The organism is Flavobacterium fructosi (assembly GCF_042787335.1).
In the GTDB taxonomy this organism is placed as follows: domain Bacteria; phylum Bacteroidota; class Bacteroidia; order Flavobacteriales; family Flavobacteriaceae; genus Flavobacterium; species Flavobacterium fructosi.
Genome location: NZ_JBHZQA010000002.1, coordinates 115,343 through 173,013, shown reverse-complemented (window position 1 = coordinate 173,013; position 57,671 = coordinate 115,343). Strand labels below are relative to the sequence as shown.

48 protein-coding genes and 1 pseudogene (1 of these 49 cut by a window edge) are annotated in these 57,671 nt (G+C 34.6%); 24 read left to right on the top strand and 25 right to left on the bottom strand.

Features of this window, described 5'->3' with window-relative positions; translation table 11 throughout:
• A protein-coding gene (pth, locus tag ACFX5D_RS03670; RefSeq protein ID WP_379856904.1) for an aminoacyl-tRNA hydrolase crosses the window boundary here: on the top strand, positions 1-320 show its final stretch. The gene continues 355 nt to the left of window position 1, outside the view; 320 of the gene's 675 nt are visible here — the last part of the coding sequence; the start codon falls outside the window, past its left edge; the stop codon is at positions 318-320.
• Between the two features lie 51 nt (positions 321-371).
• Here pth and ACFX5D_RS03665 read toward each other — a convergent pair whose 3' ends face one another.
• Positions 372-3,050 carry a zinc-dependent metalloprotease gene (locus tag ACFX5D_RS03665; protein ID WP_379856903.1) on the bottom strand — a complete coding sequence of 893 codons (2,679 nt, stop codon included), beginning with the start codon at positions 3,048-3,050 and terminating at the stop codon, positions 372-374.
• Between the two features lie 215 nt (positions 3,051-3,265).
• Here ACFX5D_RS03665 and ACFX5D_RS03660 point away from each other — a divergent pair, with 215 nt between their 5' ends.
• The 5 genes from ACFX5D_RS03660 (at position 3,266) to ACFX5D_RS03640 (ending at position 7,445) form a co-directional block, all read left to right on the top strand.
• Positions 3,266-4,195: a bifunctional riboflavin kinase/FAD synthetase gene (locus tag ACFX5D_RS03660; RefSeq protein WP_379856902.1), complete on the top strand. Its 930-nt coding sequence runs from the start codon at positions 3,266-3,268 to the stop codon at positions 4,193-4,195.
• A 119-nt stretch (positions 4,196-4,314) separates the two neighbouring features.
• Positions 4,315-4,758, top strand: coding sequence for a hypothetical protein (locus ACFX5D_RS03655; RefSeq protein ID WP_379856901.1), 444 nt, complete (start codon positions 4,315-4,317; stop codon positions 4,756-4,758).
• Between the two features lie 159 nt (positions 4,759-4,917).
• Positions 4,918-5,286: a hypothetical protein gene (locus ACFX5D_RS03650; RefSeq protein ID WP_379856900.1), complete on the top strand. Its 369-nt coding sequence runs from the start codon at positions 4,918-4,920 to the stop codon at positions 5,284-5,286.
• 100 nt (positions 5,287-5,386) lie between these two features.
• Positions 5,387-6,472, top strand: coding sequence for a biotin synthase BioB (gene bioB / locus ACFX5D_RS03645; protein WP_379856899.1), 1,086 nt, complete (start codon positions 5,387-5,389; stop codon positions 6,470-6,472).
• 103 nt (positions 6,473-6,575) lie between these two features.
• Positions 6,576-7,445, top strand: a complete 870-nt coding sequence (locus ACFX5D_RS03640; RefSeq protein WP_379856898.1) for a cupin-like domain-containing protein — start codon at positions 6,576-6,578, stop codon at positions 7,443-7,445.
• Between the two features lie 83 nt (positions 7,446-7,528).
• Here the strand turns inward: ACFX5D_RS03640 and ACFX5D_RS03635 are convergent, their stop codons facing one another.
• A complete protein-coding gene (locus tag ACFX5D_RS03635) occupies positions 7,529-10,951 on the bottom strand; it encodes a T9SS sorting signal type C domain-containing protein (RefSeq protein WP_379856897.1) in 3,423 nt (1,140 codons plus the stop codon).
• A 1,017-nt stretch (positions 10,952-11,968) separates the two neighbouring features.
• Here ACFX5D_RS03635 and ACFX5D_RS03630 point away from each other — a divergent pair.
• On the top strand, positions 11,969-12,448 hold the full coding sequence (locus tag ACFX5D_RS03630) for a regulatory protein RecX (RefSeq protein WP_379856896.1): 480 nt from the start codon (positions 11,969-11,971) through the stop codon (positions 12,446-12,448).
• A 15-nt stretch (positions 12,449-12,463) separates the two neighbouring features.
• Here the strand turns inward: ACFX5D_RS03630 and ACFX5D_RS03625 are convergent, their stop codons facing one another.
• The 4 genes from ACFX5D_RS03625 to ACFX5D_RS03610 form a co-directional block, all read right to left on the bottom strand.
• Positions 12,464-13,618 (bottom strand): beta-ketoacyl synthase N-terminal-like domain-containing protein, encoded by a 1,155-nt coding sequence (locus ACFX5D_RS03625; protein ID WP_379856895.1) that lies wholly within the window; start codon positions 13,616-13,618, stop codon positions 12,464-12,466.
• Between the two features lie 99 nt (positions 13,619-13,717).
• A complete protein-coding gene (gene bioA, locus ACFX5D_RS03620) occupies positions 13,718-14,989 on the bottom strand; it encodes an adenosylmethionine--8-amino-7-oxononanoate transaminase (protein WP_379856894.1) in 1,272 nt (423 codons plus the stop codon).
• Positions 14,990-15,037: 48 nt separating this feature from the next.
• Positions 15,038-15,655: a dethiobiotin synthase gene (bioD, locus tag ACFX5D_RS03615; protein WP_379856893.1), complete on the bottom strand. Its 618-nt coding sequence runs from the start codon at positions 15,653-15,655 to the stop codon at positions 15,038-15,040.
• Between the two features lie 52 nt (positions 15,656-15,707).
• On the bottom strand, positions 15,708-16,847 hold the full coding sequence (locus ACFX5D_RS03610; protein WP_379856892.1) for an aminotransferase class I/II-fold pyridoxal phosphate-dependent enzyme: 1,140 nt from the start codon (positions 16,845-16,847) through the stop codon (positions 15,708-15,710).
• A gap of 296 nt (positions 16,848-17,143) precedes the next feature.
• Here ACFX5D_RS03610 and ACFX5D_RS03605 point away from each other — a divergent pair, with 296 nt between their 5' ends.
• From ACFX5D_RS03605 to ACFX5D_RS03580, 6 genes are all read left to right on the top strand, one after another.
• A complete protein-coding gene (locus ACFX5D_RS03605; protein WP_379856891.1) occupies positions 17,144-17,683 on the top strand; it encodes a hypothetical protein in 540 nt (179 codons plus the stop codon).
• A 453-nt stretch (positions 17,684-18,136) separates the two neighbouring features.
• Positions 18,137-19,342 carry a hypothetical protein gene (locus ACFX5D_RS03600; protein ID WP_379856890.1) on the top strand — a complete coding sequence of 402 codons (1,206 nt, stop codon included), beginning with the start codon at positions 18,137-18,139 and terminating at the stop codon, positions 19,340-19,342.
• A gap of 58 nt (positions 19,343-19,400) precedes the next feature.
• Complete coding sequence (locus tag ACFX5D_RS03595; RefSeq protein ID WP_379856889.1) at positions 19,401-20,324, top strand: hypothetical protein; 924 nt, start codon at positions 19,401-19,403, stop codon at positions 20,322-20,324.
• Positions 20,314-21,870 carry a vanadium-dependent haloperoxidase gene (locus tag ACFX5D_RS03590; RefSeq protein ID WP_379856888.1) on the top strand — a complete coding sequence of 519 codons (1,557 nt, stop codon included), beginning with the start codon at positions 20,314-20,316 and terminating at the stop codon, positions 21,868-21,870. Before ACFX5D_RS03595 ends, ACFX5D_RS03590 begins: the two co-directional genes overlap by 11 nt.
• A gap of 181 nt (positions 21,871-22,051) precedes the next feature.
• Positions 22,052-22,507, top strand: a complete 456-nt coding sequence (locus ACFX5D_RS03585; protein WP_379856887.1) for a DoxX family membrane protein — start codon at positions 22,052-22,054, stop codon at positions 22,505-22,507.
• A 107-nt stretch (positions 22,508-22,614) separates the two neighbouring features.
• Entirely contained in the window at positions 22,615-22,905 is a 291-nt protein-coding gene (locus ACFX5D_RS03580) for a hypothetical protein (RefSeq protein ID WP_379856886.1), read from the top strand.
• A gap of 300 nt (positions 22,906-23,205) precedes the next feature.
• Here ACFX5D_RS03580 and ACFX5D_RS03575 read toward each other — a convergent pair whose 3' ends face one another.
• From ACFX5D_RS03575 to ACFX5D_RS03545, 7 genes are all read right to left on the bottom strand, one after another.
• On the bottom strand, positions 23,206-23,487 hold the full coding sequence (locus ACFX5D_RS03575) for a FoF1 ATP synthase subunit delta/epsilon (RefSeq protein ID WP_379856885.1): 282 nt from the start codon (positions 23,485-23,487) through the stop codon (positions 23,206-23,208).
• Between the two features lie 80 nt (positions 23,488-23,567).
• The gene (gene atpD / locus ACFX5D_RS03570) at positions 23,568-25,079 is read right to left on the bottom strand and encodes a F0F1 ATP synthase subunit beta (protein WP_379856884.1); all 1,512 of its coding nucleotides are present in this window, start codon (positions 25,077-25,079) and stop codon (positions 23,568-23,570) included.
• A 259-nt stretch (positions 25,080-25,338) separates the two neighbouring features.
• Positions 25,339-26,811 carry a G-D-S-L family lipolytic protein gene (locus ACFX5D_RS03565; protein WP_379856883.1) on the bottom strand — a complete coding sequence of 491 codons (1,473 nt, stop codon included), beginning with the start codon at positions 26,809-26,811 and terminating at the stop codon, positions 25,339-25,341.
• A gap of 31 nt (positions 26,812-26,842) precedes the next feature.
• The gene (locus ACFX5D_RS03560) at positions 26,843-29,677 is read right to left on the bottom strand and encodes a TonB-dependent receptor domain-containing protein (RefSeq protein WP_379856882.1); all 2,835 of its coding nucleotides are present in this window, start codon (positions 29,675-29,677) and stop codon (positions 26,843-26,845) included.
• A 340-nt stretch (positions 29,678-30,017) separates the two neighbouring features.
• Positions 30,018-31,865, bottom strand: coding sequence for a glutamine--fructose-6-phosphate transaminase (isomerizing) (gene glmS, locus ACFX5D_RS03555; protein ID WP_379856881.1), 1,848 nt, complete (start codon positions 31,863-31,865; stop codon positions 30,018-30,020).
• 9 nt (positions 31,866-31,874) lie between these two features.
• Entirely contained in the window at positions 31,875-33,479 is a 1,605-nt protein-coding gene (locus ACFX5D_RS03550; RefSeq protein ID WP_379856880.1) for a DUF4270 domain-containing protein, read from the bottom strand.
• A 21-nt stretch (positions 33,480-33,500) separates the two neighbouring features.
• Positions 33,501-34,307, bottom strand: coding sequence for a glycogen/starch synthase (locus tag ACFX5D_RS03545; protein ID WP_379856879.1), 807 nt, complete (start codon positions 34,305-34,307; stop codon positions 33,501-33,503).
• A 108-nt stretch (positions 34,308-34,415) separates the two neighbouring features.
• Here ACFX5D_RS03545 and panC point away from each other — a divergent pair, with 108 nt between their 5' ends.
• The 7 genes from panC (at position 34,416) to ACFX5D_RS03510 (ending at position 41,146) form a co-directional block, all read left to right on the top strand.
• Entirely contained in the window at positions 34,416-35,264 is an 849-nt protein-coding gene (panC, locus tag ACFX5D_RS03540) for a pantoate--beta-alanine ligase (protein ID WP_379856878.1), read from the top strand.
• A 13-nt stretch (positions 35,265-35,277) separates the two neighbouring features.
• On the top strand, positions 35,278-35,628 hold the full coding sequence (panD, locus tag ACFX5D_RS03535; protein WP_379856877.1) for an aspartate 1-decarboxylase: 351 nt from the start codon (positions 35,278-35,280) through the stop codon (positions 35,626-35,628).
• A gap of 200 nt (positions 35,629-35,828) precedes the next feature.
• Positions 35,829-36,977, top strand: coding sequence for an alpha/beta hydrolase (locus ACFX5D_RS03530; RefSeq protein ID WP_379856876.1), 1,149 nt, complete (start codon positions 35,829-35,831; stop codon positions 36,975-36,977).
• On the top strand, positions 36,977-38,338 hold the full coding sequence (gene radA / locus ACFX5D_RS03525; protein WP_379856875.1) for a DNA repair protein RadA: 1,362 nt from the start codon (positions 36,977-36,979) through the stop codon (positions 38,336-38,338). The genes ACFX5D_RS03530 and radA overlap by 1 nt, the downstream gene beginning before the upstream one ends.
• 49 nt (positions 38,339-38,387) lie before the next feature.
• Complete coding sequence (locus tag ACFX5D_RS03520; RefSeq protein WP_379856874.1) at positions 38,388-40,031, top strand: carboxylesterase/lipase family protein; 1,644 nt, start codon at positions 38,388-38,390, stop codon at positions 40,029-40,031.
• A gap of 270 nt (positions 40,032-40,301) precedes the next feature.
• Positions 40,302-40,700 carry a hypothetical protein gene (locus ACFX5D_RS03515; protein ID WP_379856873.1) on the top strand — a complete coding sequence of 133 codons (399 nt, stop codon included), beginning with the start codon at positions 40,302-40,304 and terminating at the stop codon, positions 40,698-40,700.
• A 35-nt stretch (positions 40,701-40,735) separates the two neighbouring features.
• Entirely contained in the window at positions 40,736-41,146 is a 411-nt protein-coding gene (locus ACFX5D_RS03510) for a hypothetical protein (protein ID WP_379856872.1), read from the top strand.
• A gap of 114 nt (positions 41,147-41,260) precedes the next feature.
• Here the strand turns inward: ACFX5D_RS03510 and ACFX5D_RS03505 are convergent, their stop codons facing one another.
• Positions 41,261-41,857: a hypothetical protein gene (locus ACFX5D_RS03505; RefSeq protein WP_379856871.1), complete on the bottom strand. Its 597-nt coding sequence runs from the start codon at positions 41,855-41,857 to the stop codon at positions 41,261-41,263.
• 189 nt (positions 41,858-42,046) lie between these two features.
• On the opposite strand from ACFX5D_RS03505, the gene ACFX5D_RS03500 reads away from it, so the two are divergent.
• Positions 42,047-42,919, top strand: coding sequence for an AraC family transcriptional regulator (locus tag ACFX5D_RS03500; protein ID WP_379856870.1), 873 nt, complete (start codon positions 42,047-42,049; stop codon positions 42,917-42,919).
• Between the two features lie 154 nt (positions 42,920-43,073).
• The gene (locus ACFX5D_RS03495; protein ID WP_379856869.1) at positions 43,074-45,041 is read left to right on the top strand and encodes a transglycosylase domain-containing protein; all 1,968 of its coding nucleotides are present in this window, start codon (positions 43,074-43,076) and stop codon (positions 45,039-45,041) included.
• Between the two features lie 88 nt (positions 45,042-45,129).
• On the opposite strand, the gene ACFX5D_RS03490 is transcribed toward ACFX5D_RS03495, so the two are convergent.
• The 4 genes from ACFX5D_RS03490 to ACFX5D_RS03475 all read right to left on the bottom strand — a co-directional run bounded on the left by ACFX5D_RS03490 (position 45,130) and on the right by ACFX5D_RS03475 (position 49,474).
• Complete coding sequence (locus tag ACFX5D_RS03490; RefSeq protein WP_379856868.1) at positions 45,130-46,167, bottom strand: aldo/keto reductase; 1,038 nt, start codon at positions 46,165-46,167, stop codon at positions 45,130-45,132.
• A 272-nt stretch (positions 46,168-46,439) separates the two neighbouring features.
• Positions 46,440-47,381, bottom strand: coding sequence for an OmpA/MotB family protein (locus ACFX5D_RS03485; RefSeq protein WP_379856867.1), 942 nt, complete (start codon positions 47,379-47,381; stop codon positions 46,440-46,442).
• 2 nt (positions 47,382-47,383) lie between these two features.
• Complete coding sequence (locus ACFX5D_RS03480) at positions 47,384-48,523, bottom strand: hypothetical protein (protein WP_379856866.1); 1,140 nt, start codon at positions 48,521-48,523, stop codon at positions 47,384-47,386.
• Between the two features lie 189 nt (positions 48,524-48,712).
• Positions 48,713-49,474: an exodeoxyribonuclease III gene (locus ACFX5D_RS03475; RefSeq protein ID WP_379856865.1), complete on the bottom strand. Its 762-nt coding sequence runs from the start codon at positions 49,472-49,474 to the stop codon at positions 48,713-48,715.
• 116 nt (positions 49,475-49,590) lie between these two features.
• Here ACFX5D_RS03475 and ACFX5D_RS03470 point away from each other — a divergent pair, with 116 nt between their 5' ends.
• Positions 49,591-51,393, top strand: a complete 1,803-nt coding sequence (locus ACFX5D_RS03470) for a GNAT family N-acyltransferase (protein WP_379856864.1) — start codon at positions 49,591-49,593, stop codon at positions 51,391-51,393.
• 68 nt (positions 51,394-51,461) lie between these two features.
• On the opposite strand, the gene ACFX5D_RS03465 is transcribed toward ACFX5D_RS03470, so the two are convergent.
• The 4 genes and pseudogenes from ACFX5D_RS03465 to ACFX5D_RS03450 all read right to left on the bottom strand — a co-directional run.
• Positions 51,462-51,926, bottom strand: coding sequence for a DUF2752 domain-containing protein (locus ACFX5D_RS03465; RefSeq protein WP_379856863.1), 465 nt, complete (start codon positions 51,924-51,926; stop codon positions 51,462-51,464).
• Positions 51,901-52,284: a DUF4234 domain-containing protein gene (locus ACFX5D_RS03460; protein ID WP_379856862.1), complete on the bottom strand. Its 384-nt coding sequence runs from the start codon at positions 52,282-52,284 to the stop codon at positions 51,901-51,903. Before ACFX5D_RS03460 ends, ACFX5D_RS03465 begins: the two co-directional genes overlap by 26 nt.
• 65 nt (positions 52,285-52,349) lie before the next feature.
• Positions 52,350-52,721 (bottom strand): VOC family protein, encoded by a 372-nt coding sequence (locus ACFX5D_RS03455; protein ID WP_379857214.1) that lies wholly within the window; start codon positions 52,719-52,721, stop codon positions 52,350-52,352.
• A gap of 18 nt (positions 52,722-52,739) precedes the next feature.
• Positions 52,740-53,678: pseudogene (locus tag ACFX5D_RS03450) on the bottom strand (2-hydroxyacid dehydrogenase); the annotation flags it as partial.
• 123 nt (positions 53,679-53,801) lie between these two features.
• On the opposite strand from ACFX5D_RS03450, the gene nhaA reads away from it, so the two are divergent.
• Complete coding sequence (gene nhaA / locus ACFX5D_RS03445) at positions 53,802-54,974, top strand: Na+/H+ antiporter NhaA (RefSeq protein WP_379856861.1); 1,173 nt, start codon at positions 53,802-53,804, stop codon at positions 54,972-54,974.
• A 172-nt stretch (positions 54,975-55,146) separates the two neighbouring features.
• Here nhaA and ACFX5D_RS03440 read toward each other — a convergent pair whose 3' ends face one another.
• The 3 genes from ACFX5D_RS03440 to ACFX5D_RS03430 all read right to left on the bottom strand — a co-directional run bounded on the left by ACFX5D_RS03440 (position 55,147) and on the right by ACFX5D_RS03430 (position 56,817).
• Complete coding sequence (locus ACFX5D_RS03440) at positions 55,147-55,743, bottom strand: hypothetical protein (protein WP_379856860.1); 597 nt, start codon at positions 55,741-55,743, stop codon at positions 55,147-55,149.
• A gap of 62 nt (positions 55,744-55,805) precedes the next feature.
• Positions 55,806-56,186 (bottom strand): Dabb family protein, encoded by a 381-nt coding sequence (locus tag ACFX5D_RS03435; protein ID WP_379856859.1) that lies wholly within the window; start codon positions 56,184-56,186, stop codon positions 55,806-55,808.
• 277 nt (positions 56,187-56,463) lie between these two features.
• Positions 56,464-56,817 carry a hypothetical protein gene (locus ACFX5D_RS03430; RefSeq protein ID WP_379856858.1) on the bottom strand — a complete coding sequence of 118 codons (354 nt, stop codon included), beginning with the start codon at positions 56,815-56,817 and terminating at the stop codon, positions 56,464-56,466.
• Positions 56,818-57,671 lie beyond the last annotated feature (854 nt).

Sequence of the window (57,671 nt, the reverse complement as noted above, 5' to 3'; positions counted from 1 at the left end):
CTTTAGAAAATATTTTAGTCATTACAGATGATCTAAATCTTTCGTTTGGAACCATTCGCATCAGACAAAAGGGAAGCGATGGCGGACACAACGGATTAAAAAACATCAATCTTGTGCTGAACACGCAAAACTACGCCCGATTCCGTTTTGGGATCAGTGATGAATTCAAAAAAGGAAAACAAGTTGATTATGTTCTTGGCGATTGGGACGATGCCGAAAAAATGGCACTTTCCGAGCGACTGGAATTAGCTTCCGAGATTATAAAATCATTTGGAACTGCAGGATTAGAAAACACCATGACCGCATTCAACGGAAAATAAAAAAAGGGAAACGTTTAAAACGTTTCCCTTTTTTAGTAAATTATAGTTTAATTATTCAATCATAATTTTCCTTACCTCTTTTCTGTCTCCGTCAAGCAACGTCAATAAATAAATTCCCGGTGAAGCATTTTTTAACTGAATATTCTCATTGAAATTAGTCTTATTCTCAAATTTATTTTCGTAAAGCTTTCTCCCTAACAAATCGTGCACTAATAACTTGACTCCGTTTGATGATGTACTCGTAAACTGCACGTTAAAGTTTCCTTTGCTTGGATTTGGATACAAAACAAAGTCATTAATTTCAAATTCAGGTGCATCAAGTGTAAAGGTTTGTGTGCAAATCGTAATAGAAGCCGAATTTAATGTCCCAACATCTCCTTTAAAAGCGTCTCGGATTCTAAAAGTCCAAACCCCTTCTGGGTTCTGTCCATTAAAAACCGCTAACGGTTCAAATGGAGACACGGTTTGAACATTAGTTGCAATACATGAGAGGGCATCGCCTGAATCGTCATAATTTAAGGATAAAGTATTACTGGTGGTTCCACAACTTCTTTCAAACAATTTTACCGTGGTACCTTGCGGGTTTTGAATATCTACTTGCAAATCGCTTAAATAAGAATGAGTAAAGTTAACAGACAAATTCACATCTGCGATTGTTCCGGTTGTAGCTGGAACAGTAATAGTTCTGGTAGTATAACTCGCTGATTCCGGTATAGCAAAAGGAGCAGCAAAAATATACGTAGTACAGGAGGATTTAACGGAATATCCGATCGAAAACGCTTTGCTGTTTATAGCATAATATATATTTCCGGTCGGCTCTATTAAAATTCTGCAATTTTTTGCTGTACTGGCGGGAACAGTTATCACTTCCAAACCATCATTTGGAGTATTTCCTGCTAAAGTCAGGGGAAACGTTAAACCGCCATCGGTCGAAAGCTTGATGTTTACGTTTGCTGATCCAGCCAAAGTATTTGAACCATTTACACTCCAAGTTACTGTTTGCGTTGTTCCTTGAAACCAACTTAAATTATCTGTATTTTGAGATGTTACAGCAAATGGTCCAACCGTTCCACTTACATTTACTATCATTTCATCAGTATTGGTTTGTGCCGTGCCCAACACAGCATTATCCCTTCCTGTCAACGTAAAATGCAAAGTTCTTGCAACGGAAGCCACCGATTCCCATGTGGTAGTTAACTTATTGGACAGTACTGAACTAAAAGCAGGCATATATCTAATCTTAGAACCACTGGGATAAATCGATCTAAAAAGAGGACCGTCAGGTTTAGTAGGATAAGCAATACTCTTAGCTCCGCTAGTAGTTATAGCCGTGTCATTTTGTTCCCAACAGTATGTAACGGTATCGCCGTCAATATCTGACCCTATCCCTTTTAAAATAAATGCAGTACCATTAGGTATTGTCCAATCAAGACCCGCATTAATAACGGGAGGATTATTACTTAACGCAGTATTCACAGGACATGTTTTTGTTGATAGATTATCTTGTATTTGTTTTATGCTTGCAAAGGCAAAATAATCATCTGAATTAGCTTGAATGTCATAATCACTGGTAATCCCCGCATAACCCATTATCGTAGAACCGCTCCCGGGCTCTACACTTACACCTGTCCCTTCAATGTCATAGGAGAAAGTATGATTTGCACCCAACTGATGTCCCATTTCATGCGCTACGAAATCTATATCGAAAGTATCTCCTTCTGGTTTTGAATCGCTAGGCGATGTAAATGCACTTCCTTTTCCTAATGGCACATCAGTTGAAGGATTAACACATACACAACCAATACATCCCGCATTACCACCACCACCTGAAGCACCAAATAAATGCCCAATATCATAATTCCCATTGGTAATAATATTGGTTAAAGTACTCTGCAGTTCTTGATTCCAGGCTCCTCCTACCCCTTCAGCGGCATTAGAATACGGATCTGTAGTTGCATCTGTATAAATTATATCAGTATCGTTTGCGATAATAACTAATTTTAAAGCCAAATCTTTATTAAAAACACCATTTACCCTAGACATAGTGTTATTCATAGCAATCAGTGCACCTGCTTTAGTTCCTCCATGGTACGTCGTATATTCTCCAGTGCATGACAAAGCCAATCTCAAGGTTTTAAAAATACGGTTGTTAGCTGCTATTTTGCTTGTTTTATTTAACAATTGCTTGTTTACAGCCACATCTTCTGTTTTACAACCAAAAGGCAAACCTCCTCTATCTCTGTTTTTAGAATCAAATAGAACATAAATATTCTTGTCTTTTACATACGGCTCTATAAACTCAGAACCTTCATCAGCTCTCAAAACCATAGTTTGAATTCCTTTTGGCGACATACTGAAATTTATGGATGCACTTTTGTCAGTAATACCAATCCCTGCATAAGCTCTGATTTCTGGGTATTTGGCTTGCAGTTGAGATTCGAAATTTGAAGATTCCCAAACCGAAAACCGTTCCAATTTCCCATTTTTATTTGGAATTAAAATTTCAACTCCATTTGTTTTAGATCCTTCATTTTCCAGAGAAAGCAGCGATTGCCGCAAGACCACATCGTCAAATTTGAAAAACAAATGCACTGCCGCATCCGGTGCTTTATTATTCCTATCCGACACAGTATTATTGTCCGGATTAGTCCTCGTCCAAGTAGCACTATTTTGTGCATTCATAGTTGAAGTACAAACAATAATTATCAAGAATAGTATAATTTTTTTCATGGCTGGAATTAATTAATACTCAAAATTAAAGTATTTATGTTAATCTTGAAGTTGATTGTCCCTTATTTTGAACAAAATATTAAATTTAATTTATTGGTTTATTAATTTTCTTGGCAAAATGGACTCTATCTGCAAAAATCTGTCGAAAATCAATCACTCAAACGGTTGCATTTAATATAGATAGTATAAATTTGCGCTACCATAAAATATTTGCTTTGAAGATTTTTCATTCTATAAACGATTTCAGTTCCGAAAAAAAAACTATCCTGACCTTGGGCACCTTTGACGGAGTTCATATTGGTCACAAAAAAATTCTGGAAAGGGTTATACAAAAAACAAAAAATGAGGACTATGAAAGTTTAGTCCTTACTTTTTTTCCTCACCCAAGAATGATTTTACAGGAACATTCCGATATAAAACTACTTAATACCATAAATGAAAAAATAGATTTACTCGAGCAAATAGGTGTTGAAAATCTTGTTATCCATCCTTTTGACGAGACTTTTTCGCGATTAACAGCCGAAGATTTTGTTAAAACCGTTCTTGTAAATCGATTTCGTGTTCAGAAAATAATTATTGGTCACGACCATCGATTTGGCAGAAACCGCACGGCTGATATTGACGATCTTATTGCTTTTGGAAAAGAACATGATTTCGAAGTAGAGCAAATATCCGTTCAGGAAATAAATGATATTTCGGTGAGTTCAACCAAAATCAGAACGGCATTATTCGAAGGAAACATGGATTTGGCAAATAAATATTTAGGCTACGAATACTTTCTAACTGGGATTGTTGTTAGAGGAAAACAATTGGGGAGGACTATAAATTTTCCGACAGCCAACTTACAAATTGAAGAAAACTATAAGCTTATTCCACAAAACGGGGTTTATATTGTAAAAAGTATTATCAATCAAATAACTGTTTTTGGCATGATGAACATTGGGTTTAATCCCACTGTTGGCGGTCAGAATCAGACTATAGAAATCCATTATTTTGATTTCGATGCCGATTTATATTCCCAAAAAATAACGGTCTCAATATTACACAGAATTCGTTCAGAGCAAAAATTTGAATCGGTAACACTTTTAAAAGAACAACTTGAAAAAGATGCATTAACTGCCAACACTTATATAAAGAAACTGTAGTTTTACTAGAAATTCTTTTTATAAAATTTTATAAAATATTGGTATATTTTCTGTAAATTTGAAAATCAATGTATTGTTTCTCAAATAGATATTTTTTTAATTTTTTAAAAACTAGTCGTATGAAACTGCCAAAAGAAATTTCAAATGGATTAATTATCTTCATCGGAATCGGTGCTTACTTTTTATTAATGGAGGTTTTGGGCCTCGCCGATCAGATATACCTACGTTTATTTAATGTTTTGTTCGTTTTTTACGGCACTAACAGAACTTTAAAAACCAATTTTATGGAAGGTAAAGTCATCTTGGTTTCTAATGCCGGTGGAGCCCTCTTCACCTCCCTTACAGGTGTATTTTTAAGCATTCTTGGGCTCATCACTTACAGTTACGCAAAAGGTGGCGATGCTTTTGTAAAATCATTGTCGAAAACTTTCTTATTTGGTGGAAACCCATCAGTAATGACATATTCCATTTCTTTACTTTTTGAAGGAATAGTTTCTGCCGTAATTGTTACGTTTATCCTGCTGCTAATCTGGGAAACCCACTACGCTTCAGACAAGCATTAAATTTAATTCTGAAATCGCAACACATTTCTTGATTCTTTAAAATAGAAATCCATATTTATTTTTTCGAAACCTTTTTTTAAAAAATTAGTCCATGAGATTACCAAAAGAAATATTAAACGGAAGTATTATTTTTATCGGAATTGGAATCTTTTTTTATTAATGAATGTTTTTGGTCTTGCTGATTTGTTTTATTTACGTTTATTGAATGTAATCTTTATTTTTTATGGTGTCAACAGAACGATCGAAATGAACATTTCTCAAGGCAAAAAAGAATTTGTCTTCAATGTTGTATCGGCAATGGCAACATCGCTTATTGGTGTGTTTTTAAGCATCGTAGCATTAGTAATATACAGCTACTCAAAAGGAGGTGATGCTTACGTCCAATCCTTATCTAAAACTTTTTTATTTGGTGGAAATCCATCAGTAACCACCTACTCCATTTGTCTGCTTTTTGAAGGAATGGCATCATCTGTAATTGTTACAATGTTATTGATGTTGTACTGGAACAACCGGCTTTCAATAGATTAACTATCACTTTTAAAATTGTTTCCACCAAGCTTTTTAAAAAGTATTAAATTGCTTCTTTAGAACAATTTGATTACTTTTGGAACATCAAAAAATTGTATCAATGAGCATCACAAAACACAACTGGACAAAAGACGAGATTATCGCAATATATAATAAACCTATGATGGATTTGCTTTTTGAAGCAGCGTCAATACATAGAGAACATCACGATCCAAACGTAGTTCAAGTATCCACTTTATTATCCATAAAAACAGGAGGATGTCCTGAAGATTGTGGTTATTGCCCACAAGCAGCGCGATACCACACTGACGTTGCAGGTAACGACTTAATGTCCGTTAGTCAAGTAAAAGCCCAAGCTTTACGAGCAAAATCAAATGGCTCATCACGTGTATGTATGGGAGCAGCCTGGAGAAACGTAAAAGATGGTCCAGAATTTGACCAAGTTCTTGAGATGGTCCGCACGATTAATAAACTAGACATGGAAGTGTGTTGTACACTTGGAATGATCACTGAAAACCAAGCACATCGTTTAGCCGAAGCAGGTTTATATGCTTACAACCATAATTTAGACACTTCAGAAGAATATTACAAAGAAGTAATTTCGACCCGTGGATTTGAAGACCGCTTGCAAACCATCGAAAATGTTCGTAAAACTAACGTCACCGTTTGTAGTGGCGGTATCATTGGAATGGGAGAAAGTATTGCAGACAGAGCTGGAATGCTAGTGGCTCTATCTACCTTGAACCCGCAGCCAGAATCAGTCCCAATAAACGCCTTGGTTGCTGTTGAAGGAACCCCAATGGAAGAAGAAAAACCGGTGGAAATATGGGAAATGATACGAATGGTAGCAACCACGAGAATTATCATGCCGGAAACACAAGTGCGTTTGTCAGCAGGAAGAATGAATATGAGTCGTGAAGGTCAAGCTATGTGTTTCTTTGCAGGTGCTAATTCAATATTTGCTGGGGACAAATTATTGACGACCCCAAATCCCGATGTGAACGAAGACATGAAAATGTTTGAAATGTTGGGTCTAAATCCGCAAAAAGCATTTACTAAAGTTTCTCAACCTCAAACTGTTGAGGCAGCTGATTCCCAGTTTATTCCATTAGGTGAAAAACCAAAATGGTCACGACCAGGACATACAATCGAGAGAAATATTGAAGCATCCAAAAAGGAAAGTTAATGTAAAATAGTATCACAGATATTTCATTTACATTTGTATAAAGCTTTTATTAATTTTGCTCCTAGTTTACACTAGGAGTTTTTTTTAATTTAAATATTTTAGTATGCCATTACAACTGACTGAAATTGAACGTGTAAAAACTATTTCAAAAGAAGATTTTTTCGCCAATTTTGTAAAAAAGCAAAAACCTGTTGTGGTAGAGCAGCTAACATCTGATTGGCCGGCCTATAAAAAATGGAACCTCAACTATATCAAATCGATTGCAGGTGAAAGCGTAGTTCCTTTGTATGATAACAGACCTGTTTCCCACAAAGATGGTTTTAATGAGGCCCATGCCAAAATGAAGATGGCAGATTACATTGATTTATTACAATCAAAGCCTACCAATTACAGAATATTCCTTTATGATTTAATGAAGGAACTACCCATTCTTCACAAGGATTTTCAATGGCCCCATTTGGGATTACGTTTAATAAAACAATTACCGATGCTTTTTTTTGGAGGTAAAAAGTCCAAAGTATTCATGCACTTTGATATTGATTATTCGAACATACTCCATTTTCAATTTGATGGTCAAAAACAATGTATTTTATTTGATCCCAATCAGACACTTTTTTTATATAAAATTCCTCATTCATTAATCTGTAGAGAAGATATTGATTTTGACAATCCTGATTTTAATAAATGGCCTGCTTTAAAACAAGCAAAAGGATATATTTGCACCCTGAATCATGGCGAAATGTTGTATATGCCAGAAGGATATTGGCATTATATGAAATATCTCGAACCTGGTTTTTCGATGAGTTTACGGGCTTTTCCACGAAAAATTTCCAGCCTATCAAAAGCTGTTTACAATCTAATGATTATGCGACATTTTGATAATTTGATGCGTAAACTAAAAGGACAGAAATGGATCGATTATAAAAATAAAGAAGCCATAATTCGTACCCACAAAAAATTAAATATTAAGTAGAAGGTAAACTACAAAGTTCGTCAAGGTACCCGTTTTATATCTACATACATTTTTTTAGTTTGACTTTTTAATATTCACACATCTCAATTTACAATTTTCTTAGTTACTGTTTTACCATTTTGTAATACAATTTTAACAAGCACTATTTGATGATTTATTGCTAAATTAGTTATTACTGATTCATTGCTGTTCACATTATTTTTTTGATATATTGAATTGCCTAACAAGTCGAAGACCTGAACTTTGTTTATGATTTCGTCAGAAGAATTAATTTTTATATGTTTATTTTTATTAGAAACTACAACTGAACTGTTTAATCTCTCAACACTATAGGTTCCTAAAGATTTGTTGGTATTAATATTATTATATCGCAATACAAAACGGTCGTTGAAAGTACCTGCTTCTGTAGAAAAATTATATGCTCCCTGTTTCAAGTTTTGAACGATAGTGGCACTCTTGTCTTCGATAAAAATATCCTGTGACGCTAATAATCCATCTACTTCATCGATAGTTATTGAAAAAGCACCTTTTATGGTAGAACTATAACCCAAAGGTACCTCATCATTTTCATCAAAAGGCAAAGCCCTGCCTTGTATCGTTAAATTTTTATCTTCATTGACACTATAAAAATCAACAAAATCATTTCCATCAAAACTCTCCCCATCAAAACTATTGTCATATTCATTGGTGGCATTTGTGACATAACCAACTAACATTTGTTTGAAAGCACCTTGTGTATTGGTTAGATTAAGCCAAATACGGTGTTTTTCAATTGCATTTGTAATTTTTTCATTTTTAGTTATCTTGAAAAACTGCGAATTATTACCTGTTATGCTTCCTACACCTACTCTCATCGTATTGTTAAACACAATTTGGTTACTCGTTGGAGAAAGTTGGGTTCCGGCAAAAAATGCTTGCCCCGATGCAATTTTACCCGAAGGTTTAAGACCTAAATCTACTCCTGCAACAGAATGGTTAGAATCACTTAAAGCTGATGTTCCAACACCTCCGGTAAGATTATAAGCCGCATAATCATCCGAAGTGTACGCATAAGTCCCAGAACCTGCAGAACCATTAGTAATATTAGTAGCCAATTGAATTGCCGTATTGTGTGTCCAGAAATAAAGAGTTCCATCAAGAACAGAGCTGTTATCCGTTAAAAACTTATATGCATCCAAGGCGGACGGATATGGATTTCCTATAAGATACAGCTTATCTGCACTAATGCCGGTAAGAGAAAAAGCTCCGTTATTAGGAACACCCACAAAAACAGCTGGAAAAGCGGCAGCAGTAACTGGATCATAATTCTGGGGCCCACGGACGATATAACCCATCCCTTTTGACATAACAGTTGTTGCTGATTCTGGTTTCCAATTATCTGCAGCAGCATCAAAAGAATAGAACAAACTCGTATTAGGGGAAACACCACCTAAGGTATATCCAACAACTGGAGAAGACCAATAGGTATAATCAAACTTACGAATTGGAGTAGTGATTCGTTTATACGTTATATTTCCTGTATTAACTACATCATTAATTTGTACTAAACTTGAGTTATTTTCGAAAGTTAAAGAGCCTCCAGAAACTGTAAGTTCATTGGTTAATGACAAGGTATGACCTGAATTGATAACAACTGCTCCTGAATTTATCTGACAAGAACAACCCGAAATATCTCCAGTAGATAGATAATTCCCATTTAAAATCATTTTATCAATGCTTTTAGGAGCACTAGGTGACCATGCACTTCCATTCCACGTAGTTACAACTGTTCCAGCTATAACACAATTCATAGCGGAGGAAATACATCCGCCTATATTTTTTATGATTACGTTGTATGTTCCAGCGACTAAACCTATTTTAACATTACTGGCTTGGTAAGTAGCACCATTGTCAAAACTATAGGTGTCGTTTGCACTCTGAACAGTCACACTTATTCCACCTGTAGGAGTTGAACAGGTTGGTTGTGCAATCAAGGTTGCGGGAGTTAACAGTAAAGGTAGAAAAGTCAATGCTCTAGTTCGTGAATCACTACTTACATTACAATCCGCTCCTGATGAACGAAATGTAATATAAACACGATATTCTGCAGATTCATTAGGCGTACCGTTAATTATATTTAACGTTGCTGTGCTTGTCCCTGAATAATGAGTACCATCCACAACGTCATTCCATACGCCAGAAGTAACGGATTTCTTCCATTTGTATGAAACTACATTTGATGGATCCATTATAGTTACTGTATAAAAATGATTTGAGCCATAGCACAGGGTTACAGTTGTACCAGAAGTAATGTCTGTTATTAAATTAACTGACAGTGTCGCAAGGCTCGAACTAACATCACAAGTCCCATTAGAAACAACAACCTGAAATTGTGTGCCATTAGGGAATTGGGCACTTCCGATATTTGCAATACTAATTGTACTTGTCTCTGGATTACTTACGTTAGATGTTCCCACAGTAATAGTAGTAAAACTAGCATCAGCCAGTTTTTTATACTTCCAAGAATAAGTCAATCCGGTACCAGCTGCAACCACACTAAAATTAACGCTGCGCTTCTCACAATCCAATTGATTTATTGGCTGCGTTGTAATTGATGGAGAAGTACGAACTGTCAGGAAACCATAATTCCCTTTTTCAGTACAACCTCCTGCCGTAATTTTAGCTCTAAACTTATAATTATTCATTCCTGCAGTAATGTTGTTAACACCAAGATTTGCAGTATTCACACCAGAATAAAATGCGTTATTTGACAAATCACTCCAACCTGAACCCATATTAACCTCCCACTGATAAGAAGGTGAACTTCCGGATGTTGACACCGTAAATATTGCAGTAGCACCAATACAGGCCGAAACATTAGTTGTGCCTGTTATAGTAAAAGAACAATTACTTCCGTAAATAACTTCATTCATTAAACTTATTAAAGTAGGGTCTGTAGGTATTGTTCCAGCTGGCTTCTCAGTTGCATCTCCTGTAACTGTGACTGTAGCATTAGGATTAACAGGATAAACAATTCCAGTACCACTACCACCAATAACACCCGATACATTTCCACCAACTATTATATTTCCATTATTTTGCAAAATTGTACTGGCAGTAATCAAATTACCTCCTATTACAACAGTACTTTTCCAAAAATTAGCAGTACCCTGATTTATAAAATCCCCATAAACTTTGATTATCGCACTGTCACTATTCCCTGTACCAGAATTAAATTGTGCTCCACTGTCAATATTGACATTTCCGTAAACCGTTAATGTTATTCCATTATTTACTGTTAATACTCCTGTTCCTATAATAACCAAATTATTCGCAGAGGCATTTGCAGTAACGGTCACAGTTTTTCCTGATGGAATTATCACATCATCTGTTAATGTCGGAACACCATTTGGAGTCCAATTAGCAGCAACATTCCAATTTCCAGAGGTCGAATTATACGTTTTTTGTGCAAAAACAACAGTAGGAAGCAAGACAATAAGAATATTAAATAGTAGTTTTTTAATCATGCTATTAATGTTTTTTTTATAATTAAATTACTTTTAATTTTTTTTTCAAAAAGAAAAAACTTACAATAAAATTTAAAATAATAAAAACAATTTCAAAAAACACAATAAAATCGACAACAAGCATATTTATCTGTTAAACAACTATTTTATAAAACATTAAGTTATTTAAAATTTAAATAACTACATTATTTTGCAAATCGGAACCTAATAAGAATTGTCAACTTAGACTTCATTAGTTCATAATTTTGTGGGTAAAATTGTTGCATTTTGTAATGTAATTTTAATTTAATAAAGCTTGCTGATTTGTTACCAAACTAGATACAACGAAATCAGCATCATAAATATTTTCTTTTTAATATATTGATTTTCCCAATAAATAATAAATCTGAACTATATAGATTCTCTCACCTGAGGAATTAATTGCTATTTGTTTATTTTTATTTGAAATCATGACTACATTTTCAGATTTCTCAAAACTCGTAGTTCCCAAAGTTTTATTTGTATAACGTAGTACAAAATGGTCATTAATAATCCCGGCTTCAGTGGTAAAATCACTAGACAATTGATTTAAATCTTGGATAATATTCAACAACTTGTCTTCAATAAATATATTTTGGGTGGCAAAAAAACCATTTTTTCGATTTATAACGATTGTAAAAGTTCCTTTAATCGTAGTTTTTTATCCTACCAGTACCTTCTCTGTTTCTTCAAATGGCAAAGATCTTACTTGTGAAGAGTTGTTTTATTTTCATAATAGTATAGATTTGGGGAAATCATTTATATATTTTACTTTAAGCAAATAAAAAATAAATTCAACACCCAATAGAATCGACAACCTGTATCGATATCTATTAAACTACTGATTTTAACTTATTTAAAGAACTATTTTTCAAATAAAACCAAGTCGTTATCTATGTAAAACTAAAAAACCATTTAGGATGATTCTAATTTGTTTTCAAAATGCTATCTTTTTAAATCAATATTAAATTCTTAAATTCACGAATTTAAAACGAACATATGAATCCAGTTTTTTCCCTAAAAGAGGCTATAAATAAAATCGAGCATTTTTGCGCCTATCAAGAACGCTGTCATGAGGCAGTGGTGCAAAAATTGAGAAGTATAAAAATGGATTCGGACGAAATTGACTCCATAATGGTACATCTTATAAGTGCTAATTTTCTTAATGAAGAACGTTTTGCATGCAGTTTTGCCAGAGGAAAACACAGAATCAAAAATTGGGGGAAAATCAGAATTGTAAACGAATTAAAGTCAAAAAAAATAATACAAACCCTAATCAATATTGCACTAAAGGAAATCTCCCCTGAGGAATATGCAATAACTTTTCACACGTTGGCAGAACGCCACTGGCAATCCATACGAGAAACCAATCTGATGAAGAAAAGAAAGAAATTCTGTGATTATATGCTTCGCAAAGGATTTGAAAGCAATTTAGTTTTTGAAAAAGTCAAAGAGTTGGAGAAATCAAAGGAAGACTAAAAAAGGCCAGCTAAACTACAAACTCAAAAGTACGCTTACCGCGTTTCCACCAAAACCTACCGCATTAATCAATACTTTTCTAATCGGTTTTGTTTGTAATTGTGCTTCCGCAAAAGGAACTCCGACGAACCTATTGTGTTGCATCATCATAACAGCCAGTTCCAAACTCAAAATCCCCGATGCACCAAAAGTGTGCCCGATTTTCCATTTGTTGGTAGTCAATAAAGGAAGTGTTTCACCAAAGATTTTCTCAATAGCTCTGTATTCAGTCAAATCGCCTTTTATCGTTCCTGGTGCGTGCATGACGATCACATCAACTTGCGATAAATCCGTATTTTGCATAGCCATTTTCATTGATTTCTGGAAACAAGTCGCTTCCGCTGAGATGGAAATATTATGCTCCAAAATTTCGGTGGCATAACCAATTCCTTCAATGTAAGCCAAGGCATTTTCTTTTTTCCCAATTTCGAGACAACAAACTCCGGCACCTTCACCAAGAATCATAGTGCTTTGTTTTTTTTCTAAATCAAGCGCACGATTTGGATAATCTTCTTTACTATTGGAATAGATTTTCAACGCCCGCATTTGCGCAATTGTAAAATCTGTCAATGGTGCTTCACTCCCACCAACTAGAAATTTATCAGCCATTCCGGATCGAAGCCAAGCCACACCGTTTAGCATAGCATGCAAAGCCGTAGAACAAGTAATGGAGTGCGAAATTTCAGGACCTGAACTTTGCAAATCATGGCTGACCCATGAGGAAACATTACCTAAAGTTGTTGTAGGAGAAGCAAGTGTATGCGCTTTCCCCGTTTCTAAATATTCTTGATAATGCTTTTCGAATAAATCAGTGGCACCGCGAGAAGAACCAATGTTGATTCCGAATACATCATTCTGAGTCCAACCTGCATTTTCTATCGCTTTCCTTGAAGCCGCCATAGCATACAAAACAGATTTATCTAACGATTTATATTTGTTATCTGATTCTCTTAAGTCGGCAATAACTTGTTCAGAATTAGCATCTAAAGCCGCAACATAGGTTTTTTTATTGTCTAAATGATGTTCCGTAAAACAATGATTTTGATTAAGATAATTTTGCCAAATCACTTCTGGAGTATTCCCTAACGGTGAAATAGAAGCAATGGCGGTTATGGAGATTGTTTGAGACAAAATGCTGTTGTTATTTAAAGGCAAAGGTCGCGAAGTTTTTTTGAAATTTACGGGATTTAAAAATTTATACTTTCAAAACATACCTTTATTGTTAAAAATTTATACTATTTCTAAAGCCTTTTCGACCACTTGATACACTTTTTGTAATTGCTCATCAGTAATGATATATGGAGGTAAAATGTAAACTATGTTCCCAACAGGGCGTAGAATTATACCGTTTTCAATAAAAAAATCATATAGTTTATTGCGCAATGTTCCGTAATAACTGGTGGCACTTTCGGTTTTTATTTCTAAAGCAAAAATGACTCCCAGTACTCTTGTAGTAGATACTTTTGGATGGTTTTTTATACGTACCTGAAAGTCCAAATGATTTTGATTTACCCGAGCAATATTAACTTGCATCTCATCGGTTTGCAACAAATCTATACTTGCCAAAGCCGCCGCACAACCCGTAGGATTTGCCGTAAATGTATGCCCGTGAAATAATGCTTTATTAATATCATCATCATAAAAAGCCGCAAAGATTTCTTGGGTAAAAGTGGTTATCGCCATAGGAATTGTTCCTCCGGTCAACGCTTTTGACAAGCACATCATGTCTGGTTTTTCTATTTGATAATCCGTTGCAAAAGTTTTACCCGTTTTTCCAAAACCGGTCATCACTTCATCAGCAATCGTCAGCACTTTATTTCCCTGACAAATTCGGATTAATTGGTCCAACGATTCTGGCTCATACATCACCATTCCTGCTGCTCCCTGAACCAGTGGTTCATAAATAAAACCAGCGCAGTTATTATCTTTTATTACTTTGTTCAGTGCATCATAACTTTCCTGTTCTTTTCCTTCTAAAGGTACCGGGATCCGAACCACATCAATGAACATTCCTTGAAAAGCCTGAGTATAAAATGAAATTCCGCTAGCCGCCATTGCTGCAAATGTATCACCATGAAAAGCATTTTCGAAAGCAATTATAGTAGTTCTCTTTTCTCCTTTATTGAAAAAATATTGCAATGCAACTTTGATAGCCACTTCAACAGCCGTAGAGCCATTATCTGAAAAGAAAACTTTTTGCTGATTTTTAGGCAAAATTTCAATCAACTTCTCTGCAACCAAAATAGCTGGCTCATGAGTAAATCCGCCAAAAAGAACGTGTTCTAATGTTGTGAGTTGCTTGTAAATCGCATCGGCAATGAATTTATTCGAATGACCGTAAGGATTCACCCACCAGGAAGCGATTGCATCTATATATTCTTTGTTATTCTCGTCCCACAGTAAAGCCCCTTCCCCTTTTTTAATGGCAATCGGTAATGCTGCAGTTTTGTGTTGTGTATAAGGATGCCAAAGATACTGGCTGTCTCTTTCTGTTAAAGTCATTTGAATTTTTGATTTTTGATTAACGATTTCAGATTTCAAAATTAGAAGTTACAACTCCAATAAATTTTCTCGGAACAAATCAGCATATTCTTTTATTATATTTTGGTCGAAATACGGTTCCTGCTCTATTCTTCCAATGCATTTTACTCCAGTTTTACTCAATATTATTGTCTCGGTAGCTTTATTTTCTTCGCCTGAGAAGAGTATTCCAGAAATAGTAATTTTTCGGTTTTGCAACGCTTCAATAGTCAGCAAAGTATGATTGATACTTCCTAAATAATGTCTGGAGACAACAATCACTTTATAATCGGGCTGAATCAAATCAATAACGCAATCATTTGAATTTAATGGAACAAAAACACCTCCAGCACCTTCGATTACTAAATGATTTTTAGTGACAGGTTCTACAATTTTCTTCAAATCAATAGTAACGCTGTCCAATTCAGCGGCAAAATGTGGACTTGCCGGCGTATGTAAAGCATAACTATTGGGATGAATTACCGTCTTTTTATTAGACAAAAACAATTTGACTTTATGACTGTCAGAGTTTTCTAAATCACCTGCTTGTATGGGCTTCCAATAATCAGCTTCTAAAGCCTCTGTTATAATTGCCGAAGCAATGGTCTTACCGACATCGGTAGATATTCCTGTGATGAATAGTTTCATTTAATATAATTTTACCCTTTCTGCGTTTTGAACGCTGACAGGTTCTTTTGAACTAAAATACAAAAGTACTCAACAATCGTAATACTTCGGAGATTTCTTCTTTTGAATTAAAGCTGTGCAAACAAAATCGCAATCGCTCCTGCCCTTCTGGAACGGTAGGCGACAGTATGGCTTTGACATCGAAACCTTTTTCCTGTAATTGATTGGCTATGGATTTTACCCTTTCGTTTCCCGGTATAAGAGCCGATTGAATGGCTGATTTGCTTCGAACAAATAATTGTTTTAATCCTAATACGTTCTTCTCTTGGTTGAAATGAATGATATTTCCTCGAAGCAATTCTATATTTTGTTTTTCTTTTTCTAAATAGTGGTAACACATTAAAATCGTAACAACCGAATGTGGCGAAAGTCCCGTCGTATAAATAAAACTTCGGGAAAAATTTACTAAATAATCCCTCAATTCCGAAGATCCTAAAATAGCGGCGCCATGACATCCCAAACCTTTCCCAAAAGTCATAATTCGAGCAAAAATCTGATCTTGTAAATTTAGCATTTGCACCAATCCCTCCCCTTTTGAACCAAAAACGCCCAAAGCATGCGCTTCATCAATAACTAAATAGCAATTATATTTCTCCGATACTTGTACTAATTCCTCAAGATTAGGTGTATCGCCGTCCATTGAAAAAACGGATTCCGTAACGATATAAATGACTGCATTTTGATTTCGAAGAATTAATCGTTCTAAATCCTCAAAATCATTATGATTAAATTTATAAGCTTTAGCATTCGACAATTGAATTCCGTCCCGAATAGAAGCATGACACAATTCATCATATAAAATCAAATCCCCTTTTTGCGGAAGCGAACTGAAAAAACCAACATTAGCATCATACCCTGAATTAAAAATCAAAGCCGATTCCGATTTATGAAACTGTGCTATGAAGTTTTCGGTTTCTGGATACCGTTTATGATTTCCGGATAATAATCTGGAACCTGTCGCTCCGTTTTGAATGCTATTATTATCCACTAAATACTGATGCGTTTCATGAAAAACAGTTTCAGATTTTGACAATCCGAGGTAATCATTAGAAGTAAAATCAATTGTGTTACCACTAGAAGGTAATTCTCTTAATGATTTATTCTGTTTTCTGATTGCAAGTCTGGCGGATAGATTTTCTGGAAGCTGTCTCATATAGTGCAAAAATAAGCATCTTTTTCGGTTTATAAATTTGAATCAGTAGTGTTTGTCACGTTATAAAAATACGCTCTTATCTCGTATCTTTATAATGCTGAAAAAACAGTATAATACTGTTATTAAAATACAATTCTTTAATAATTAACGTTTGAATAAATAGGAATCAAAATAAAATTGATAAATTTTTACGAAAACGGTTTCGATTTTACGTTATGTTAAATTTATGTTAAAAAATACAAATTTTTTCAATTTTGGCTGTTTTGATATTAAATAGTTTTCTACTTTCGGCAAATATGAAACGAATTGCGTCACTTTTCTTACTAGCAACATTGTTTTACAATGTCTTAGGATACTATACGATGTTTGCCTACCAAAAAGAGCAGACATGGGTGTCTAGTATGGAAAAAATTCCAAGTTCTGAGTTTCAAGTAATACGATTAAATGCTTCTGTTTATTCATTTATTGAAGACACTGATTTTGAATATGTAAATGAAAATGTAATAATTAAAAATAAAAGTTACCATATCTTTAAAAAAAGAATTCAAAATAATATAATTAGCTTATACTACTTACGTAATTCTTATGGCGATGTAATCGGTAAAGATTTAAACGAAATTGTTGACAATCAATTATTCAACAGTACCCCTTCAAAAGAATCACCGGCAAAAAAAATTCTCAAAACTTCTTTGCCGGATTATATACCAAACAATACTATTTGTATCGATTTTTCGGCTAAAACTGGTTCTAATTCTCGTGAACCAATTATTAACCCAAATAAAGAGTTAGATTCCGGATACCTTTCCTTGTCGTACACACCGCCGGACGTCACTTAACATCTCTTATTGTTTAAGCGAAATAATTCGCATCCATGAGGTATATGCAAATTTATGATCATTCGTGATTATTTATCAGTCAAGACGCACTCTTATTCTAAAAAACTTATTGCTATTTTTCAACTTTGAGGAAACATAAAATTTTATTTTGAGTTTCTAATCCCTATTTTTAGGGGAGGAAAAATAAATATTTTTTACTATTTTTTAGAAATATAGTTATCATTTCTGAATGACGACTTCGATCAATTTGCATAAAAATTTAGAATTCAAAAAGATCTTTGAATCCTCCATTTGCCTTGTACGCCCATGATTAAATTTTGGCAAAAGCCATTAAATCATCTTGTTTTCTTAACAATAAAACCAAAAAAAATTTTTATTTTTTGTATACAAACCTTTCCAATAATGAACAAAGTTGCTATTACAATGCAATTTACTTACTAAACAAACCAAATTTTGAAAACTTTATCCTTTTTATCTTCCTCCTTTACTTTTGTTACAATTCTTTTCATCGCCATGCATTCAGAAAACATAGTTGCTCAAGGCTGTGTCGCAGTACGCCAAATGGGAGGTCAAACCATGAACTCTTCCAACTCTTATAATTTAGACCAAGGGGAATTTCAGGTAGGAGCAAATTATCGTTATTTTCATTCCTGGAGACACTTTGTAGGAAAAGAAGAGCAACCACAGCGCCAAACTACGGGTGGTGGTTTTGATGAAAACGGAAAAGAACGTGGTAATGCCGTTAATATCTACTCTCACGCAGTAGACTTAAATATTTCTTACGGATTAACTGACCGTATACAGTTGAATGCAACATTACCTTATGTAAACAACGAGCGTTCCCAAGTATTAAAACAAACAGCACCAGTAAAAAATACTTTCCGATATAGTGTTTACGCGCAAGGAATTGCTGACGCTCGATTGAGTCTTAACTACTGGGTCTTTGATCCTAAAACAGCGAAAAAAGGAAACCTTATGGTAGGTTTAGGAGTAAAACTGAATACAGGAAGTCATGACAAAAAAGATGATGCGCCACAAGCGGATGGAACCACTAAAAGCGTTGTAATGGACCAAGCTATTCAACCTGGTGACGGAGGAGTTGGTTATTCAATAGAACTTCAAGCATTCCGACAACTAACAGGACGACTTTATGGTTTTGCAAATGGATATTATTTATTTAACCCAAGACAGTCAAACGGCACCTTTAAATCAGCACCAAAAGCAGGATTGGAAGGATATGAAATTTACGCTAGTCCTGATCAATATTTTGGTCGTGCAGGATTTATGGCTGTCGTGGACAAAAAAGAAAACTTCACCGTATCCCTTGCTGGAAGATTTGAAGGAATTCCTGCTTACGATGCCTTTGGTAGTCAAGTAGCTTATCGTCGCCCTGGCTATGTAATTGCTGTTGAATATGGTTTTTCGTATCGAATAGGAAATCATGGCTTGAGTTTATACATTCCTTACAATGTTGTTAAAAACCGAATTCAAAGTGCAGCAGATATCGCTAGTCAAGATTTACAAAATTCTGTAATTACAGATCCGACAAAATACGTACACGTCCAAGGTGACGCCGCATTTGCAGATTATTCAATTAATGTAGGCTATTCTTATCGCTTCAATTTAAATAAAAAAATGAAAGTGACTATGAAGCATTAAATAAAAAATAATACTTAAAGATCACTTGTTACATTCTATAATTAAACCATTTTATTAAATGAAAAATTTTTACTTGAGTTGCTTACTGTTGGCACCTTTATTTATACTTGCGCAAACCGAGATTGATGGTATTATGATGAGCAAAAATAATTTTTGCTTTGGGGCGGTTTACCATTACAGCAGTTGGAATGAGTACTGGGAGGGAACCTTCAAAAGAGAGAACTTAAACCTGGGAACAGTATCAACCAAATCCGCTGCCATCATGGGAAACTACGGTATTTCAGATAAATTAAATATTCTTTTTAGCGTTCCTTATGTAGAAACAAAAGCTTCTGCTGGTACCATGGGCGGACAAAAAGGATTGCAGGATTTATCTTTAACGATAAAATATATGCCCGTAGAAAAAACAATTGGAAAGGCTACGTATTCCTTATATGCTTTGGGAAGTTTTGCGACACCGACATCCAATTACTCCGCTGATTATTTACCGTTAAGTATTGGCTTACAAAGTAAAACAGCAGCTTTACGATTGATGGGGGATTTTCAGCTTGGAAACTTCTTCTCAACCTTATCTGGCGCGTATGTAAAAAGAGCCAACATAACCATCGATAGAAACGCCTATCTCACTGACGAAATTCATTATACAAATAAAGTCGATATGCCAGATGCTATTTCAGTAAATTTTAGAGCGGGTTTTCGATCTAGTAGATTGATCGCAGAATTCATTATAGACAATTGGGTAACGCAATCCGGAGGATTTGACATTACAAAAAACAACATGCCTTTTCCGAGCAATACAATGAATGCCCTAAAATATGGTATTAATTCTAAATATACATTAAAAAAAATACCCGCCTTATCTCTTGTAGGAGGTTTTAACTATATAGTTCAGGGGAAAAACGTTGGAAAATCTGACACCTTTTATGGTGGTTTATTTTATGTGGTTAATATTAAAAAAACAAGCGAACAAGATGAAAACTAAAATACAAAAAATAGCCTCTTCCACTCTTCTTACTTTATTTCTTGTCTGTACGTATTCTTGTAGTGATGATATTGCAGAACGAAACGCGCAATTTCATGCCTTGAACCCAACAAATACTGACGATTTGGCTGGCACTTGGAAAACATTTTTATTGACAACTCCAAACGAATTCGCACTAGATATTCCCATTGCAGCAAATACGTCGGCATTCACAAGAGAAATTAATGAAATAAAAAGTTACCAGGTCAACATATCGGAAGATCAAAAAAGAATAATAAAATATTGGAGTGCTGGCGGTGTATTGCGCTGGAATGAAATCATGCGAACATTAGTGGCCAGACACAACCGCCCTCCTTATCAAAATGAAGATGGTACTTACCCAGCACCTTCGGCAGCTAATCCATTTGCAAATCCACAATTTCCATTTTCAAATCCGCCTTATGCTGCCAGAGCGTATGCCTATGTCAGTGCAGCGCAATATGATGCTATGGTTGCCACTTGGTATTATAAAAAATTATACAACAGAGCAGCACCTTTTACCGTGGATGCCACTTTACAAGTTTTAATCCCAAAAAGTCCTATGCCTTCCTATCCATCTGAAGATGGTGTATTATCTGGAGTTACAGTTGAATTATTAAAATTATTATTCCCAACTGAAATCGCCTACATAGAGGGAAAAGCGGAAGAACAAAAACTCTATCGCATTATTAGCGGTGCCAATGTTCGAAGTGATCTAGATGCTGGGATCATTTTAGGAAGAAAAATTGCAGCCAAATTTATTGCACGAGCGAGTACTGATGGCGCTGGAGTTGCCATTGGAAACCAGGCTCTTTGGACTCAATTGGAAACACAAACAGCGGATGCCGGCGAAACACCTTGGAAGTCTTTGGATTTACCGGCAAGACCACCAATGTTGCCGTTATTTGGCAAAGTAAAGTCGTTCTTAATGACTCCTGAAATGGTTGTAGCCAACCGCCCCGTACCACCACCATCTACAAAATCAGAACAATTTGCCAAAGAACTGGCTGAAGTAAAAAGCTATGAAAAGAATGCAACTAGAAAAAACATGGAAATTGTTACTTTTTGGGCTGACGGTGTTGGAACTTACACACCACCTGGACACTGGAATGCTATTGCAGCTGAATCATTTGTAGAACAAGATTATAGTGAAGTGCGTTGGGCTAGAAATATGGCATTATTAAATATTGCCATGATGGATGCTGCCATTAGCTGTTGGGACGCAAAATACACTTACTTTAACCCACGACCATCCCAAATGGACCCTTCTATAAAAACATTGACAGGAACCCCTAATTTTCCTTCCTATGTGTCTGGGCACTCAACATTTAGCGGCGCTGCATGTGCAGTTTTATCGCATATCATTCCTGCAAAAGCAAAAAGTTTTATAAATATGGCAAAAGAAGCATCAGATTCTCGAATGTTCGGCTGTATTCATTACAGAAGTGACTGCGAAAAAGGACTTGAATTAGGCGAAAAAGTAGGTGGTTTTGCCATTGCAAGAGCTGCTGTTGATGGCGCAGAATAATTCAAATAATTAAGTAGATACTTTGTTTTAATATTTCAGTTTATCAATTACAGCTTCGCAGACGTTGGAAATCTGTTAGACCTTCTATCTATTAGCCATTGAACATATCAATATAATAACCGCTTTTTCTAATCTTGCAAAACACAAAGCGAACGCTACTACCACCTTCAAAAATTCCATTATGAAACCAACATTCAACTTCCTATATTTTAAATTTAGTAAAAAAATGGAAAAAGAAAGTATCAATGTAATGCGAATTTCGCTCGCAATAGTTTACATCTGGTTTGGTGCTTTGAAAATTTTTGGGATGAGTCCTGCAGGTGAATTGGTAGAGCAAACCGTTTATTGGTTTCGACCAGAAATATTTATCCCCATTCTTGGAATCTGTGAAGTATTTATTGGACTTGGCTTGCTAATAAAAAAATTCATCCCTTACACAATTCTGCTGTTATTACTTCATATGACAGTTACACTTTTTCCGATTTTTATTTTAAAAACAATTTGTTTCGACTCCTTTCCATTATGTCCAACTTTAATAGGACAGTACATTATAAAAAATATAGTTTTGATTTCAGGAGCACTTGTAGTTTCCGGAAAATACAATGAAAAATATTATACAGAAATGAATTTGAAATAAAGTGAAGAATAAAATCTAAATTCATTTCGGATAATCAAAGATTCTTAGATTTTAGTACTACCTAGACAGCAAAATGCTGTTAATTCAACCGTGATCGATAAAATCAAATGGCACTTATACTTTATAAAAGAGCATCAACTCTAGACGAACTGGAACAAATTAGAGAACTTCAACTAAACAATAGCAGCCAAAATATAAGTTCTGAAGAAAAACTAAAAGAGGGATTTGTAACGGTACAACATACCGCAGCTTTTTTAGAACAAATGAATACCGCTTGCGCGCATATTATTGCAAAGGAAGGGAAAAAAGTTGTGGGTTTTACATTGGTGATGCTCTCCAATTTTAGAAATGAAATTCAAGTTCTAATTCCAATGTTTGAAAGAATAGACGCTTTATGACCACCTAACAAGTCGGATATTGTAATGGGCCAAGTTTGTGTCGATAAAAACTATAGAAAACAATGAATATTTCGCGGATTATATGATTTTTACAGAACCAAGCTTCAACATGAATTCGATTTTTTAATTACAGAAGTTGCAGCAATAAATCAACGCTCTATGAATGCACACGAATCCATTGGTTTCAAAACAATAGACACTTATGAAGAAGATGGTATTAATTGGAATATTATGCTTAAGAATTGGAAATAAAAAAACCTCACAAATTGCGAGGTTTTAATTTTATAAATAGAAATTATTTTAGTCTGCTAAAACAATAACTTTGTTGTCTTTCATTTCAATTGTTCCTGAAACAATAGCAAGCGTGTAATTTTGATCATCTATTTTAGTAAACTTACTCACTACATCTTTAGTAAAATGGAAGCTTGAAGCTGCAATTTTAACAACTCCTTTCCCTAATATAGAAACAATAGGAGCGTGATGATTCAATATTTGAAAACTTCCGTCAATTCCTGGCAATGTAACCGAAGTTACTTCTCCCGAAAATAATTTTGCTTCTGGTGATACTATTTCTAATAACATATTTCTTTTTAGTTTAAAGTTTAAAGTTTAAAAGTTTAAAGTTACGAGTGAACCTTAAACTTTAAACTTTTAAACTAATTTTAAGCTTCCGCTAACATTTTTTCTCCTGCTTCGATAGCTTCTTCAATAGTACCTTTAAGGTTAAAAGCGGATTCTGGCAAGTGATCTAATTCACCGTCAATAATCATATTAAATCCTTTGATAGTATCTTTGATATCAACTAAAACCCCTTTTAATCCTGTAAATTGCTCAGCAACGTGGAAAGGTTGAGATAAGAAACGTTGCACACGACGCGCTCTTGAAACGGCTAATTTATCCTCTTCTGATAATTCTTCCATACCAAGGATCGCGATGATATCTTGTAATTGTTTGTATTTTTGTAAAATTTCCTTTACTCTCTGAGCACAGTCATAATGCTCATCCCCTAAAATTTGAGGAGTAAGAATTCTTGAAGTTGAATCCAATGGATCAACCGCAGGATAAATACCTAACTCAGCAATTTTACGAGATAATACAGTAGTAGCATCAAGGTGAGCAAAAGTTGTAGCCGGAGCTGGATCTGTTAAATCATCCGCAGGAACGTAAACCGCTTGTACAGATGTAATAGAACCTTTGTTTGTTGATGTAATACGCTCTTGCATCGCACCCATTTCAGTAGCCAATGTTGGTTGGTACCCTACCGCAGATGGCATACGACCTAAAAGTGCTGAAACCTCAGAACCTGCTTGTGTAAAACGGAAAATATTGTCAACGAAAAACAAAACGTCTTTCCCTTGATCAGTACCTGCTCCATCACGGAAATATTCAGCGATAGATAATCCAGAAAGTGCTACACGAGCACGAGCTCCTGGCGGCTCATTCATTTGACCGAAAACGAAAGTAGCTTTAGACTCTCTCATTCCTATCATATCTACTTTAGATAAATCCCATCCTCCATTTTCCATAGAGTGCATGAATTCATCCCCGTATTTTATAATTCCTGACTCTAACATCTCACGAAGTAAGTCATTTCCTTCACGTGTTCTTTCTCCTACTCCTGCGAATACGGAAAGTCCACCGTGACCTTTTGCAATATTATTAATCAACTCCTGAATCAATACTGTTTTACCAACACCTGCACCACCAAACAATCCAATTTTACCCCCTTTTGAGTAAGGCTCAATTAAATCAATTACTTTAATACCTGTGAACAAAACCTCAGAAGAGGTCGATAAATCTTCAAATTTAGGTGCTTGTCTGTGAATAGACATTCCGTTTTCACCTGTTTTTGGCAAGTTTCCTAAACCATCAATGGCATCTCCAATTACGTTGAACAAACGACCGTAAACATCGGCGCCGATTGGCATTTGGATAGGATTTCCTGTTCCAACTACTTCATAACCCCTACTCAAACCATCTGTTGAGTCCATCGAAATGGTACGAACTGTGTTTTCACCAATGTGAGATTGCACTTCAAGTACTAATAAAGTACCATCTTTTTTTGTGATTTCTAATGAATCATAAATTTTTGGAAGTTCAACATCCTTACCGTTGAAAACAACGTCAACTACTGGGCCAATGATCTGGGCAACTTTTCCTATTACTTTAGACATTACTTATGTATTTATTAAATAGCTATTTAGGTTTATGAAACAGAACCAATCGAAACTTATCGATTAGACACTTTTTTCAGTGCGCAAAGATAATTTTTTAAAATAAAAAATCAATACCTTTTTCTATAAAAAACATGAAAAAATTAAAGTATTATTTAAAAAAGGATCTAAAACAAACAAAAAAAATTTATCCCACTTAAAATAAGAAACCACCTCATTACAAAATGGGTGGTTTCTTTATCAAAAATTAAAAACAATTTTATTGAATAACTGCGGGATACAATATTGGATAAAGACTCAAATCAACCGGTTTTAAAGTTGAAGAGTATTTAGCATTAATTGCAGCCATAAATGCATTTGTTATTAATGCGTAACCTCTCGGCCCTGGATGAACACCATCAAGCGAAAATGCTCCACCGGTCACATAAGCCGAAGTAAGTGTGAAACTATTACTAACAACACCTCCAGTTGACAATTGAGTCATAATAGCTTTAGTATCAACAAAAGCCAGACCTTTAGCATCTGCAATTGCTTTTATAGTAACGTTATAAGCATCTGTAGCAACTTTAACTTCCGCAATCTCATCTTTCGTTAATATCCATTGATCCGCTAAAGGAACAGAAACCCCGTTAACAGCAGCAGCATTCCCACCCACTAGAGTTCCTATAAAAGTTCTTGACGTTAAAACAGGCAAGTCCTCAGCAGTGGCTTGTCTATAAGAAGGGATACCATACGCTGATAAGTTTGTTAAATAACTATCAACAATAACAACCGCATTACTTCCCGCAGCAAATTTTACTGTTCTCTTCGTCGCTTCATCAGCCGTAATCAATCCCTTTAAAACAGCAAACTGCAATCCTCCATTATAAGCAGCATAACCACCATTTAATTGAGTAGCCACCCCCGCTGTTAACGGAACCGGGTTATAAGGTACCGTTGTAAAATAAGGAAGTGTACTTACATAAGGAAGGTTGGCGACCACTCCTTTTGCTCCATTCGCCGTTAATTTCGAAACTAATCCTGAATAAACACTTGCAAAAACATTAGGGTCAGTTATGTCATTACCTCCGTAAGTAGCAGGATTTAAATTACCCGTTTGGTTTACACCAATACCTCCAGAAGTAGCATAACCCAAAACATCATTCCCACCTATCCACAAAGAAAAGAAAGTAGGAGCCTGAACTAAAGCATCTGCCAAAACTGTTGTTCCCGATGTAGTTGCAAATCTTGCAAAATAAGGATTTGCAGCACCTGTAGCTACTCCAGCAACATTTCCATAACCAGGCGCTATAAGATGATAACTTTTTGCTCCGGGAACTCCTAAATTATTATATGGCCCCGTAATTTTTGTAGTTACTTCAGTAGTCGGAACTCCTGCAACTGGTGTTGGAGAAGAAGTACTTAATTTAAAGTACAAACGAGTACCTGCAATCACGTTTCCTCCCAATAACAATCCGCCTAAATTATCTGATGTGAAAGGCGTTTTAAAATCGCCCCCTCCGGCAGTGACAAATTGTTGAGCTAAAATATTCACATAAGAACCTTCTTGTCCTTTTTTGAAAAGAGCCCCATCACTATATCCCGCCGCGAATGAATCTCCCAATGCAACATATTTTGTAAAACTTGCAGTACCCGATGTCACTGGAACTTCAACCGTCGAATTTTCATCGTCGTTATTACATGCCACAAAGGTTAACGATACCAATAGTAGCCATTTTAAATTTTTTATCATGGTTGTATTTTTTTTAAAATTATGGATTCAATTATGGATTAATTGTCCAAGAAGCAAAATATTGATGACCTATCAATCCAGCACCTAATACTTGACTGTATTCTTTCCCTCCAATATTAGAAGCTCCTAGTTTAAGTGTTGATTTTAATTTTGGCATGTTGTAATTGATTTGAGCATCAACCACGGTAGCCGCGCTAATCATCCCATCTACCATTGTAGATTGCCATAAATATTCGCTATTCCATCGTCCACTTACGTTAAATCCAAAATTTTTAAATAACTTTTCGTTTCCAAATGAAGCTTTCAACTTATGTTTTGGTGTGTTAAAACCTGCTTCAAAACTCGGATCTTTAGCTTGGTCAAATTTAAATTCAGCATAATTATAGTTAACTCCAAATTCGAAGTCTTTATATACTTTTTTAGACAGTCCAAGACCAAATCCAAGAGATTTGATTTCTACATTAGTATTAGTATACAACTGATACACTCTATAATTACCATTTTGAAGTGCATGTAACGTTTGAGCACCTGAATTCGTTGGTCCTGCAAGAGGATTTGGAGAATCTTGCGTAGTACCATATAAAGGTGCCACAACATTTAAATTTCCAATAAAATCATTATAAATATTATAATATCCATTGATATCAACTGATACATCTTTTATGAATGATCTATATCCCAACTCAAATGCTTTAACTTGTTCAGGTTTTACATAATTAACGTTTGTTTTTCTTAATAATGCGGAAGCCGCAATAGGATTACTCGCCGCGAGAGCACTAAAAACAGCTACTGAGGAAGCGGTATAAGAGTTATTGTAAGCGTTTAAACCCGTTAAAACAACTGTTGTTCCTCCGGCTAAAGCTTGACCAACTGCAGTTGAAACAGGCCAAACTTCGCTATATCTTGTTAGGTTATCAGGAGCCGAGCCGAGAAGCAAAGCACTTCCGACATTAAACCCGATGTATTGATCTTGGGTTGATGGGTTTCTAAAACCTGTCTGAAAAGAAGCTCTAAAGTTGTGATTCTTTCTTTCCCCGCCTGAATACACTAAAGATACTCTTGGAGAAAAATTTCCATCGAAATTTTTTGATTTATCATAACGAACAGATCCAGTAAATTTTAATCTTTCTTCCATTAACTTTTTTGTTAACTGAGTATAAAAACCATATTCCGTGTAATTAATTGGTCCGTTTGCATCAGTATAAATTCGGCCATGAGAATTTAATTCATACAATCTAAAAGATCCTCCAACCTGAATTTCTGCAAATTTTATAATGTCTTTAAAATTATAATTAGCATCTGAATGATAGATTCTTGAATTATCAACCAATTTTGAACCCGAGAGCACACTTGGATCAGCAATAACATTATTAAAAGCAGCTTTAAATTCTGGGGTACCTGGAAGCAATCTTCCTGTATCAGCAGTATTTCTTGCAATTATGTGTGCATTTTCAGGCGTCATTCCTGCTAATGTAGATTGAATGTAGGCTCCAGCATACTGACCAAACCATGTCTTGTCATCTTTCCATTTTCTATTTACGTTAATACCCGTAAAAAGCATATCATATGATTTCCCACCATCCTCATTAGTCGTATACCCTCTTACGAAAAAGTTTTTCCCTTTGAACTCTAATTTATGCTGTTGCATAAAAAAGTCATTCAAGTAATATCTATTGGCTCCTTGATATACAGCATTTCCAAAACCAAATTTACTTTGCCAAATAACTTCTAACTTTTCATTTCCAAAAGGTCTGTAATGAAGTGAAAAGTCTATTTTAGTGTTACTAGCCTTGTTATTCGTTAAATCAACTTCATTGTAACCAGTTCTACTTACGTTATAATTTGGAAGTAAGTTTACGGCCGCTTGAGAAATCAAACCCAAAGAGGCTAATGATTGACCAACTCCCTTTATATTCGTGGAAACCTCGTCACCATAAACATTTATTCCATCATAATTCACATTACTTCTATCAATACCTGGACGAGTCTTGTCATCATAGTTTGTAGCATACCAATCTGTTCCACGCATATAAGTGAAGTTAACTTTTCCTGCTAATTTTGAGCTGAAAACATGTGCCATTCTAATGCCATAGTCAATATAGTCATTTGATCCTGCAGCTTCTTGACTCGTCTGTCCAAATTTTGCATAAGCAGTAATTCCCTGACTTGTAAATGGACTTTTACTATTCATAAATAAAATACCGTTAAAAGCATTTGCACCATATAAAGCAGAAGAAGCTCCTGGCAATAACTCTACACTTTGAACATCAATTTCAGAAACACCAATCATATTTCCTAATACAAAATTCAATAATGGTGATGAATTATCCATTCCATCTACCAATTGCATAAAACGTGTATTAGCTACTGTAGCAAAACCACGAGTATTTATTGATTTAAAAGACAAACTACTTGTGTTCATTTGCACTTCTTTCATGTTTTCCAAACCATCATAAAAAGTTGCAGATGCCGATTTTTTTATGTCAGAAATACCCATTCTTTCAATTGTTACGGGAGATTCTAACACTCTTTCTGGAGTTCTTGAAGCAGAAACGACTATCTCATTCAATTTTGTTTCTTCGTCAGCAAGTTTAACTGCCACTTTTTGATTAGTGGATGAAACCGTTACTTTTTGTGTTCCAAACCCCACACTACTAACATTAATCACATAAGGTGGTTTTTTTGCTGATTGCAAAGTAAATGAACCATCCATCCCAGAAACAGTACCGGAGGTTTCACCAACAATTTTAATGTTAGCTCCAGGAATAGGCTGATTGCTACTATCAGTAACAATACCTGAAATTGTATTTTGAGCGAATGTTAAGCTGCAAAAAAACAATGACAAAAAAAGTAAATACACTCTCATTTGGTTAAAATTTTATGATTTATGCTGCCAAAGTACAAATATTTTTAATATTAATAAAAAATGACGTTAAAAATTTCATAATTATCAGTGATTTTACCTCAATTAAAATTATTCTGTATTTTTTTGATTTTATTTTTTGTTAAAAATTAAGTATAAATAATAGAATTACACTATGCATGCATATAATAACTGCATTAATCTTAGAAATTTTCTGAATTTTTGGATATTTGATAAAAGTTAATAAAACCAAAAAAAAATGCAAATCCTACCTGCACAGACTACAAAAAAAAGGCCTCAAAAAAATATCTTTCGAGGCCTTTTATAAAAATTATTCTGCGTACTATTCCACCGTAACAGATTTCGCAAGGTTACGCGGTTGATCAACATTGCACTCTCTCATAACCGCAATATGATAAGACAAAAGCTGCAACGGTATCGTAGTTATTAACGGAGATAAAGCATCTGAAGTTTCCGGTATTTCAATCACATAATCCGCTAATTCCCGAACTTGCGTATCCCCTTTCGTAACAATTGCTATTATTCTTCCGCTTCGGGATTTTATTTCCTGAATATTACTAACAATCTTATCATAATGCCCTTGTTTTGGCGCAATTACCACAACAGGCATATGTTCGTCTATCAAAGCAATTGGACCATGCTTCATTTCTGCCGCTGGATAACCCTCGGCGTGAATATAGGATATTTCTTTAAGCTTTAAAGCTCCTTCTAAAGCCACTGGAAAATTATACCCTCTTCCTAAATACAAACAATTGGGTGCATCTTTAAATGTAGCCGCAATTTCCTTAGCTCTATCATTTGTTTCTAAGGCTTCTTTCACTTTTTCAGGAATAATTTCTAATTCCTGCAAATACCTGTGAAAATCCGTTTTTGACAAAGTACCTTTAGCCTTAGCTAAACGCAGCGCCATCATCGTTAACACCGTAATTTGAGTGGTAAATGCTTTCGTCGATGCAACGCCAATTTCTGGTCCAGCATGAGTATAAGCTCCTGCATGCGTTTCTCTTGAAATAGAAGATCCAACTACATTACAAACACCAAACACAAATGCACCATGCTCTTTGGCTAATTTTATAGCCGCCATGGTATCAGCGGTTTCACCAGATTGAGATATCGCTATAACAACATCTTTACTGTTGATAATTGGATTTCTATATCTAAATTCAGAGGCATATTCTACCTCTACAGGAATTCGAGCAAATTCTTCAAATATATATTCAGCTACTAAACCCGCATGCCATGATGTACCACAAGCCACGATTATAATTCGGTCTGCATTTAAGAATTTTTCCAAATTGTCTTCTACACCAGACATTTTTATAATTCCTTCATTCGCATGAAGCCTTCCACGGTACGTGTCTTTAATTACACTTGGCTGCTCATAAATCTCCTTGAGCATAAAATGATCGTAACCCCCTTTTTCGATTTGCTCCAAATTCATTTGAAGTTCTTGAATATAAGGATCAACTAAGGAATCATCTTTAATTTTTCTCACTTTCATGGCTTTGTGCAATCTAATAATCGCCATTTCACCATCTTCTAAGTAGATAGCATTAGACGTATATTCTATAAATGGTGAAGCGTCAGACGCAATAAAATATTCTCCTTCACCAACTCCAATTGCCAACGGGCTTCCTAAACGGGCAGCCACAATTTCGTCTGGATTATTTCTATCAAAAACTGCAATTGCATAAGCACCAACCACCTGATTCAACGCAATCTGTACCGCTTTCCCTAATTTTAGCTTCTCTTTTTTTTGTACTTCTTCAATAAGATTTACTAATACTTCGGTATCTGTATCAGAATGAAAAATGTAACCTCTTTTCATCAATTCCACCTTCAACGGTGCATAATTTTCGATAATTCCGTTATGAATTATCGCCAAATTTCCCGAATTCGAAAGATGAGGATGAGAGTTAACATCGTTTGGCACACCATGTGTAGCCCAACGGGTATGTCCCATTCCTATAGTCCCATTAATAGAAATTTCTTTCGATGCTCGCTCCTCTAAGTCTACAACTTTACCTTTAGTTTTGGAAATTTTCAAGTTCTCCCCATCATAAAGCATGACACCAGCACTATCATAACCTCTATATTCTAGTCTCTTCAGCCCTTTTATAACAATAGGGTAAGCTTCTCTATAACCGATATATCCAACAATTCCACACATAATTTTTCCTTAATTAGGTTTTGTATAAAAAATTTCAAGTTTCAATCTTTTGTCCACAGGAACTGTAGATTTTCCACCGTAAAGAATAGTCCCTAACGGATTCATAACGCTAGCTCTCGGCACTTGTGAAGAAAAAGAATTAGGTGTTTTCAAATAACTTGAAGTAACAGTGTTTATATCTTCCGTAACCACTAGACCTAACTTTACATTTGTTGAATCAGAATTTTTTATTAAATTTCTTATCTGATTTGTAATTCTGATTTTGTAAGTCAACCCCTTATTTGTGGCAGTTTCTTTATTAATCATACCTCCATAAATCAATTTCCCATTTTTAGGGTTTTTACTTGTAGTAGCATCATTAAAATAATCTACAACCGGACGATTATTGGTAAGGTCATATAAATAGATTCTATTAGGCTCATAGACTTTTACTCCTCCAACATCTTTCATTTTGTCTGTATCAATATGAAAAACAAGATTTGCTTCATTAATTAACCAGCCATTGGACCTCAAAGTAGTAAGCTCCCCTGGAGTACTAAAAAGATGAAGAATAGCCATTGAACCTTCGCCACCTTTTAAGAATAGATTTTCATCTCCGTCAACAGTATTTGGATTGGCAGTGGCATTTAAGTATAAAGCGTTTGTATTAGTTTGCTCTAAAAGATTTACAGAATTTCCTGCAAGGTTCAGTACGATAGACTTATCAACTCTGGTAACCGTAACCACTGTACCAACTGTTGTAGACAAATCTTCTTTATATTTAATAGTAATCTTTCCCAACTTAAAATTCAATAACGCTAAGTTTCCTGCGCTACTTCCCGATTTTTCCACCTTGAAATACAAACCTCTAAAATAGTCTTTAAACACATCTGTAGTAGCTAATTTGCCGGCCGGTGCATGTATTATTTTAGCGTCAAAAAAACTTTTATTCAAGTTCAATCGCATTCCTGGAGCAGTACGAGTTGTAGTTTCGACTTTTGTAGTTGCATCAGTAGTTTTTTCAACATATTCAGCAGCACTAAAAAAGAAACCGTCGTTTTGAGCAACATTTACATCATCATTCAAGCGATTTCCAACCTTGGCATTATCAAAATTAACATTCTGATTTGTATAGTATCTTTGCGCCTCTTGAAACCCCCCTGCAGGATCTAAATCTCTCATAAAATATCCAGACTCATAAACGCTTAATTTAATTTCAGCAGGACTTCCGCCGTAAATAGAATCTAATTCATAAACATGACTACCATCAGTATTTGTAACCGTTTTAGTTGCATCAGTAAAATACGGAACAGTTAAAACAACACTTTCAATTTCGGGATTACTTCCAATTTCAGGACTTACAGAACCTAAACTTAATTGTGTTGCAAAATTAGCGGTTGTAGTCCCAAAAGCAGGATTTGTATAAATTCCCAACCTATTTACAGCTAAATCGTTGGATTGTACAGGACCTATTTTTTGATTGTAGGCTATGACATTTGACGTATAGGTGCTAAAATCAAAATGGTTATCACCGATTAAATCCCCACCAATCGCATAGTAATCTTTATCACACGAATACAAAAGGATAATGCTGGCCAGAACTAGCATTTTCTTAAAAAAAGAAGTATTGTACATATTTATTAATAAAAGTTGAATTTAAAGAACCTCGTTTTTATAGAAATTAGTATACGCTTCCGCGAATTTATCTTTCGGAGCGAAAGATAAAAAAGGTTTCCCTGAAGATTCTATAAATTTTGTTAAACTTGAAGACAGGTTTTCAGAAGCAATAATTACGGCGTCAGAGTGCATAATAGTTGCTTTCATAATGTGCTCGTAGTCAGGTGTTTCTAATTCAATAATAGCTTCATTAGGAATTCCGTCAAATTTCACTTTATTAATCATTTCAGCATCCAAAATCCCTTCAAAAGACTGGCTATAAACAGAAGTAACAATTTTGGTTTCAGAAAAAAGAGCCTCATTTTTATAAAAATGTTTCAAATAAATAGGCAACATAGCAGCCATCCATCCGTGAACATGAATAATATCAGGAACCCAATTTAGTTTCTTAACGGTTTCTACAACTCCTTTTGCAAAGAAAATAGCTCTCTCGTCATTATCTGGATACATAACTCCTTCTTCATCTGCAAAGGTTGCTTTGCGCTTGAAATATTCATCATTGTCGATAAAATAAACCTGAATTCTTTCTTTTGGAATGGAAGCAACTTTAATGATCAAAGGCATATCCAAGTCATTCACTACCAAATTCATCCCTGAAAGTCTAATTACTTCGTGTAATTGGTGTCTTCTTTCATTAATATTTCCATATCTGGGCATGAAAATTCTTATCTGTCCACCTTGATCATTGACCATTTTAGGAACATCATAAGACATTAAAGAAACCTCATTTTCAGCAAGGTAAGGCACCACTTCAGATGATACATATAATATCCTCTTATCTTTCATATTGTAATTTACTTAGTTTATTGGTAATAAAAACCACGCAAAATTACAAAAATTTATGCAGTTATTAACTAAAATAGTAAGTTTGCATTTAATTTTAACAATACCATCATGCATATATTCTATGGAAAAGCAGCTTTGATAGACTTTCTGAAATCTATTAAAACTACTCATTCCACTATTGGGTTTGTTCCTACTATGGGCGCTCTGCATCAAGGTCATCTGGCACTAATGCAAAAATCACTATCCGAAAATGAACATACGGTTGTCAGTATTTTTGTGAATCCAACCCAATTTAACAATCCGGAAGATTTAGCAAAATATCCAAGGACATTAGAAGAAGATGTAAAAAAACTTACAGCTTTAAGTCCAAAAATTATTTTATATGCTCCAACGGTTGAAGATATTTACGATGGACAACCTGTATCTCAACCGTTTGATTTTGATGGATTAGAAAATCAAATGGAAGGAAAATTCAGACCCGGTCATTTTAATGGCGTGGGCACTATAGTGAAACGTCTTTTTGAAATTGTCGAACCAACTAACGCCTACTTTGGTGAAAAAGATTTTCAACAATTACAAATTGTAAAAAAAATGGTCGCAAAAAACAACTTAAAAGTCAATGTTGTTGGTTGTCCCATTTATAGAGAATCCAATAATTTGGCCATGAGTTCCCGGAATGAGCGATTATCCGACCATGAAAGGGAAAATGCTGCAATCATTTTTCAAACATTAAATATCGCAAAAGAAAAATTCAAGAGTAAAAGCGCCACTTCGGTATGTGAATGGATACAAAAATCATTCAAAAAAAATGCAATGTTTACTTTAGAGTATTTTGTAATTGCTGATGAAGCAACATTACTACCCTGTCTTAGAAAAAATAAAAATAAAAAATACCGTGCTTTTATAGCCATCGTTGTCAATAATATTCGTTTGATTGACACAATTTCATTAAATTAATTACTTTTGTAGCATGCAAATTCAAGTCGTAAAATCAAAAATTCATCGAGTTAAAGTAACTGGAGCTGATTTAAATTATATCGGAAGCATTACTATTGATGAAACATTATTAGAAGCATCTAATATAATCGAAGGAGAAAAAGTTTCTATTGTAAACATTAACAATGGCGAACGTTTTGACACTTATGCCATCAAAGGTGGAAGAAACTCTGGAGTAATAACCCTTAATGGGCCTGCTGCGAGAAAAGTACAAAAGGATGACATTATAATCATCATTTCGTATGCCACATTAGAATTTGAAGAAGCAAAAACCTTCAAACCTTGGATAATTTTCCCTAATGAAAATGACAATTCTTTGACGTAAATTTGCAGAAAAAAAACTGCATTAAGAATCCCAGTACAGATTTTCAGAAGAATTTCAATAATTTTCTTTATGCGATTTAGCTAATTTTGCTGAAATTCTATATTGGGTGTTTTTGTTGGTCCTGTTTTTTATAAAAGTAAATAAAGCATTATATTGGTGCTTACTTTAGAATTAATTTAATTTCTAAAACAACTAAAATTATGAAACAGATTTTACTCTTATTATTGTTTTCTATTTCAGTATTTTCTCAAAAAACGACACAACCATTCGAATCAGCAAAACTAGGTGTAACCCGCGAAATCACAATTGGATTGCCGGCCTCCTATGAGAAGAATCCAAACAAAAGATATCCAATTCTCATCTTACTTGATGGAGACTACCTTTTTGATCCTTTTTATGGTGCGTTAAATTACGGCGCGTATTGGGATGATTTACCGGAAACCATCATCGTTAGCATCAATCAGAACAAAAATAACGAACGGATAGACGACAGTACTTATGATGAAGTTGAAGACACTCCATCTGGAAAAGGTGCCCAATTTTTTGAATTTATTGGAGGTGAACTACTACCTTATTTAGAGAAAAAGTATCGATTAGCACCTTTTCGGATTATCGCGGGACACGATACTACAGCAGGCTATTTGAACTTTTTTCTTTACAAAGATACTTTACTATTTAACGCGTACATTTCATTAAGCCCCGAACTTGCCCCAGAAATGGAAAATCGCGTTCCCGAAAAACTTTCTAACCTAAAACAACCCGTTTTTTATTACCAATCTACAGCGGATGGTGATGTAAAAAAATTGCAAGAGCCCATAAAAAAGATGGATGCAAATATCAAACTGCTTACCAATCCTTTACTTAATTATAAATTTGATTATTTCAAAGGCGCTTCTCATTACTCCTTGGTATTGTATTCAATTCCTAATGCTTTGTATCAAATTTTCGAATCCTATAAGCCAATTTCATCAACGGAATATACAGATAAAATTGCCACACTTCCGTCAGGATATGTAGATTACCTTACTGAGAAATATAATCTTTTGTCAAAACAATTGAAATTAAATATTCCAGTGCGCATAAATGATTTCAAAGCGATCGAAGCTGCTATATTGAAAAATAAAGCATATCCCGAACTTGAAAAACTAGCTGTAATTGCACGAAAAAATTATCCTAAATCGATGTTGAGTGACTATGAATTGGGATTGATGTATGAAAAAACAGGCGATCAAAAAAAAGCGGTAAAACAATACCAAAAAGCGTCGCAATTAGAGGAAATTGGAGATTTAACTAAAGACATGATGTTTCAAAAATTTGACGACATGCAAAGTCTAACACCAAAAAAATAATGTCAAAAGTAAAAACTACTTTTTTTTGTCAAAACTGCGGAGCCCAATATGCCAAATGGCAAGGACAATGCAATTCCTGCAAAGAATGGAATACTATAGCGGAAGAAATTATTCAAAAACAAGAAAAAGTAGCTTGGAAAAGCGAACCAACTCCCACCAACAAAGCACCAAAACCATTACGAATAAACGAAATTGATTCTGCTCAGGAAATCCGAATGGACACTACCGATGGAGAATTGAATCGTGTTCTTGGTGGCGGAATAGTTCCTGGCTCTCTGATCCTTTTGGGCGGTGAACCCGGCATTGGAAAAAGTACGCTTTTACTTCAAATTTCTTTAAAGTTACCTTATAAAACTTTATATGTTTCGGGTGAAGAAAGTCAGAAACAAATAAAAATGCGCGCCGAAAGAATCACGCCGAGCGGAGATAATTGCTATATTCTTACCGAAACCAAAACCCAAAATATCTTCAAGCAAATTGAAGCTATTGAACCGGAAATCGTAATTATTGATTCCATTCAGACACTCCATACCGATTATATTGAATCAACTCCTGGAAGTATTTCTCAAATTAGAGAAACCACCGCCGAACTGATAAAATTTGCAAAAGAAACTAATATTCCTGTGATCCTTATTGGTCACATTACCAAAGACGGAAACATTGCCGGACCAAAAATCCTGGAACACATGGTCGACACGGTTTTGCAATTTGAAGGCGATAGAAATCATGTGTATCGTATTTTACGTTCGTTAAAAAACCGTTTTGGCTCGACTGCTGAAATTGGTATTTATGAAATGTTAGGCAATGGTTTGCGCGAAGTTTCAAATCCTTCCGAGATATTAATTTCACACAAAGACGAGGAACTATCAGGAACTGCGATTGCCTCAACACTAGAAGGCATGCGCCCTTTGATGATTGAAATCCAAGCCTTGGTCAGCACCGCAGTTTACGGAACACCACAACGCAGCACAACGGGTTACAATGCCAAAAGACTGAATATGATTCTGGCAGTTTTAGAGAAAAGAGCCGGTTTCAGGCTTGGCGCCAAAGACGTTTTCCTCAACGTAACCGGAGGAATCTCTGTAGATGATCCTGCAATAGATTTAGCCGTCGTGGCAGCCATTTTATCATCGAATGAAGATATTCCCGTAAATAAAGATTTTTGTTTTGCTGGCGAAGTGGGACTTTCCGGTGAAATTCGCCCTGTAAACCGCGTAGACCAACGCATTCAGGAAGCCGAAAAATTAGGATTTTCGACCATTTTTGTTTCGAAATACAATAAAATTGCCTTAAAAAATACTGGAATTAAAATTCGATTGGTCGCCAAAATTGAAGATATCGCAAATGAATTGTTTGGGTAGAATTTCTATTTATCTCTATAAAAAAATTACACGATAAAACACATAAATTATGAATCTAAAAATAAAATGCATTGGGTTTATGCTATTGGCAATCCCTTTCTTTTCAAAAGCGCAACATGCCGAAAACCCAAATGCTTTCCCTGTTCAAATAACCACTTTAAATGGAATAATAGAAGGTGAATTTGATGTGAAAACAAATATTCAAAGCTTCAAAGGAATTCCCTTTGCACAGCCACCAGTGGGTAATTTACGATGGAAAGCTCCTCAAGCTTTGACATATTGGCCAGGAGTTAAACAAACCAAAAAATTTGGACCAAGAGCAATCCAATCCTACATATTTGGCGATATGGGTTTTAGAAGTGACGGGACGAGCGAAGATTGCTTATATCTTAATATTTGGTCTCCTGCCAAATCAGCCAATGAAAAACTTCCTGTTTTAGTTTATTTCTACGGTGGTGGTTTTGCTGCTGGCGATGGTTCCGAAAATCGTTATGATGGCGAAAACATGGCCAAAAAAGGAATAATCACCTTAACCGTAAACTATAGATTAGGGATTTGGGGATTTTTCACACATCCTGAACTGACCAAAGAATCTCCTAACCACGCTTCAGGAAACTATGGATTATTGGATCAAAATGCTGCCTTAAAATGGGTACAGGCCAATATTTCAAAATTTGGAGGGGATCCAAAACGAGTAACAATCGCAGGAGAATCAGCTGGTTCTATTTCGGTGAGCGCTCAAATGGCTTCTCCATTATCAAATGGACTTATCGCAGGAGCTATTGGCGAAAGCGGTGGTTCCATCTTCCCTACATTATCTCCGGTCCCTTTGGCAGAGAGCGAAAAAATAGGCCTCGAAATTGCCAAAAAAATTGGAGCTACATCCTTAAAAGACCTTCGTGCGATGTCCACTTTTGAGCTGTATCAAAAATCATTGGGAACAAGTCTGGGTGTTTTCAAAATAACTATTGACGGTTATTTTTTAACAAAATCGCTACCCGAAATTTTTGAAGCAAAACAACAAGCTATGGTTCCTTTGTTGTTAGGATGGAATTCAGAGGAAATGAACTACCACGCTTTAACCATGGGAAAAGACATAGACAATGCAAGTTATATCCAAAAAGTAAAAGAATTATATGGCTCCAAAGCGGACGAAGTTTTAAAGTTGTATCCTGCAGGAACTCCTGAAATAACGGAGCAATCTGCCACCGATTTAGCAGGAGACCGTTTTATTGCCTACAGCACTTGGAAATGGTTTGATTTGCATCGAAAAAACAGTACACAGCCTGTATATCGTTATTATTATGCACACCCAAGACCCGAAATGCGCGACAATGAACTTGAAGCTGCTCTTGCAGGAGGAGTCATTAAAAAAGACAAAAACATTTCAAAAACTCCTATACCAAAAGGGGCGGTTCACTCTGCAGAGATAGAATATGCAATGGGGAATTTAGCATCTAATAAAAATTATGCTTGGACAGACGATGATTATAAAGTTTCGGATACCATGATGAACTTTTTTGCCAACTTCATAAAAACAGGTAATCCAAACGGGGATAAACTTCCTGTTTGGCCTAGCGCAAAAAACGAAGAAAATCCAGCGATTATGGTTATTGATGTAAATTCAAAATCAATAAAAGCAGAAAACGATGCCCGGTACTTATTTTTAGAAAAAGAATATTCGAAAAAATAATTTTACTGAATTCGCAAAAAAGAGGATGTCATTAAAAAACGGCATCCTCTTTTTTATGCCCACATAATTATAATTAGTACGATTTCTATTCATAAGAAAAAGCCATAATTACTCCGAGTCAATCTAAATAATTGCTTTCATTTTATTTGAAAGTCAAACGATTATACGTAATAAAATAAAAATATTACTTAATAAAAAATGAAAATCCAGAATGAGATTCATTATTTTGTTGTAAATTTATGTGTTGTTTTTTTATCTAAAGATTGAAAAATGAAACCATCACACCAAACTATGACTCGCCTCTATGAACACTTAGGAAAAGTGTTTTATTGCATTGCGGCCATAGATAAAACTATTCGAAAAGAGGAAATCGCACAACTCAAAGAAATTGTAAAAACAGAATGGCTTCCGCTTGAAAATACTTTTAATGAATTTGGCGATGATACCGCTTATGAAATCGAAATTGTTTTTGACTGGCGTGTCGCTAACGAATGGGAATTGGAACAAGTGATGCCCGACTTTAAAATTTTCAGAACAGAACATCAGCACTTGTTCACTCCAGAAATTAATGCCTCGATTTTAAAAACTGCCAACGACATAGCTTCTTCATTTTCAGGAAAAAATAAATCAGAACGCGTTCTAATCAGTCAAATGAGCACGATTCTGTAGCACAAAAAATTTACTTTAACTTAAAAATCAAAGACATGAAAAGACAAACTGGAATTTGGATCGACACCTCAAAGGCAATTATTGTTACGCTGGAAGGCGGTAAAGATGAAAAAATTTCTGAAATAGACTCTGATGTAGAAAACAACGTTTACCACGATAAGGAAGGGAACAAAGGTACCTTTTCTGGAGGTCATCACGGCAATAGCGAGTCAAAATTTGAAAATCGAAAAAAAGAACAACTAGATTTCTTTATAAAAGAAGTGCTATCTTATGTAAAAGGAGCAGATGAACTTTTTGTTTTTGGCCCCGCCGAAACAAAGATCAGGTTGGAACAAAAAATTCAGGATGAAAAATTATTTGCTAATAAACTAAAAGCAGTTGAAACAGCAGACAAAATGACCTTAAATGAAATCGTCGCAAAGGTTAAAAAATTCTATGTTTCATAATGTCATATCCTAAATTATTTAGTTTAATTACCTTTACGTTTTACGACGATTGCACTAAAAAAAAGAGGCTGCCTAAAATAGACAGCCTCTTAATTACTACAACTTCCTTACTTATTATTTGACATCAACTGTTTCGACAAAAGTTTTACCATTAGAAGTGATAACAAACGTACATTCGTCTCCTTCCACCTTACTTATGTCAAATATCTTACCCACATTTAATTCTCCAGATATGGTTTCGTTATACAACGCTGTGTCATTTGAACTATAAATTTTAACGGCAACAGGTGTTTTACTTGTGTTTAACATATTAAATGCTACAGTTCCATTTTTGTTTACCAAAACCGGCTTGTACACTTCTGAAACAGCATCAACATACAGTTTAGCTACTTTACCAAAAACCTCAATTTTGTATCTTGAAATTTTAAGATCACTTTCCGCTTCTAAGAAATAAATGCCTTCTGGAAAAGCAGTTAAGTCGTACGTTCTATTAATATCATCCTCAGAAGTAACCTTTTCTTGATAAATTAAATTATCACTTGTGTCATAAATCGACAAATCGATTCTCTTGATCTCTTTTAAAGTAAAACTTACCGTCTTTCCCTCTTCTTTTTTTAAATCTAACGAGAAATCAGCCTTTCTTGCATGTGCTTCGACGGCAGTTAATACTACGGTGGATAGCACTAAACTAAATTTTAAAATCTTTTTCATTATAGTAAATTTTTAGATTTATAATTGATTATTTATCTGACGCAAAATTACCGTAAGGGATTCATTGTAAAGTACTACAGGATTTTCTAATTTATATGCTATTTTACCTTTTACGAAAACGATTAAGGTTAAATAAGATAATTTTACACTTATTTTAGGTAATTTTGTGCTATTCTAAATACGTTGTCTATGAAAATAGTACCGCCTGCATTCGAAATTATAACGCCATCTTTTGGGAGTTCCTTCTACTATTCCCAATATATTGAAAACGCTAACAACAAAGCTCACTTATGGCATTATCATCCTGAAATTGAACTAGTGTTTGTAAACGGTGGTTCGGGAAAACGCCAAATTGGAAGCCATATATCTTATTATACCGATGGTGATCTGATACTTATAGGAAGTAATCTTCCTCATTGCGGGTTTACCAATGAAGAAACAGGAAATAAAAACGAAACGGTTATCCAAATGAAACCGAATTTTCTAGGGAATGAATTTTTTAATATTCCTGAAATGAAAAACATTCAAAATCTTTTCCGTCAAGCCAAAGCCGGAATTGCTTTTGAAGGAGAAACTAAAAAGAACATCGGCATTAAAATTGAATCCATGGAAAAACAGTCGCATCTTGAAAAGCTGTTGACTATGTTAAGTATTCTAAGCGAATTAGAATTATCCAATGAATATACCATTTTGAATGCTGATGGATTTTCAATGGAAATGCAGATGCAGGATAACGATCGGATCAATGCCGTATTTAATTATGTGAAAGATAATTTTCAAGCGCACATTACACTCTATGAAGTAGCGGTAATCGTGAGTATGACGGTACCGTCTTTTTGTCGGTATTTTAAGAAAATTACCAATAAAACGTTCACCCATTTTGTAAATGATTATCGTCTTGTACACGCCTCCAAGTTACTGGCAGAAAAACCCATCAGCATAACTGAAATATGCTATGAAAGCGGTTTCAATAATTTTAGTTACTTCAATAAATCTTTCAAGGAGTTTGCAGGTAAAAGCGCTTCACAGTACCGCCAGGAGTTTCGATCTGTCCTTAAATAACACCAAAGTGTTTAATCCCTAACAGCTTTGCGTTCGTAAATCGCAATACACAAAAAAGTCCTAAATAATATGCTAAAATCATACCCACACTAGTTTTTTCCTTTACTTTACAAATAAAATCACTTTGTGGTTTCTATTCACTAACAAACTGTTTATGAGAACCGGAAAACAAAAAATAATTCTAGCGTCTACAATATTAATTATATTGTTTACCGTTCTAATTAGTGTTTTTTATATCTTTCGAAATGCAGTTTTACAGCAAACCATCGCCAAGGTTTCTAATACAATGGAAATGGATTACAACAGTACTTTTTCAGTTAAAAAAGCTTCTTTTGACGGGTTTTCAACTTTAAACCTTTCTGATGTTGTTTTAGCTCCAAAAAATGCAGATACACTCTTTAAAATACAAAAATTAACAACAAGTGTCAACATCTGGAAACTACTGATAGGTGATGTACAACTTGGAACTTTAAACATCCAGAATGGTTTTGTACAGCTTACTAAAAAAGGAAAAACAAGAAATTTTGATGCTTTTATAAAAAAAGACAAGCAAACAGAAATAAGCAATGAAAAAAAAGATTATGCGGAATTTGCCTATCGCATTATCTCTAAAGCACTGAATTTAGTTCCAACCGACATGATTTTAGACAATCTTTCCTTTCGTTTAGATGACAACGGAAAAAAAGCAATGATTAATTTCCAAAAAATGCGATTGGTTGATAAGCAACTGGAAACTTCAATAAGAGTTCAAACTAATACTTTTACACAACGTTGGAAAATAAAAGGGTTTGCCGATCCAAGAAATAAAAAAGCCGATATCCGTTTCTTTAATATTGATACTGGCGCTATCAAGGTTCCTTACTTTGACGAACGTTACAACCTAAAATCGAGTTTTGATTCCATTCGATTGAATATTCAAAATATAGATCGAGATGGAGATGAATTACATGTCGACGGTTTCACCTCTATTAAAAATTTAAAAGTAAATCATTCTAAAATTGCCAGTAAAGATGTCGTCATCAAAAATGCACGTTTTGACTTTCGATTCTTGTTCGGTTCTGATTTTATTTCGATAGACAGTACTTCAACGGTTCAGTTTAATAAGGTGAAATTTCATCCTTATGTAGCGTACGAAACTAAAAAAGACACCGTTTACAAACTAAAAGTAGTTATTCCAAAGATGAAAGCACAGAATTTCATCTCCTCGCTTCCTGATGGCTTATTTACCAATTTTCAAGGAATGGAAGCGGAAGGAAATTTTGATTATAATCTAAATTTCTCTTACAACAAAAACAAACCTGATCAGCTGGTTTTTGATAGCAATATCAATAAGGAAAATCTTAAAATTACAAAATATGGCAAAGCGAATCTCAACAAACTCAATGAAGAATTTATTTATAGGGCACTTATAAAAAACGTATTGCAACGCCCAATTTTGGTTGGTTCTGCCAATTCAAATTATACGTCTTTAAACCAAATATCCCCTTATTTAAGAAAATGTGTTCTGACTACTGAAGATCCTTCTTTCTTTTCTCATCATGGTTTTATTAATGAAGCATTTAAACAATCCATCATAAAAAACATTAAAACCAAAAAATTCGCAAGAGGTGCCAGCACCATTAGCATGCAATTAGTAAAAAATGTTTTTCTTACCCGCGAAAAAACAGTATCCCGCAAATTGGAAGAAATTTTGCTAGTTTATATTCTTGAAAATAACAGAATTGCAAGCAAGGAACGCATGCTGGAAGTATATTTTAATATTATTGAATGGGGTCCAAATGTATATGGAATTGGCGAAGCAAGTCGGTTTTACTTTCAGAAAAGTCCATCAGAATTAAATTTGAAAGAATGTCTTTATCTCGCCCGAATTATTCCAAGTCCAAAGAAATTCATGTATCAGTTTAATAATCAAGGAATGCTAAAAGATTTTGCCATAAAACAAGAATCTTTTTTAATTAATATGATGTTCCGTAGAGGATTATTAAGTCCTGACGATACTATTTATCAATCCCAACGCATCATTATTTCTGGGCCGGCACAGTCTTTTCTAAGAATTAAAACGCAAGATACTACACAAGTAAAAATCGATTCATTATCCGTTGATGAGGAATTTGATCTTTAATACTAAAATTAAAAAACAACCCTGTCAACGTTTTGAGCTCTGACAGGGTTTCTTGAAGACTTAAATTTACATTTTTTAGTTTAACAAATTATGGTGCCGGATCAGGAATTATAGCATGAACTTCATCAATAGCTTTTAGAACCTCATCCGATAGAGAAACTTTAATCGTATCGATATTTTCTTTTAATTGTTCCATAGTTGTTGCGCCAATAATTGTGCTGGTCACAAAGGGCTGTTGCTCTATAAATGCTAAAGACAATTCCGTCAAAGACAGTCCATTTTTCTTAGCAATTTCCTGATACAATCTCGTGGCTTCTGTACATTGCTCGCTATTGTATCTTGAAAACTGAGGAAATAATTTGATTCTGGTATTTGGATAATTTTCACCGGATAGAAATTTACCGGATAAAACGCCAAAAGCCATCGGAGAATACGCCAATAAACCCACATTTTCTCTTAGACAAATTTCGGCAGAACCCGCTTCAAAAAGTCTATTTAATAAAGAATATGGATTTTGAATGGTTTTAATCTTTGGCAAATTGTTGTATTTACTTTCTTCCAGAAAACGCATAATTCCCCAAGGGGTTTCATTTGAAAGTCCTATGTGATTTATTTTTCCTTCTTTAATAAACCCGTCTAAGGTCTCCAATACATTGTGAATGTTATCTTCCCAAGCATCGTCTTGCGCCTTGAAACCGCGTTGTCCAAAGAAGTTCGTTTTACGTTCCGGCCAATGCAACTGATACACATCGATATAATCCGTTTGTAAGCGCTGTAAACTTTGGTCTAAAGCAAATTTGATACTGGCTGGCGAAAAATCATTTTTCTCGCGCATGTAGGTAAAGTTGGGATTAGGTCCCGCAATCTTTGAAGCTAAAACTATTTCTTCTCTTTTGCCTGATTTTTTGAACCAAGTCCCAAGAATTTTCTCTGTGCTTCCGTAGGTTTCCTGACGCGCTGGAACAGAATACATCTCGGCGGTATCAAAGAAATTGACTCCGTTTTCTAGTGCATAATCCATTTGAGCATGACCATCTGATTCTGTATTTTGCTGCCCAAAAGTCATCGTTCCAAGGCAAATCTTGCTGACTTTTAGATCTGTATTTGGTAAAGTAGTATATTTCATTTTTAAGGAAATTGTATTTTAATTTTCGAAAACAAAGATAAAATTTGTTTGTCGTTTTGATTTACTGTTAACATAAAATTGAGAAACGTTTACAAGATGTTTAAAAAAAATATAACCACTAATTCACTAATTAAAACCTCTCAGTCTAAAGCTAAAATTAACGAATTAGCGGTCAAAGGAAGCTCTTTTTATAAACCATTACGAAATTAAGCTTCTTTAAATCCGCTCTTATAATCGTCATGGTAAAACTTATTATACTAGCTGTCTTAACCTTAATTTATCTCATTCAACATCTTAGAAATTTCATCTAATCTTGGTGTAAGAATAATTTCGATTCTGCGGTTTTTTGCTTTTCCTTCGGCAGTTGAATTACTTGCTAAAGGAGAAAATTCACTTCGTCCTGCCGCCGTTAAGTTTTGTTTATTAATTTTTTTGTTTTCGCTCAAAATCGCTACTATCGCAGTAGCTCTTTTAGTAGATAAATCCCAGTTATCCGCTATTGGACCTGAAACAGTAAAAGCATCATCATCTGTATGTCCTTCTATCAGCACGGAAATATCTGGATTGTCACCCAAAACTTTACCTACTTCAATTACTGCTTTTTTCCCTTCAGAACCTACCGCCCAACTTCCGGAATTGAAAAGTAGTTTATTCTCCATAGAAACATATACTTTTCCGTTTTTTTGTTCTACTGTTAAGCCCTTTCCTTCAAAACTATTCAACGCTTTCGACAACGTTTCTTTTAGTTTTTTCATGCTCGTTTCTTTGGCAGCAATCAAATTTTCTAATTCCTGCAAACGCTGGGAACTTTTATTCAAACTTTCTTGCTCTAATGCTAATGCTTTCCCTTTCTCGTCTAATTGTTCCAGCAAATCCCGATTTTTTTTCATGTTGCTTTGCATAGCGTCGCTGCTATTTTTTTCTAAAGCGGCATAAGAATCCTGCAACACTTTAAATTTATTTTGAGCTGCTGCATAATCCATTTTCAATTTATCCAGCTCCGATTTAGATTTACTTAAATCCATTTTTACAGCATCGCGATCTAATTCTAATTGGTTTTTATCCTTTAGTAAATCGGCATTGTCATCGGCCAAGCTTCTGTTTTCTTTTTTTAGATCCGTGAATTTACTTTCTAAATCGTTGTATATTTTCTTAGATACGCAAGAACTTGAAAGTGCCAGTATTAGTAATCCGATGGAAACTCTTTTTATCATTTTTATTTTTGTTTATCATTATTAAATAGGGTGTATCCCAAAACTACAGAGTATTTCGCAAAACCAATAGCACTTCTTCGAAACTCTATATTGAATTTACGTTGATAGCTATAGCCAAGACCATAACTAGAGAATAAACTAACGCTAATAAAAACACTAGAATTATTATTCATGTACATATAATGTCTTAAGCCAATATTAGGAAGAATCTGACTAACAGAATTGTCATATTTATAAATATTTTCAAACAATACCCCTGACGAACTATGTTCTGTTACAATAGACTTGTATTGATAGGTTTGATAGGTTAATTCAAAATAAACCGCCCATTTATTTCTATTAAAAGGGGAAATGTATTCAATTTCTGCACCATATTTTGGATACCATTTATTTCCAAAATATTCCACCTTTTGCTCCTGGCTATCGTAATTTTTATTTGGTGATGCATTCATCCCTCCTTTCAATTTAAAATTAATGCTACCGGTGGTCGTTTTGCCGACATAATTCGTATAATTATTATTCGTACAATTATTATATAATACAAAATAATCTGTTAAATCTTTTTTAGAATATTCTAATTTCATCAACTTTCCCATATTCCCATTCTCACAACGCATATTTACCCACAATTGTTTTTGAAAATCATTGTTCACCGCTAATTTGGTGAAACTGGAGTTCATAACAAAATATTTTTTATAGATAAGTTGTTCAACCGGACCATTATTCAATTTATAAAAATATCTTTTTGTGTTTTCTTCCTTATATTCATACAAAATGGATTGACCTTCTATTAACACTCTAAGAAAAAGTGTTCTGTCTTTCCATTCTGGGTCGCTTTTTTCACTTAGTTTATTAAGATTAGCGCTTGACGTATCTATTTTCACCAAATTTCTCTCGTATTTTATAATGTTTGTAATTCCGAATTCCTTGATGTTAGTAATATCCGCACCAGTAGTGGTAGATTCCTTTTCATTTAATTTATAGATAAATGATTTTGGACTATTATACAAATCTTTATTTTTTATAAAACATTCAGTTCTGACATTATTATTGGCAATAAAATAGCCTTTTTCAAAATTAACTTGGGCATAAGATTGTATACAAAATTGTAATGTTAATAAAATAAGTAGTAGTTTTTTCATTTGGATTTAAAAGATATTAGTGGTTAATCGTAAAGTTAAATCAGCATGCAATATAATAGCCACGATTGAAACGGAAATCCTTATTATTTTTTTTTAAAAAATAATAAGATTACTTCACCACATTAATACTATATTTCGTGTTCAGTTAATTTCATTTTGCAACGGATAGTGGGAAATAACACCTAAATGCTACTCTAGTTCTACCAAAACAGGGCAATGATCTGAATGAACTGCATCAGGAAGAATAACGGCTCTTTTCAGTTTATGTTTTAGGGTATCGCTTACTAAATTGTAATCAATGCGCCAGCCCTTGTTATTCCCTCTCGCTCCAGCGCGGTAACTCCACCATGAATATTGGTGCGGCTCACTGTTGAAATGGCGAAAGCTATCCACAAATCCCGACTTCATGAACCCATCAAGCCAGGCTCTTTCTTGCGGTAAAAATCCCGATATGTTCTTATTCCTGATAGGATCATGAATATCTATTGCTTCATGGCAAATGTTATAATCGCCACAGATAATAAGATTTGGCGTTTCTTTTTTGAGTTCGTCAATGTAATTTTGAAAATCATCCATGAACATGAATTTATGATCCAATCGCTGGATATTTGTCCCCGATGGCAAGTATAAACTCATCACTGAAAAGTCATCAAAATCAGCCCGAAGGTTCCTTCCCTCGAAATCCATATGGTGAATACCGGTTCCGTGAACTACATTATTAGGTTTTATTTTGGAGAGAATGGCCACGCCACTATACCCTTTTTTGGTTGCGGAATAATAATACTGATACGGATAGCCTGCCTTTGTGATGTCATCGACCGGAACTTGGTCTTCGGTTGCTTTAATTTCCTGAAGACAAATGATATCTGGATTTGCGTGCTGCAACCAGTCAATAAATCCTTTTGAAATGGCAGCTCTAATTCCGTTGACGTTGTATGAAATAATTTTCATTAATTTAATTTTAGTGTTTCAAATGTAATAAAAAAGGATAAGTTTGACTCAGAAAAAGAGAGAAAATGGAGTTTTTTGCTATCTTTGTTTCTTGCTCAAAAAAAATTAAAAAATACATGGGTTTAGTAACCGCCAAAGAAGTCGCAAAAGCGATAAATGCAGATAAGTATGGGGTTTTAGGTACTTTTTCAGGCTGGATGCTTATGAAGATCTTAAAAATTTCAACCTTAAACAAAGTATACGACAGAAATAAACATTTAACTGATGTTGATTTCCTGAATGGAATATTAGATGATCTACAAATAAAATTTGAAATCCCAGAAGAGGATTTAAAACGGTTACCAAAAGATGGCGCTTATATCACGATTTCAAATCACCCTTTGGGAGGTATTGACGGCGTTTTACTATTGAAATTAATGCTTGAAAGAGAACCTAATTTCAAAATTATCGCCAATTTTCTTTTGCATCGAATTGAACCACTCAAGAAATACATCATGCCAGTTAATCCTTTTGAAAATCATAAGGATGCTAAATCAAGTGTAGTAGGAATCAAAGAAACATTACGTCATTTAAGCGATGGAAAGCCGCTGGGAATGTTCCCTGCGGGAGAAGTTTCTACCTACAAAGATGGTAAATTAATGGTCGACAAACCTTGGGAAGAAGGGGCGATTAAAGTAATTAGAAAAGCACAAGTTCCAGTTGTTCCTATTTATTTTCATGCAAAAAACAGTCGATTATTTTATCTTTTGTCTAAAATAAGCAGCACTTTTAGGACGGCAAAACTGCCTTCGGAAGTATTTAGCCAAAAACACCGCGTGATTAAAGTTCGTGTTGGTAAGCCTATTTCCGTAAGCGAACAAAATGAACACGCATCGATAGCGGAATATTCAGAGTTTTTGCGAAAGAAAACGTATATGCTTGCAAATCCTTTTGAAAAAGAAAGTACTTTTTTGCCGACACCAACTTTGAAAATTCCTAAAAGTCCTAAAAAAATTGTTACTGCGGCCAGTCAGGAAAAAATGACTAAGGAAGTAAACGCACTGCGAAGTACTGATTGCCGACTATTATTAAGCAAAAACTACGAAGTGTTTCTAGCCGAAGCAAAAAAAATACCCAATATTCTTCATGAAATAGGACGTCTAAGAGAAATAACTTTCAGAGAAGTGGGCGAAGGAACAAACGAATCCATTGATTTAGACAAACATGATCAATATTACCATCATCTTTTTCTATGGGATAGTGACGCCAATAAAATTGCGGGAGCTTATAGAATGGGATTGGGTTCTGAAATTTATCCAAAATACGGAATAAATGGTTTCTATTTGAATGATCTTTTCCGATTTGAACCTGAATTACATGACATGATGCACAAGTCTATCGAAATGGGCCGTGCTTTTATCATTAAAGAATACCAACAAAAACCCATGCCTCTTTTCTTGCTTTGGAAAGGAATTATGCACACTACATTACGTTATCCAGAACATAAATATTTACTTGGCGGCGTGAGTATCAGCAATCAGTTTTCTGACTTTTCAAAATCACTCATGATTGAATTTATGAAATCGAATTATTACGATCCGTATATTGCACAATACATTCATCCAAAGAAAGCGTATAAGGTAAAATTAAAAGATGCCGATAAGGATTTCATATTTGACGAAGCTGAATCCGATTTAAATAAGTTTGATAAAATTATAGACGAACTAGAACCAGGAAATTTGCGTTTACCGGTTTTGATTAAAAAATACATCAAACAAAATGCAAAGGTGGTTGCTTTTAATGTTGATCCGCTTTTTAATAATGCCGTTGACGGATTGATGTATATCCGGATTGCTGATATACCGGAAAGCACGATGAAACCCGTAATGGAAGAATTTCAAACTGAATTGGAGAGAAAATTAAGCGAAAAAGAAGATTAATTTCAGTTTCCGACTACATAAAAAATCCCGTTCTACTAAAATGAACGGGATTTTTTGTGGACTAAAATTTATCTCCAGATTGACTCCTTCAAAATAGAATCTAATGAATGGTTTTTTATAAAGAAAGCCAATCTTATGAAGTGGTAAACAATAAGAAAAAAACCCAAACCATAGGCTAGTTTTTTATTATACAGTACTGCGTTAAAACATTCCTTTTTAGTAATCAATTCTGTAGTTAATACAACAATTGCTATTAAGCAAAATACAATTACAAAAGGCCCCAATATATGGTAGCTAATAGACTTATAAAAATCTCCTTCATAAAAATAAACTAATGATTTTGTAATCCCGCAGCCCGGACAAGGAAATCCTGTAATCATTTTGAAAGGACACAAAGATTGATCCGTTTCAAGATGGTTATTCTCATTAAAAAACATTAAAAAAAACGGAACCAAAAGCGTTAATGTGGCGCCGATGATTCCGTAAATCTTACGTTTATCCTTAATATTAATTGTATAATTTATTAATATCATTTTGAACTATCATTGCAGCAATCATTGGAAAGAAAAGACCTAAAATAAGCAACAAAACCGTATCATCCTTTTCAGGAGAACCCGCTCTTCTATAAACATCCGGAAGTCCGTCTCTACCAGCCAAATAAAAGAAATAAATATTAACAGGGTAGCAGCAACCTGCAAAAACAGCAATTGGTTGCGAGATAACTTCTCGCTCAGAAACTGCATTAAAAACTGCAGCAACTTTAATGTTCCAATAGATTAAATACAATCCACAGGTTAAAAATCCGAAAATTAATACTACTACCGGATCTACTTTAAATACCGGAATAGGTTTTCTTGGAGTGTTCCAAGTTTCTTGAACAGTTACTTCCATTTGCGTTAGTTTGGTTAAATTTAAGTTATTAAATATTTAAAATTTTATTTGAATTATTTATCCGTTTATTCCCATAATTCTATTTTATTTCCCTCGCTATCCAGCACCCATCCAAATTTCCCATACTCATATGTCACCATATCACCTACAATTGTTACACCCTCATCCGATAATTTTTTTAATAAATTTTCTAAATCATGCACCCGGAAGTTTTGCATAAACTGTTTTTCGCTTGGCGTAAAATAAGTAGTATCATTTGCAAACGGCGACCATTGGATGGAGCAGTCATTTCCATCATTGTCATTCCACCAAAAAGTAGAACCATAGTCATCGGTTTTCAAACCCAAATGTTTTTTGTACCAAGCGACCAATTCTTTTGGATTTTTCGATTTAAAGAAAAAACCACCAATTCCTATAACTCTTTTCTCCGGCTGCATCCTTTTCTCTTGGCCAAAATATTTTGCTTTAATTTTATCAACAATTACTTGCGCTAACCGCTCCTGACTCTCAAATGTCCATCCGGCAATATGAGGCGTCAGAATTACGTTCTTCGCCTTCAATAAGTATTGGAAAGCTTCTGGCGTATTTTTATCGTGAAAAAGGGTCTCAAAAGACAATTTCTCATATTCCAAAACATCCAAACCTGCTCCGAGTATTTTGCCAGATTCCATCGCCAAAACTAAATCGGCGGTAACAATATTCTTGCCGCGAGAGGTGTTTATTATCCAAAATGATTTGGCAAACCCATTTATAAAATCAACATCGATCATTTTATCGGTTTCCGGAATCCATGGAATATGAAGACTGACTACATCTACTTTTTCCTGAAATTCTTGCAATGAAACTTGATTGGCATTACGGTCTCCCACATTTTCCTTTATGTCATAACACAATACTTCCGCATCAAAACCACGGAGTTTTTTCGCAAATGATTTTCCCATATTTCCGTAACCAATAATTCCAACGGTCTTTCCGTCAAGTTCGTGACCGCGATTGATTTCCCTGTTCCAATGCCCCGCTCGTATCTCGCTGTCTGCTTGATTCAATTTATTAAACAGAGATAAAATCATTCCTAAAGCATGTTCGGCAACGGCATTCCTGTTTCCTTCCGGTGCTGCAATAAGCGTAATGTTTTTAGATGCTGCATATTCGCAATCAATACTTTCTAAACCAGCTCCTACTCGTGCGATAAATTGCAAATTAGTGGCTTTGTCCAAAAATACCTTATCAATTTTGAATCGGCTTCGAATGACAATTCCTTGGTAATCCTGAATTTTGGATTCTATTTCTTCTTTTGAGCTAGTAAAATCGCTATGATTTACAAAACCGGCATTTTGCAATTGATTCCAAAGCAAAGGATGATTGCTATCAATATGAAGGATTTTGATGTCCATAATAAAAATTTCTAAGTTTTAATACCCCAAATTAACAAAAAAATAGCTCCCAAAAGCGTAAATTAGCATTCTTTCTATTCTGGAAATACGTATCCTGAATTCAATAATAATAAAATTCAAAAAATGAGATTAACAAAAACATTTAAAACCTTTTTTGAAAGCGAAAAAGCCGGAGGATTATTGTTGCTTTTTGTAACTATACTCTCCCTTTGCCTCGCCAACTCCTCGATTCAAACACAATATATTGCATTTTGGGAAACCCAATTGGGCCACCACTCTATCACACATTGGATTAATGACGGACTAATGACCCTCTTTTTCCTCTTAATAGGTTTAGAACTGGAACGCGAAATTTACATAGGTGAATTGTCCCGTATCAGAAATGCCGCATTGCCTATTTTTGGTGCCTTAGGCGGAATGCTAGTTCCTGCCGGAATCTTTCTAGCACTAAATTTTGGAACTTTAACACAAAACGGAGCCGGAATTCCTATGGCTACCGATATCGCTTTTGCGATTGGTATTTTATCCTTATTAGGAAATCGCGTTCCCACATCGCTTAAGGTATTTTTAACTGCACTTGCTGTAATTGATGATTTGGGCGCCATAATTGTCATTGCCATATTCTACACCTCAACAATTGCTTTTGTAAATTTATTTATAGCTTTGGGTATTCTTGGCGGTTTATTTATTCTGAATCGCATGAAAATTCACAATTTATTTCCGTATTTAATCGGCGGTGTTGCCATGTGGTATTTCATGCTTAATTCTGGAGTGCATGCCACTATTACAGGAGTTTTATTAGCTTTTGTAATTCCGTTTGGTGATGGAAGCAAAAAAACTTCCTCTTATAAAATTCAGCATTTTTTACACATACCCGTAGCCTTTTTTATTCTGCCATTGTTCGCCATAGCCAATACCTGTATAGCCATAGATTCCAATTGGCACGAAGGACTGACTCATCCCAACACTATAGGAATTATAGTAGGGCTTGTCATTGGAAAGCCACTCGGAATTTGGCTTTTCTCTTTTTTAGGCGTAAGTCTGGGACTTTGTGTTTTGCCTCGAAATTTACAATGGAAAACTATTTTTGGCGCAGGAATGTTGGGTGGAATTGGTTTCACCATGTCCATATTTATAACATTGCTAGCGTATAAAAATAATGGCGAAGAGGTAATTACCTATTCTAAAATTGCGATTCTAATTGCTTCATTTATTGCCGGAACAGCTGGTTTTCTTTGGTTGAAATACACCTTAAAAACCCCAATCAAAAAAATGAAGATTAAACCCATCGTTTAATTGATCTTTTCAATAAAAAAGGGTGTTTAGCTTAAAGCTAAACACCCTTTTTTATTGAAAATTTATGATTATAATTGAACTATTTACAAGCTAAATCATTTAACAGGCTGTATAAAAATATTTTTTTATCCCAATAACTAAAAATGTGTACTTGATTGGTTTTCTTCTTTTACTAAAAAATGTATCCAATTCCCAAATGCACATAAGGAATATATTGATTTCTATTATAAGCGCCATCTACATTTTGAACATTCCCATTAACCGAATTCTCTTTCAAATACACGACGCGATACCCAAATCCAACAGCGGTTTCATACGCAAAATGAGTCCCTATTTGACGTTTCAACCCCCATGTAGGAACAATTGCTAAATCAGCTGTTTTAGTTACATTATCGGCTAAATTTATTACAAACCAATCCGGATGATAACTTGTTTTAATGGAGAAATAATTTCCGCTATTATTGGTAGTATTTTTACCTTTTGAATTCCTTTTTTCCAGATTGTAATAATATCTTGGTTCTAATGTTAGTACCGGTTGCAAAATAAAACCAGCGCCATCATAATGATCGCCAACTGTAAAATCTTTTTCAAGACCAATTTCGCTTCGTAATGCGATGCTATTCGATAATTTACTTTCATTATTGAACCAAATTCCTATGTGTACTCCAAATCCGGCTTGTACTCCAAAAATTGATTTGTCAACACTTACTTCTTGAGCGTTTGCGTTTAGATTGAATGCCAGAATTAGGAATGCTATTACTTTTTTCATTTAAAGGATGCGAATTAATTATTTAGTAGTTATTTGTTTTCTGTTTTTAAAATAGATTTCGCTTACTTATTAGCCCAATAATCAAACACTGTGACTTTCTCAGGAGCTGGGTTTAACAGCGCAACAAAAGCTTTGTGATCCGGATGAATAAGATAAGCATCTCTATCACTCTCACTGATGAATGTAAGTATAAAGCAATGTGTCAAACCCTTATTCAAATTTTCAGGGCTGTTATTGGTTCCCCATTCAAATGATTTAATGGTTGGGATTTTATGCTTCAAATCATTCAAAGCGGTTACCACTTTAGTGATATAGGCAGCATCCGTTCCTTCTTTCCATCCAAACATCACCACATGTCGCAGCACTTGTTTGTGTTTGTCTTGTTGGGCGTTTACGGTGTAGATTGAAAGTAAAATAAGGGTTAGCAGCAATAGTTTTTTCATGGTAGTTTTTTTTCGAAATGTACGAATTATTTGAGTTTGATTTACAGGGAAGTAATCAAACTATTCAATTCCTCCGCTACCAAAAACAAGTTCGCAAAAGTTGCGCATAGGTGTCTGATTTTAAGCTATTTTACAGGCTTGTTGTTAAATACAAATGCCTTAAAGTTTAACACAAAGTATATTGTGAATAGTTGCGTAAATGTCTCTGACTTTGCGCCATTTTACAATCCTGTCACTATATGCAATCGCTTTAAAGTCTCCTGACTTTTTACAGAATCTAAATACTGAATGCATTTATCAAAATACTAGCCTCCATAGAATTAACGTTAGAGTTATCTGCTTTTTCTATTTTTAAAAAGCCCGAATCTTCTACATATTTACTTGTGCTTAAATAAATATAATGAGCTGTTTTCTCAACAAGTCCTGCCCGGACAGGATTTAAATGAATGTAATCTAATATAGACCACATGAATTGATTCGTATAAATTTCTCTCGCAAGATTGACATATTGCCAAAATTGATAATTTTTGTTTCTCGTATAACTTTCTGAAGCAAATTTAAATCGCTCCAACATCCAGTCTCTTCGGCTTTCGGGACAATTTCGTATTTTATCTAAAATTGTCTTTGCCATTAATTTTTAAAATTTCGCATCAAATCAGGTAGTTTACCGTCACGGGATGGAAACTATTATATGAATGTGATTACACATAATCAGATACCGACCAAACTATTCCCTTTTGTTGAGTGCAAAAAAATCAAGATATTTTAAGACCACTTTCTTTATACGTTTGTCGGCTAAAAACATGAATCTAACCTGTTGCTGTTTTGAAATGAGTTAATGTTTGATCTATAATAACATGCCTTCTTTCATTATTATTTCTTTTTTTACAGATAATTAATTTATTCCTTTTTGAATTTGCAAAAGCTTTAGGTAAAAAGCAGGGAGACTTTTAAAGATTTACGTTTCTATAACTAATTCTGAAAATTGCGCAAAGTCAATAGACATCTGCGCAGCTTAACCGATAATATTATTGATTTAAAAACAATTTATATAAAGCTAGAGAATACTTTGCGCAGCTGGTTTTGCCATGAAATTATAATTTGAAATATTTGGTAACTTAAAATTAGTCCATTTTAGCCATCCTTGTATTTTGGCGTACTATTTTATCATGAAATAGTCACGTTGAATTAAATTATTTGGATTTATGAAACAAAACATTTTTACTTTCAATTGACATAAATTTAGCAGTCAAACTAAAAGCAAAAACCTCAATATCGGTCATTTTCAGTTTTCTTTCTAAACGAAATATTTCACATAGTTATTGGTTGATTTTTAGATTCAAATCTATTGAATTTCAGTATTTTGACAAATATTTAATCGTTTTTTTATTATAATTTATTTCATCTAACGGGTTTATATTATTAAATTTATTTCGTAAATTTATCCTTTAAAGGAAATCAAAGGAAACCAAAATGAGCATAATG

Coding starts and splice junctions, on each gene's coding strand:
- ACFX5D_RS03505 (WP_379856871.1), bottom strand. CDS start 41,857: ATGAAAAAGATTTTAAAATTTAGTTTAGTGCTATCCACCGTAGTATTA.
- ACFX5D_RS03520 (WP_379856874.1), top strand. CDS start 38,388: ATGAATCTAAAAATAAAATGCATTGGGTTTATGCTATTGGCAATCCCT.
- ACFX5D_RS03495 (WP_379856869.1), top strand. CDS start 43,074: ATGAGAACCGGAAAACAAAAAATAATTCTAGCGTCTACAATATTAATT.
- ACFX5D_RS03475 (WP_379856865.1), bottom strand. CDS start 49,474: ATGAAAATTATTTCATACAACGTCAACGGAATTAGAGCTGCCATTTCA.
- ACFX5D_RS03635 (WP_379856897.1), bottom strand. CDS start 10,951: ATGATTAAAAAACTACTATTTAATATTCTTATTGTCTTGCTTCCTACT.
- ACFX5D_RS03485 (WP_379856867.1), bottom strand. CDS start 47,381: ATGATAAAAAGAGTTTCCATCGGATTACTAATACTGGCACTTTCAAGT.
- ACFX5D_RS03490 (WP_379856868.1), bottom strand. CDS start 46,167: ATGAAATATACTACTTTACCAAATACAGATCTAAAAGTCAGCAAGATT.
- ACFX5D_RS03460 (WP_379856862.1), bottom strand. CDS start 52,284: ATGGAAGTAACTGTTCAAGAAACTTGGAACACTCCAAGAAAACCTATT.
- ACFX5D_RS03440 (WP_379856860.1), bottom strand. CDS start 55,743: ATGAAAAAAGTAATAGCATTCCTAATTCTGGCATTCAATCTAAACGCA.
- ACFX5D_RS03510 (WP_379856872.1), top strand. CDS start 40,736: ATGAAAAGACAAACTGGAATTTGGATCGACACCTCAAAGGCAATTATT.
- bioA (WP_379856894.1), bottom strand. CDS start 14,989: ATGACTTTAACAGAAAGAGACAGCCAGTATCTTTGGCATCCTTATACA.
- panD (WP_379856877.1), top strand. CDS start 35,278: ATGCAAATTCAAGTCGTAAAATCAAAAATTCATCGAGTTAAAGTAACT.
- ACFX5D_RS03515 (WP_379856873.1), top strand. CDS start 40,302: ATGAAACCATCACACCAAACTATGACTCGCCTCTATGAACACTTAGGA.
- ACFX5D_RS03640 (WP_379856898.1), top strand. CDS start 6,576: ATGCCATTACAACTGACTGAAATTGAACGTGTAAAAACTATTTCAAAA.
- bioB (WP_379856899.1), top strand. CDS start 5,387: ATGAGCATCACAAAACACAACTGGACAAAAGACGAGATTATCGCAATA.
- ACFX5D_RS03665 (WP_379856903.1), bottom strand. CDS start 3,050: ATGAAAAAAATTATACTATTCTTGATAATTATTGTTTGTACTTCAACT.
- ACFX5D_RS03605 (WP_379856891.1), top strand. CDS start 17,144: ATGAAACGAATTGCGTCACTTTTCTTACTAGCAACATTGTTTTACAAT.
- ACFX5D_RS03565 (WP_379856883.1), bottom strand. CDS start 26,811: ATGATAAAAAATTTAAAATGGCTACTATTGGTATCGTTAACCTTTGTG.
- ACFX5D_RS03610 (WP_379856892.1), bottom strand. CDS start 16,847: ATGAGACAGCTTCCAGAAAATCTATCCGCCAGACTTGCAATCAGAAAA.
- ACFX5D_RS03430 (WP_379856858.1), bottom strand. CDS start 56,817: ATGGCAAAGACAATTTTAGATAAAATACGAAATTGTCCCGAAAGCCGA.
- ACFX5D_RS03530 (WP_379856876.1), top strand. CDS start 35,829: ATGAAACAGATTTTACTCTTATTATTGTTTTCTATTTCAGTATTTTCT.
- ACFX5D_RS03455 (WP_379857214.1), bottom strand. CDS start 52,721: ATGCAGCCGGAGAAAAGAGTTATAGGAATTGGTGGTTTTTTCTTTAAA.
- nhaA (WP_379856861.1), top strand. CDS start 53,802: ATGAGATTAACAAAAACATTTAAAACCTTTTTTGAAAGCGAAAAAGCC.
- ACFX5D_RS03650 (WP_379856900.1), top strand. CDS start 4,918: ATGAATGTTTTTGGTCTTGCTGATTTGTTTTATTTACGTTTATTGAAT.
- ACFX5D_RS03580 (WP_379856886.1), top strand. CDS start 22,615: ATGGCACTTATACTTTATAAAAGAGCATCAACTCTAGACGAACTGGAA.
- ACFX5D_RS03470 (WP_379856864.1), top strand. CDS start 49,591: ATGGGTTTAGTAACCGCCAAAGAAGTCGCAAAAGCGATAAATGCAGAT.
- ACFX5D_RS03595 (WP_379856889.1), top strand. CDS start 19,401: ATGAAAAATTTTTACTTGAGTTGCTTACTGTTGGCACCTTTATTTATA.
- ACFX5D_RS03630 (WP_379856896.1), top strand. CDS start 11,969: ATGAATCCAGTTTTTTCCCTAAAAGAGGCTATAAATAAAATCGAGCAT.
- ACFX5D_RS03585 (WP_379856887.1), top strand. CDS start 22,052: ATGAAACCAACATTCAACTTCCTATATTTTAAATTTAGTAAAAAAATG.
- ACFX5D_RS03435 (WP_379856859.1), bottom strand. CDS start 56,186: ATGAAAAAACTATTGCTGCTAACCCTTATTTTACTTTCAATCTACACC.
- panC (WP_379856878.1), top strand. CDS start 34,416: ATGCATATATTCTATGGAAAAGCAGCTTTGATAGACTTTCTGAAATCT.
- ACFX5D_RS03465 (WP_379856863.1), bottom strand. CDS start 51,926: ATGATATTAATAAATTATACAATTAATATTAAGGATAAACGTAAGATT.
- ACFX5D_RS03590 (WP_379856888.1), top strand. CDS start 20,314: ATGAAAACTAAAATACAAAAAATAGCCTCTTCCACTCTTCTTACTTTA.
- ACFX5D_RS03550 (WP_379856880.1), bottom strand. CDS start 33,479: ATGTACAATACTTCTTTTTTTAAGAAAATGCTAGTTCTGGCCAGCATT.
- ACFX5D_RS03500 (WP_379856870.1), top strand. CDS start 42,047: ATGAAAATAGTACCGCCTGCATTCGAAATTATAACGCCATCTTTTGGG.
- radA (WP_379856875.1), top strand. CDS start 36,977: ATGTCAAAAGTAAAAACTACTTTTTTTTGTCAAAACTGCGGAGCCCAA.
- ACFX5D_RS03655 (WP_379856901.1), top strand. CDS start 4,315: ATGAAACTGCCAAAAGAAATTTCAAATGGATTAATTATCTTCATCGGA.
- ACFX5D_RS03545 (WP_379856879.1), bottom strand. CDS start 34,307: ATGAAAGATAAGAGGATATTATATGTATCATCTGAAGTGGTGCCTTAC.
- bioD (WP_379856893.1), bottom strand. CDS start 15,655: ATGAAACTATTCATCACAGGAATATCTACCGATGTCGGTAAGACCATT.
- ACFX5D_RS03560 (WP_379856882.1), bottom strand. CDS start 29,677: ATGAGAGTGTATTTACTTTTTTTGTCATTGTTTTTTTGCAGCTTAACA.
- ACFX5D_RS03575 (WP_379856885.1), bottom strand. CDS start 23,487: ATGTTATTAGAAATAGTATCACCAGAAGCAAAATTATTTTCGGGAGAA.
- glmS (WP_379856881.1), bottom strand. CDS start 31,865: ATGTGTGGAATTGTTGGATATATCGGTTATAGAGAAGCTTACCCTATT.
- ACFX5D_RS03480 (WP_379856866.1), bottom strand. CDS start 48,523: ATGAAAAAACTACTACTTATTTTATTAACATTACAATTTTGTATACAA.
- atpD (WP_379856884.1), bottom strand. CDS start 25,079: ATGTCTAAAGTAATAGGAAAAGTTGCCCAGATCATTGGCCCAGTAGTT.